This window comes from Thermomonas hydrothermalis (assembly GCF_900129205.1).
Lineage (GTDB): Bacteria > Pseudomonadota > Gammaproteobacteria > Xanthomonadales > Xanthomonadaceae > Thermomonas > Thermomonas hydrothermalis.
Map to the genome: position 1 here is coordinate 1 of NZ_FQUK01000008.1, position 54,972 is coordinate 54,972.

At 65.3% G+C, this 54,972-nt stretch carries 57 protein-coding genes (1 of these 57 only partly in view); 33 read left to right on the top strand and 24 right to left on the bottom strand.

The window, feature by feature from the left end; genetic code table 11:
- Window positions 1-216: helix-turn-helix domain-containing protein (locus tag BUA29_RS03385; RefSeq protein ID WP_218587153.1), on the bottom strand; the 216-nt coding region annotated here is incomplete at its 3' end.
- Between the two features lie 234 nt (window positions 217-450).
- Between BUA29_RS03385 and dnaX the strand changes: the two genes are divergently transcribed.
- From dnaX to BUA29_RS03415, 6 genes are all read left to right on the top strand, one after another.
- Entirely contained in the window at window positions 451-2,166 is a 1,716-nt protein-coding gene (gene dnaX, locus BUA29_RS03390) for a DNA polymerase III subunit gamma/tau (protein ID WP_072755297.1), read from the top strand.
- 66 nt (window positions 2,167-2,232) lie between these two features.
- Complete coding sequence (locus tag BUA29_RS03395) at window positions 2,233-2,553, top strand: YbaB/EbfC family nucleoid-associated protein (protein ID WP_072755230.1); 321 nt, start codon at window positions 2,233-2,235, stop codon at window positions 2,551-2,553.
- 43 nt (window positions 2,554-2,596) lie between these two features.
- Window positions 2,597-3,196 (top strand): recombination mediator RecR, encoded by a 600-nt coding sequence (gene recR / locus BUA29_RS03400; RefSeq protein ID WP_072755231.1) that lies wholly within the window; start codon window positions 2,597-2,599, stop codon window positions 3,194-3,196.
- Window positions 3,197-3,241: 45 nt separating this feature from the next.
- Window positions 3,242-3,592, top strand: a complete 351-nt coding sequence (locus BUA29_RS03405) for a histidine triad nucleotide-binding protein (RefSeq protein WP_072755232.1) — start codon at window positions 3,242-3,244, stop codon at window positions 3,590-3,592.
- Between the two features lie 93 nt (window positions 3,593-3,685).
- The gene (locus BUA29_RS03410) at window positions 3,686-4,312 is read left to right on the top strand and encodes a DUF47 domain-containing protein (protein ID WP_072755233.1); all 627 of its coding nucleotides are present in this window, start codon (window positions 3,686-3,688) and stop codon (window positions 4,310-4,312) included.
- A 13-nt stretch (window positions 4,313-4,325) separates the two neighbouring features.
- A complete protein-coding gene (locus BUA29_RS03415; protein ID WP_072755234.1) occupies window positions 4,326-5,447 on the top strand; it encodes an inorganic phosphate transporter in 1,122 nt (373 codons plus the stop codon).
- A 37-nt stretch (window positions 5,448-5,484) separates the two neighbouring features.
- Here the strand turns inward: BUA29_RS03415 and BUA29_RS03420 are convergent, their stop codons facing one another.
- Window positions 5,485-5,895: a hypothetical protein gene (locus tag BUA29_RS03420; protein ID WP_072755235.1), complete on the bottom strand. Its 411-nt coding sequence runs from the start codon at window positions 5,893-5,895 to the stop codon at window positions 5,485-5,487.
- A gap of 45 nt (window positions 5,896-5,940) precedes the next feature.
- On the opposite strand from BUA29_RS03420, the gene BUA29_RS03425 reads away from it, so the two are divergent.
- Both BUA29_RS03425 and BUA29_RS03430 read left to right on the top strand, forming a co-directional pair.
- On the top strand, window positions 5,941-6,306 hold the full coding sequence (locus BUA29_RS03425) for an MGMT family protein (RefSeq protein WP_245770497.1): 366 nt from the start codon (window positions 5,941-5,943) through the stop codon (window positions 6,304-6,306).
- A 40-nt stretch (window positions 6,307-6,346) separates the two neighbouring features.
- Complete coding sequence (locus BUA29_RS03430; RefSeq protein WP_072755237.1) at window positions 6,347-7,015, top strand: rhomboid family intramembrane serine protease; 669 nt, start codon at window positions 6,347-6,349, stop codon at window positions 7,013-7,015.
- Between the two features lie 6 nt (window positions 7,016-7,021).
- Here the strand turns inward: BUA29_RS03430 and BUA29_RS03435 are convergent, their stop codons facing one another.
- Both BUA29_RS03435 and BUA29_RS03440 read right to left on the bottom strand, forming a co-directional pair.
- A complete protein-coding gene (locus BUA29_RS03435) occupies window positions 7,022-9,037 on the bottom strand; it encodes a M13 family metallopeptidase (protein ID WP_072755238.1) in 2,016 nt (671 codons plus the stop codon).
- A 74-nt stretch (window positions 9,038-9,111) separates the two neighbouring features.
- Window positions 9,112-10,875 carry a peptide MFS transporter gene (locus tag BUA29_RS03440; protein ID WP_072755239.1) on the bottom strand — a complete coding sequence of 588 codons (1,764 nt, stop codon included), beginning with the start codon at window positions 10,873-10,875 and terminating at the stop codon, window positions 9,112-9,114.
- 157 nt (window positions 10,876-11,032) lie between these two features.
- On the opposite strand from BUA29_RS03440, the gene BUA29_RS03445 reads away from it, so the two are divergent.
- The 3 genes from BUA29_RS03445 to BUA29_RS03455 all read left to right on the top strand — a co-directional run bounded on the left by BUA29_RS03445 (window position 11,033) and on the right by BUA29_RS03455 (window position 16,034).
- Entirely contained in the window at window positions 11,033-13,012 is a 1,980-nt protein-coding gene (locus BUA29_RS03445) for an OPT family oligopeptide transporter (RefSeq protein WP_072755298.1), read from the top strand.
- 85 nt (window positions 13,013-13,097) lie between these two features.
- Window positions 13,098-15,167: a S9 family peptidase gene (locus BUA29_RS03450; protein ID WP_072755240.1), complete on the top strand. Its 2,070-nt coding sequence runs from the start codon at window positions 13,098-13,100 to the stop codon at window positions 15,165-15,167.
- Window positions 15,168-15,239: 72 nt separating this feature from the next.
- The gene (locus tag BUA29_RS03455) at window positions 15,240-16,034 is read left to right on the top strand and encodes an FHA domain-containing protein (protein ID WP_072755241.1); all 795 of its coding nucleotides are present in this window, start codon (window positions 15,240-15,242) and stop codon (window positions 16,032-16,034) included.
- A 13-nt stretch (window positions 16,035-16,047) separates the two neighbouring features.
- Here the strand turns inward: BUA29_RS03455 and BUA29_RS03460 are convergent, their stop codons facing one another.
- From BUA29_RS03460 to miaB, 6 genes are all read right to left on the bottom strand, one after another.
- Entirely contained in the window at window positions 16,048-17,043 is a 996-nt protein-coding gene (locus tag BUA29_RS03460) for a magnesium and cobalt transport protein CorA (protein ID WP_072755242.1), read from the bottom strand.
- Window positions 17,044-17,074: 31 nt separating this feature from the next.
- Complete coding sequence (locus BUA29_RS03465; protein WP_072755243.1) at window positions 17,075-18,286, bottom strand: lipoprotein N-acyltransferase Lnb domain-containing protein; 1,212 nt, start codon at window positions 18,284-18,286, stop codon at window positions 17,075-17,077.
- Complete coding sequence (locus BUA29_RS03470; RefSeq protein ID WP_072755244.1) at window positions 18,273-19,154, bottom strand: CorC family transporter; 882 nt, start codon at window positions 19,152-19,154, stop codon at window positions 18,273-18,275. Before BUA29_RS03470 ends, BUA29_RS03465 begins: the two co-directional genes overlap by 14 nt.
- Before the next feature lie 81 nt (window positions 19,155-19,235).
- The gene (ybeY, locus tag BUA29_RS03475) at window positions 19,236-19,718 is read right to left on the bottom strand and encodes an rRNA maturation RNase YbeY (RefSeq protein WP_072755245.1); all 483 of its coding nucleotides are present in this window, start codon (window positions 19,716-19,718) and stop codon (window positions 19,236-19,238) included.
- Window positions 19,719-19,761: 43 nt separating this feature from the next.
- Window positions 19,762-20,730 (bottom strand): PhoH family protein, encoded by a 969-nt coding sequence (locus BUA29_RS03480; protein ID WP_072755246.1) that lies wholly within the window; start codon window positions 20,728-20,730, stop codon window positions 19,762-19,764.
- A gap of 4 nt (window positions 20,731-20,734) precedes the next feature.
- Entirely contained in the window at window positions 20,735-22,129 is a 1,395-nt protein-coding gene (gene miaB / locus BUA29_RS03485) for a tRNA (N6-isopentenyl adenosine(37)-C2)-methylthiotransferase MiaB (RefSeq protein ID WP_072755247.1), read from the bottom strand.
- Between the two features lie 212 nt (window positions 22,130-22,341).
- On the opposite strand from miaB, the gene BUA29_RS03490 reads away from it, so the two are divergent.
- The 4 genes from BUA29_RS03490 (at window position 22,342) to BUA29_RS03505 (ending at window position 25,977) form a co-directional block, all read left to right on the top strand.
- A complete protein-coding gene (locus BUA29_RS03490) occupies window positions 22,342-23,274 on the top strand; it encodes a lytic transglycosylase domain-containing protein (RefSeq protein ID WP_072755248.1) in 933 nt (310 codons plus the stop codon).
- A 77-nt stretch (window positions 23,275-23,351) separates the two neighbouring features.
- Window positions 23,352-23,948, top strand: a complete 597-nt coding sequence (gene petA, locus BUA29_RS03495; RefSeq protein WP_072755249.1) for a ubiquinol-cytochrome c reductase iron-sulfur subunit — start codon at window positions 23,352-23,354, stop codon at window positions 23,946-23,948.
- 3 nt (window positions 23,949-23,951) lie between these two features.
- Window positions 23,952-25,223: a cytochrome b gene (locus BUA29_RS03500; RefSeq protein ID WP_072755250.1), complete on the top strand. Its 1,272-nt coding sequence runs from the start codon at window positions 23,952-23,954 to the stop codon at window positions 25,221-25,223.
- The gene (locus tag BUA29_RS03505) at window positions 25,216-25,977 is read left to right on the top strand and encodes a cytochrome c1 (RefSeq protein WP_072755251.1); all 762 of its coding nucleotides are present in this window, start codon (window positions 25,216-25,218) and stop codon (window positions 25,975-25,977) included. Before BUA29_RS03500 ends, BUA29_RS03505 begins: the two co-directional genes overlap by 8 nt.
- Here the strand turns inward: BUA29_RS03505 and BUA29_RS12210 are convergent.
- Window positions 25,971-26,114 (bottom strand): hypothetical protein, encoded by a 144-nt coding sequence (locus BUA29_RS12210; protein WP_178137887.1) that lies wholly within the window; start codon window positions 26,112-26,114, stop codon window positions 25,971-25,973. The genes BUA29_RS03505 and BUA29_RS12210 overlap by 7 nt on opposite strands.
- On the opposite strand from BUA29_RS12210, the gene BUA29_RS03510 reads away from it, so the two are divergent.
- Both BUA29_RS03510 and BUA29_RS03515 read left to right on the top strand, forming a co-directional pair.
- Window positions 26,095-26,730: a glutathione S-transferase N-terminal domain-containing protein gene (locus BUA29_RS03510; RefSeq protein ID WP_072755299.1), complete on the top strand. Its 636-nt coding sequence runs from the start codon at window positions 26,095-26,097 to the stop codon at window positions 26,728-26,730. The genes BUA29_RS12210 and BUA29_RS03510 overlap by 20 nt on opposite strands.
- Window positions 26,730-27,185 (top strand): ClpXP protease specificity-enhancing factor, encoded by a 456-nt coding sequence (locus BUA29_RS03515; RefSeq protein ID WP_072755252.1) that lies wholly within the window; start codon window positions 26,730-26,732, stop codon window positions 27,183-27,185. Before BUA29_RS03510 ends, BUA29_RS03515 begins: the two co-directional genes overlap by 1 nt.
- A 63-nt stretch (window positions 27,186-27,248) precedes the next feature.
- Here the strand turns inward: BUA29_RS03515 and BUA29_RS03520 are convergent, their stop codons facing one another.
- From BUA29_RS03520 to BUA29_RS03530, 3 genes are read right to left on the bottom strand one after another with little or no spacing between them, the layout of a single operon-like run.
- Complete coding sequence (locus BUA29_RS03520; RefSeq protein ID WP_072755253.1) at window positions 27,249-27,593, bottom strand: DUF3301 domain-containing protein; 345 nt, start codon at window positions 27,591-27,593, stop codon at window positions 27,249-27,251.
- Between the two features lie 4 nt (window positions 27,594-27,597).
- The gene (gene nadC / locus BUA29_RS03525) at window positions 27,598-28,470 is read right to left on the bottom strand and encodes a carboxylating nicotinate-nucleotide diphosphorylase (protein ID WP_072755254.1); all 873 of its coding nucleotides are present in this window, start codon (window positions 28,468-28,470) and stop codon (window positions 27,598-27,600) included.
- On the bottom strand, window positions 28,467-28,736 hold the full coding sequence (locus BUA29_RS03530) for a Trm112 family protein (RefSeq protein ID WP_072755255.1): 270 nt from the start codon (window positions 28,734-28,736) through the stop codon (window positions 28,467-28,469). The genes nadC and BUA29_RS03530 overlap by 4 nt, the downstream gene beginning before the upstream one ends.
- Before the next feature lie 62 nt (window positions 28,737-28,798).
- On the opposite strand from BUA29_RS03530, the gene purE reads away from it, so the two are divergent.
- Entirely contained in the window at window positions 28,799-29,305 is a 507-nt protein-coding gene (gene purE / locus BUA29_RS03535) for a 5-(carboxyamino)imidazole ribonucleotide mutase (protein WP_072755256.1), read from the top strand.
- 10 nt (window positions 29,306-29,315) lie between these two features.
- On the top strand, window positions 29,316-30,455 hold the full coding sequence (locus tag BUA29_RS03540; RefSeq protein WP_072755300.1) for a 5-(carboxyamino)imidazole ribonucleotide synthase: 1,140 nt from the start codon (window positions 29,316-29,318) through the stop codon (window positions 30,453-30,455).
- 112 nt (window positions 30,456-30,567) lie between these two features.
- Here BUA29_RS03540 and sodB read toward each other — a convergent pair whose 3' ends face one another.
- Window positions 30,568-31,146, bottom strand: coding sequence for a superoxide dismutase [Fe] (gene sodB / locus BUA29_RS03545; protein WP_072755257.1), 579 nt, complete (start codon window positions 31,144-31,146; stop codon window positions 30,568-30,570).
- A gap of 196 nt (window positions 31,147-31,342) precedes the next feature.
- Here sodB and grxD point away from each other — a divergent pair, with 196 nt between their 5' ends.
- The 5 genes from grxD (at window position 31,343) to ppnN (ending at window position 38,013) form a co-directional block, all read left to right on the top strand.
- The gene (grxD, locus tag BUA29_RS03550) at window positions 31,343-31,672 is read left to right on the top strand and encodes a Grx4 family monothiol glutaredoxin (protein WP_072755258.1); all 330 of its coding nucleotides are present in this window, start codon (window positions 31,343-31,345) and stop codon (window positions 31,670-31,672) included.
- Window positions 31,669-32,397, top strand: a complete 729-nt coding sequence (locus BUA29_RS03555) for an SDR family NAD(P)-dependent oxidoreductase (RefSeq protein ID WP_072755259.1) — start codon at window positions 31,669-31,671, stop codon at window positions 32,395-32,397. The genes grxD and BUA29_RS03555 overlap by 4 nt, the downstream gene beginning before the upstream one ends.
- Window positions 32,394-32,987, top strand: coding sequence for a YhgN family NAAT transporter (locus BUA29_RS03560; RefSeq protein WP_072755260.1), 594 nt, complete (start codon window positions 32,394-32,396; stop codon window positions 32,985-32,987). The genes BUA29_RS03555 and BUA29_RS03560 overlap by 4 nt, the downstream gene beginning before the upstream one ends.
- A gap of 188 nt (window positions 32,988-33,175) precedes the next feature.
- Window positions 33,176-36,523 (top strand): TonB-dependent receptor, encoded by a 3,348-nt coding sequence (locus BUA29_RS03565; RefSeq protein WP_072755261.1) that lies wholly within the window; start codon window positions 33,176-33,178, stop codon window positions 36,521-36,523.
- Between the two features lie 92 nt (window positions 36,524-36,615).
- Window positions 36,616-38,013: a nucleotide 5'-monophosphate nucleosidase PpnN gene (gene ppnN, locus BUA29_RS03570; RefSeq protein ID WP_072755262.1), complete on the top strand. Its 1,398-nt coding sequence runs from the start codon at window positions 36,616-36,618 to the stop codon at window positions 38,011-38,013.
- Between the two features lie 9 nt (window positions 38,014-38,022).
- Here the strand turns inward: ppnN and BUA29_RS03575 are convergent, their stop codons facing one another.
- Window positions 38,023-39,033, bottom strand: a complete 1,011-nt coding sequence (locus BUA29_RS03575; RefSeq protein ID WP_084602329.1) for a sensor histidine kinase — start codon at window positions 39,031-39,033, stop codon at window positions 38,023-38,025.
- Between the two features lie 103 nt (window positions 39,034-39,136).
- Here BUA29_RS03575 and BUA29_RS03580 point away from each other — a divergent pair, with 103 nt between their 5' ends.
- From BUA29_RS03580 to BUA29_RS03590, 3 genes are all read left to right on the top strand, one after another.
- Entirely contained in the window at window positions 39,137-39,853 is a 717-nt protein-coding gene (locus BUA29_RS03580; protein ID WP_072755264.1) for a pseudouridine synthase, read from the top strand.
- Window positions 39,854-40,078: 225 nt separating this feature from the next.
- A complete protein-coding gene (locus BUA29_RS03585) occupies window positions 40,079-40,288 on the top strand; it encodes a cold-shock protein (protein ID WP_072755265.1) in 210 nt (69 codons plus the stop codon).
- A 129-nt stretch (window positions 40,289-40,417) separates the two neighbouring features.
- Window positions 40,418-41,278 carry an RsiV family protein gene (locus tag BUA29_RS03590; protein WP_084602330.1) on the top strand — a complete coding sequence of 287 codons (861 nt, stop codon included), beginning with the start codon at window positions 40,418-40,420 and terminating at the stop codon, window positions 41,276-41,278.
- 72 nt (window positions 41,279-41,350) lie between these two features.
- Here the strand turns inward: BUA29_RS03590 and BUA29_RS03595 are convergent, their stop codons facing one another.
- Entirely contained in the window at window positions 41,351-43,537 is a 2,187-nt protein-coding gene (locus BUA29_RS03595; RefSeq protein ID WP_072755301.1) for a M3 family metallopeptidase, read from the bottom strand.
- A gap of 138 nt (window positions 43,538-43,675) precedes the next feature.
- Between BUA29_RS03595 and BUA29_RS03600 the strand changes: the two genes are divergently transcribed.
- Both BUA29_RS03600 and BUA29_RS03605 read left to right on the top strand, forming a co-directional pair.
- Window positions 43,676-44,155 (top strand): glutathione peroxidase, encoded by a 480-nt coding sequence (locus BUA29_RS03600; RefSeq protein WP_072755267.1) that lies wholly within the window; start codon window positions 43,676-43,678, stop codon window positions 44,153-44,155.
- Complete coding sequence (locus tag BUA29_RS03605) at window positions 44,155-44,565, top strand: hypothetical protein (RefSeq protein WP_072755268.1); 411 nt, start codon at window positions 44,155-44,157, stop codon at window positions 44,563-44,565. Before BUA29_RS03600 ends, BUA29_RS03605 begins: the two co-directional genes overlap by 1 nt.
- 74 nt (window positions 44,566-44,639) lie before the next feature.
- Here BUA29_RS03605 and BUA29_RS03610 read toward each other — a convergent pair whose 3' ends face one another.
- On the bottom strand, window positions 44,640-45,434 hold the full coding sequence (locus BUA29_RS03610; protein ID WP_072755269.1) for a ferredoxin--NADP reductase: 795 nt from the start codon (window positions 45,432-45,434) through the stop codon (window positions 44,640-44,642).
- A 146-nt stretch (window positions 45,435-45,580) separates the two neighbouring features.
- On the opposite strand from BUA29_RS03610, the gene BUA29_RS03615 reads away from it, so the two are divergent.
- Together BUA29_RS03615 and BUA29_RS03620 are read left to right on the top strand one after the other, a co-directional pair.
- Entirely contained in the window at window positions 45,581-47,101 is a 1,521-nt protein-coding gene (locus BUA29_RS03615; protein WP_072755270.1) for a fumarate hydratase, read from the top strand.
- Window positions 47,098-47,493 (top strand): hypothetical protein, encoded by a 396-nt coding sequence (locus BUA29_RS03620; protein WP_072755271.1) that lies wholly within the window; start codon window positions 47,098-47,100, stop codon window positions 47,491-47,493. The genes BUA29_RS03615 and BUA29_RS03620 overlap by 4 nt, the downstream gene beginning before the upstream one ends.
- A gap of 143 nt (window positions 47,494-47,636) precedes the next feature.
- Here the strand turns inward: BUA29_RS03620 and BUA29_RS03625 are convergent, their stop codons facing one another.
- From BUA29_RS03625 to gluQRS, 4 genes are all read right to left on the bottom strand, one after another.
- Complete coding sequence (locus tag BUA29_RS03625) at window positions 47,637-48,137, bottom strand: DUF456 domain-containing protein (protein ID WP_072755272.1); 501 nt, start codon at window positions 48,135-48,137, stop codon at window positions 47,637-47,639.
- A gap of 38 nt (window positions 48,138-48,175) precedes the next feature.
- Entirely contained in the window at window positions 48,176-48,628 is a 453-nt protein-coding gene (locus BUA29_RS03630) for a cytochrome c (protein ID WP_072755273.1), read from the bottom strand.
- 78 nt (window positions 48,629-48,706) lie between these two features.
- Window positions 48,707-49,447, bottom strand: a complete 741-nt coding sequence (phbB, locus tag BUA29_RS03635) for an acetoacetyl-CoA reductase (protein ID WP_072755274.1) — start codon at window positions 49,445-49,447, stop codon at window positions 48,707-48,709.
- A gap of 75 nt (window positions 49,448-49,522) precedes the next feature.
- Window positions 49,523-50,431 (bottom strand): tRNA glutamyl-Q(34) synthetase GluQRS, encoded by a 909-nt coding sequence (gluQRS, locus tag BUA29_RS03640; RefSeq protein ID WP_072755275.1) that lies wholly within the window; start codon window positions 50,429-50,431, stop codon window positions 49,523-49,525.
- A gap of 89 nt (window positions 50,432-50,520) precedes the next feature.
- Between gluQRS and htpX the strand changes: the two genes are divergently transcribed.
- Window positions 50,521-51,417 carry a protease HtpX gene (gene htpX / locus BUA29_RS03645; protein WP_072755276.1) on the top strand — a complete coding sequence of 299 codons (897 nt, stop codon included), beginning with the start codon at window positions 50,521-50,523 and terminating at the stop codon, window positions 51,415-51,417.
- 156 nt (window positions 51,418-51,573) lie between these two features.
- Here htpX and BUA29_RS03650 read toward each other — a convergent pair whose 3' ends face one another.
- Window positions 51,574-53,658, bottom strand: a complete 2,085-nt coding sequence (locus tag BUA29_RS03650) for an EAL domain-containing protein (protein ID WP_072755277.1) — start codon at window positions 53,656-53,658, stop codon at window positions 51,574-51,576.
- Between the two features lie 70 nt (window positions 53,659-53,728).
- Window positions 53,729-54,751: an EF-P beta-lysylation protein EpmB gene (epmB, locus tag BUA29_RS03655; RefSeq protein ID WP_072755278.1), complete on the bottom strand. Its 1,023-nt coding sequence runs from the start codon at window positions 54,749-54,751 to the stop codon at window positions 53,729-53,731.
- A gap of 96 nt (window positions 54,752-54,847) precedes the next feature.
- On the opposite strand from epmB, the gene efp reads away from it, so the two are divergent.
- A protein-coding gene (gene efp, locus BUA29_RS03660) for an elongation factor P (RefSeq protein WP_072755279.1) crosses the window boundary here: on the top strand, window positions 54,848-54,972 show its beginning. It continues 442 nt past the right edge of the window; only the first 125 of its 567 coding nucleotides appear in the window; its start codon is at window positions 54,848-54,850; its stop codon lies off the right edge, out of view.

Sequence of the window (54,972 nt, forward strand, 5' to 3'; positions counted from 1 at the left end):
CACCAGCCGTGGGTCGGTCTTGGGCGTGCGCCGGCGTTTGGGCGCGCAGGATCGAGCGGCCAAGGCGGCGGGATTGCCGCCCTGTTCGCGCAGGGCCTGCTTCCACCGGTAGAGCGTGCGCCGGGACACGTCGAAGGCGTCTTGGGTGGCTTCGAGGCCGTGTGTGTCCCAGAAGCGCAGGATGTGCAGCCTTCGTTGAGCGTCTTTGGGGGTCATTGCCCAAAGATGACCCAAGGCGGCTATTCGATAGAACCCCCGGATTCGGTACCCGGCATGGTGCACTTGCATGGCGCTCCTCCTGCTTCGAAGGAGTGCCAAAGGTGTTTGAACTTATGCACACGCCGTATGCGTCCACTACCGTTGGCACTCAGGTGGGTGTTGGAAGAGGACGTGGAACGGGAGACGCTGGCCGTGCCCGCCGGCGGGGCAGTCCATGCCACAATGCGTGGCATGTCCTATCTCGTGCTTGCCCGCAAGTGGCGCCCCAAGCGGTTCTCCGAGCTGGTCGGTCAGGAGCACGTCGTGCGTGCGCTGACCAATGCCTTGCAAAGCGGCCGCGTCCATCATGCTTTTCTGTTCACCGGTACCCGCGGGGTGGGCAAGACCACCATTGCGCGGATTTTTGCCAAGTCGCTGAACTGCGAGCGCGGCACCAGCGCCGAGCCGTGCGGTGAGTGCGAAACCTGCCTGGCGATCGACGCTGGCCGTTACATCGATCTGCTGGAGATCGACGCCGCGTCCAACACTGGCGTGGACAACGTCCGTGAGTTGATCGAAAACGCGCAATACCTGCCGACGCGCGGGCGCTACAAGGTCTATCTGATCGACGAAGTGCACATGCTGTCGAAGGCGGCCTTCAATGCGCTGCTCAAGACGCTGGAGGAGCCGCCCGAGCACGTCAAGTTCCTGTTTGCCACCACCGACCCGGAAAAGTTGCTGGTGACGGTGCTCAGCCGCTGTCTGCAGTTCAATCTCAAGCGGTTGGACGAGGGGCAGATCGCCGGCCAGCTGCGCAGGATCCTGGCGGCCGAGGGCATCAGCGCCGATGAGGATGCGATTGTCCAGCTGGCGCGTGCCGCCGATGGCAGCCTGCGCGATGGCCTGTCGCTGCTCGATCAGGCGATCGCGTATGCCGGCGGCAAGCTGGATGGCGCCACCGTGGCGGCGATGCTGGGCACGGTTGATCGCAAGCGCGTACAGGCCATGCTGGAGTCCTTGGCCGATGCTGATGGCGCGCGTTTGCTGCACGAGGTGGCGCAGCTGGCGGAGTTCGCGCCGGACTGGGGTGGGGTGCTGGATGCGCTGGCCCAGGCGCTGCACCGGATTCAGGTCAAGCAACTGGTGCCGGCGGTGGACGTCGGCAGCGATGCTGTCGATGTCGAGGGGCTGGCCGCCCGTCTGCGGCCCGAGCTGGTGCAGCTGTGGTATCAGATGGCCTTGCATGGGCGCCGCGATCTCGATCTGGCTCCCAGCCCGCGCAGCGGCTTCGAGATGACCCTGCTGCGGATGCTGGCGTTCAGGCCTGCCGGCACGGAGGCGGCCAGCGCTGAGGCAGCGACGACCGGACGGGCGCCTGCCACTCCCGCGGCCCGCAGCGAAGCCATGGCGCGCGCCCGCGCGGTGTTGGATTTGCCGCCGGCGTCACACCCTGAAACACGTGTGCCGCCTGCGCCGCAGCCGGCAACGGTCACGCAGTCAGAGCCTGTGTCTGCGGCTCTGCCTGCGACCCCACCGGTTGTGCCTGCCATCAGTGCGTTGCTGGTCACCGACTCCGAACACTGGTTGACGCTGGTTGCGGAACTGGCCAGCAGTGGTGCCCTGAAGGGGCCCGTCAGGGTGCTGGCCGAGCACGCCGGGTTCATCGCCCACAGTGGCGGCGTTTTGCGGCTGTCGCTGGCGCAGGACGATGAACATTTGCAGTCGTCGCGCCTGGTGCTGCAACTGGAAGAGGCGCTGAGCGAGCGCCTGGGTGGCCCGGTGCGGGTGCGGTTCGAGATCGGTGCGCCCGCGGGCGAGACCGCACATGTCCGCAATGCGCGTGTGCGCGATGCGCGGCAGGCCGAGGCCGAGCGCGATTTCGTGGTTGATCCGGCGATCCAGCGCCTGGTTCAGGGCTACGGTGCCCAGATCGTGCCGGACTCGATCCGCCCACTCGATGGTCAGTGACGACGCCCACATCGCACCATCATTCCCAAGCTTTCTCTTTCCCCACACAACGACGGAACGATCCCCATGCGTGGAAACATTGCCCAGCTGATGCAGCAGGCGCAGAAGCTCCAGGAGAACATGCAGCGCGTGCAGGAAGAAGTGGCCGCGCTGGAAGTGACCGGCACTGCCGGTGGCGGCATGGTCAGCGTGACACTGGGCGGCCGGATGGATTGCCGCAAGGTGCGCATCGACCCGGCGGCGCTGGCCGATCCGGAAATGGCTGAAGACCTGATTGCGGCGGCGTTCAATGATGCGGTCAACCGGATCCAGGCTGCCTCGCAGGAAAAAATGGCAGCGGCTACCGCCGGTCTGCCGCTGCCGCCAGGCATGAAGCTGCCGTTCTGATGCGTCTGTCGGTCAGCAGTCAGACGCCAGACGGGCAACGAGCATGAGCACGCCGCTGCTGGAACAGTTGATCGACGCCCTCAAGGTGCTACCGGGGGTGGGGGCCAAATCGGCCCAGCGCATGGCCTACCACCTGCTGGAGCGGCAACGCGATGGCGGGCGCCGGCTGGCCGAGGTGCTGGCGCAGGCGATGGCGCAGATTGACCATTGCCAGCGTTGCCGGGACTTCAGCGAAACCCCGCTGTGCGCGCTGTGCGCCAGCCCTTCACGCGACCGCCACCTGCTGTGTGTGGTGGAAACTCCGGCCGACCGGCTGGCGATTGAGCAGGCCACGGGCTTTCGTGGCTTGTATTTCGTGTTGCAGGGGCGGCTGAGTCCGCTGGATGGCATCGGGCCACGCGAGCTGGGGCTGGATCTGCTTGCGCAGCGGCTGGAGGAAGGTGAGGTGCACGAGCTGATCGTGGCCACCAACCCGACCGTGGAAGGCGAGGCCACCGCCCACTATCTGGCTCAGCTTGCGCGCGCGCGTGGCGTGCGGCCCACCCGTCTTGCGCACGGCGTGCCGCTGGGCGGGGAGCTGGAGTACGTCGATCGCGGCACCCTCTCGCATGCCTTCGGTGGCCGGGTGGAGATCCGCGAGTAAACTGAAGCCCCATCTGTTCTGCCCTTTCTGCCCCCTGTTGCTGCCATGCCTGACACCATCTTTCACCGCATCATGCGCCGCGAACTGCCGGCCGACATCGTCTATGAAGACGAGCATCTGATCGCCTTCCGCGACATCGCGCCGCAGGCCCCGGTGCATGTGTTGTTTGTGCCCAAGCGTGACTTCGCCACCCTCAACGACGTGCCGGAAGAGGAGGCCCTGGTGCTGGGCCGGTTGATGACCGCGGCGGCCCGTTATGCCAAGGCGCAAGGGTTTGCCGAGTCCGGCTATCGGTTGGTCATGAACTGCAATGCCGATGCCGGCCAGACCGTGTACCAGATCCATTTGCACCTGCTGGCGGGGGCGCCGCTGGGACGGTTCGGCACGCCGGGCTAACCCGGTCTGCGGGCGCGGTGTGCCTGCCGCGTATGTTGCGAGGTGAGCGGAAATGTCATAATTCCGCAACTTTGGACTGGTCAATCCCGCCTCATGTTCTCACTGCAAACGATTTTTGGTTCCGGCGTGCAGTTCTATGCGCTGCTGGACGAGGCCGCTGCGGCCGCGTATGACAGCGCCAAGGCGCTGCACGAGATGATGAAAGCGGCCGATCGGCAGCCGGCGCTGGATGCCTTCAAGCTGGCCCGCGTGCGTGAGCGCGCCGCGGCCGACAAGATCAGCCGGGCGCTGGTGGACAGCTACATCACGCCGATCGAGCGGGAGGACATCGAGGCGCTGGGCTCGGCCCTGCACAAGATCCCCAAGCAGATCGAGAAGTTTGCCGATCGCTACGCGCTGGCCATCCAGCACCTTGCGCATATCGACTTCGCCCCGCGGGCGGCCATGCTGGAGCAGGCCGCTGCGGTGGTGGTGCAGATGGTGAGCGAGCTGCGCAAGATGAACCTCGATCGCATGACCATGCTCAACGAGAAGCTGCGTGCGATCGAAAACGAGGCCGACCGGCTGATGCTCGAACTGTACCGGGAGATCTATTCCGGCAAGCTCGACAGCCTGCAGATGTTCCTGCTCAAGGAGTTCTTCGAGATTCTGGAAAAAGCCATCGACCGCTGCCGTGAGGCGGGTGTGGTGGCGTACCAGATCGTGCTCAAGAACAGCTGACGGGGCTGGCGCCATGCTGACGCTCGTGCTCGTGGTGGTGCTGGCCGCGCTGGTCTTTGAGTTCATCAACGGCTTTCATGACACCGCCAACTCGATCGCCACGGTGGTGGCGACCAAGGTGCTGTCGCCCTGGCAGGCGGTGATGCTGGCTGCGGTCATGAACCTGGTCGGCGCCCTGATGGGAACGGCGGTGGCCAAGACCATCGCCTCCGGCCTGGTCAATACCGATGTGGTCGAGGTCACCTCGCAGGTGATCCTGTGCGCCCTGGCAGGCGGCATCGTCTGGAACCTGATCACCTGGTGGAAGGGCCTGCCGTCTTCGTCCTCGCATGCGCTGATCGGCGGTTTGTGCGGGGCGGCGCTGGCTGCGGCGCATGGCAACTTCGATGCGCTGGTCTGGTCGCAGACGGTTGGTGACTGGACAAAAAACAAGGGGCTGCTGTGGAAGGTGATCCTGCCGATGGTGACCTCCCCACTGGCCGGCTTTTTGCTGGGCATTCTGGTCATGCTGCTGCTGTGGGCGGCGATCTCTGCAATGGCTCGCGCTGGAGGGCTGCTGGCCCGGCTGGCGCGGCCGCATGCGGTCAACCGCTTCTTCGGCAAGGTGCAGATTCTGTCGGCGGCCTACATGGGCTATGCGCACGGGCAGAACGATGCTCAGAAGACCATGGGCATCATCGCGCTGACCCTGTTTGGCGCGCAGACCACCGGGGCGCTGGATGGGCTGCCGCATTGGCTTGGCTTCATGCATCCAGCCAGCAGTGATCCCAAAGGCATCGCCGGCTGGATCGTGGTGACCTGTGCGGTGGTGATGGCGCTTGGGACTGCCGCCGGCGGCTGGCGCATCATCAAGACGCTGGGTCACAAGATGGTGCGGCTGCATCCGATCAACGGCTTTGCGGCAGAAACCAGCTCGGCCACCATTCTCACCTTGGCGGCCCACTACGGCATGCCGGTGTCCACCACCCACAGTATCTCCACCGCGATCATGGGCGTGGGATTTGCCAAGAACCCGCGTGCCCTGAAGCTGACCGTGGTCGAGCGCATCATCTGGGCCTGGATCCTGACCATTCCGGCTGCGGGTGGGGTGGCCTACGGGCTGTTCGCGCTGTTGGAACGGTTGGGCTGGGCCTGACGCCTGCTGCCTGCCGGCGGGATGAAAGGTCGCGCGATCAGAGCAGGTCGCCGCCGGCCGACAGGCGATGCTCCATGGCATCGCCGATGCCGCCGATTTCCAGCACCAGGCGATCGATCTCGGCGGCCGTGAGGCCGGCATACGGTCGGTTCTCACACAGGTGCAGGTAGGGCACGCCGTCCAGTTCGCTGATGGCCAGATAGCCGACCCGGCTTTCGAAGTTGAAGCGCAGTGCCCGCTTGGGATCCATGCCGGTGGTCGGGCCGATCGCGGTGCTGACCCGCAGGTAGCTGCGGCCATCGTCGTCTTCCAGCTCGGTGAGGAAGATCGCCTGGTGTCGTTTGCCTTTGGCCAGCGACAGTTCCACGCAGATCAAGTAGGGCTCCTGCACGCTCAGACGGTAGCCGGCGGCGATCAGGTGGCGGCGGATCTGTTCGAAGTTGTCCATGGCGCTCGCGATGACGACGGGGCTGCCGCTATGCTAACTCGGATCATGGCCGATACAGCCCTTTCCGAGTCGCCCGCGTCGCAGCTGTCGCCCGAGCAGCGCATCCTGGCGGCAGTGCGTGCGGTACCGCCAGGGCAGGTGGCCAGCTATGGCGTCATCGCCAGTCGCGCCGGGTTGCCCGGGCGGGCCCGCTGGGTGGCCAGGGTGTTGGCGTCAAGTGACGACCCGGCGTTGCCCTGGCATCGCATCGTCCGTGCCGATGGACGGATTGCGTTCCCGCCGGCGTCGCCTGAGTTCAGAACACAGTGCCGCCGCCTGCGAGCCGAAGGTGTGCAGGTGCAGCACGGTCGGATCCGGCGCTTGGCTGGCGATGACGAAACGCTCGACGCCCTGCTGTGGCGGCCGCGCTGAGCCGTTATGATGCGCTGCAACGAACCGGGATGCCGCACGGATGCCATTCAACCTGCCCAGAATCACCAAATCCCTATTGATCGCCAATCTGATCGGCTTTGTCCTGCAGGCCCTGCTGGGCAATGATCGCCTGATCGACCTGATGCTGTGGCCGTGGGGTGAGGTTGCCGACGATTCGTATGCGCTGGCGCCGGCCTTCATGCCCTGGCAGTTGCTGACCTATGCCTTTCTGCATGGCGGGCTGCTGCATCTGGCCTTCAACATGCTGGCCCTGGTGATGTTTGGCGCGCCGCTGGAATACGTCTGGGGCGAGCGGCGGTTCCTGCTCTATTACCTGGTCTGTGTGGTCGGGGCCGGGCTGTGTCAGCTGCTGGTGGGGTCGTATGCGCTGGCCCAGGGGGGCGACCCCTATCCCACCCTGGGCGCCTCTGGCGGGGTGTTTGGGCTGCTGCTGGCCTACGGCATGCTGTTCCCGAACCAGCGGGTGATGTTGCTGTTTCCACCGATCCCGATGCGTGCCCGCACGCTGGTGATCATCTACGGCCTGTTCGAACTGGGGCTGGGCGTCACCGGCCTGCAACCCGGGGTGGCGCACTTTGCCCACCTGGGGGGAATGCTGTTTGGCTGGCTGTTGATCCGGCACTGGCGCGGCCAGCCGCCGTTCGGTGGGCGCCGCGGCGGCGGTCCGGGCATGCGGATCGTGCGCTGACCTTGGTCAGAAAATCTCGATCCGCGCGTCTGGTTTGAGCACCATCGGGGCACCGGGCTTACAGCCAAACGCAGTTGCGAAGTCGGCCTGCTGCATGGCCGGGGCGTTGGCGCGCCAGAGTCCTGGTGCGCGCACGTCCTGGGCGGCGCGCAGACGTGCCTCGTCGCTGCTCACCTGCTGCGCCCACAGTTGCGCCCAGCCGATGTAGAAGCTGCGCAGGGTGGCGTTTTCCAGGGGTGTGACGTGTGATTTCAGGGCGGCATGGGCCATGGTCAGACCGGCCATGTCGGCCATGTTTTCGTCCCGGGTCAGGGTGCCGTTCACCCGAGTATCGGGCAGGCCGGGGTAGGGCAGACGGTCATAGAATGCGGCGACCGCATCGGCCTTGCGTTGCCAGCGCTCGGCATCCTCGCGGCTCCACCAGTCGCGCACGGTGCCGTCGGCATCGACATGGCGGCCGATCGCGTCGATCGCGTGGCTGAGCTCATGCCCGACCAGGGCGCCAAAGGCGCCATACGGGTGGCCAGCCGGCATCGACGGGTCGAAGACCGGCAGTTGCAGCATGGCGGCGGTGACGATGAGCCGGTTATGGGCCAGGTCATAGGCCAGTGCCGGTTGTTGTGGCAGCACGTCCCAGCGACGTCCGGCGTTGCCCTTGCCGATCCGGCGCATCTCCAGACGATGCCGCCAAGTGGCCGCGATCAGCATGTTGCTGCCAAAGCTGCCGCGTCCCATCGGTTGCAGGCTGACTTCGGGCTCGCGTGCGGGGGCGCCGATCTCGATCGTCAAGGCGTCGAGTTTCTTCAGGGCTTCCGCCTTGGCGCTGCCCTGCAGTAGCTCACCCTGTTCGATGGCCTGACGCAGCGCCTGCCGGACCTGATCGGCAATCTGGCCGGCCTGAGCGCGTGTGGCATCGGGGAGGTAGGCCGCGGTGTATTGCCGGCCCAGCATCGGGCCGGCGGCCAGGTTGATCGCATCCAGCACCTGTTGCCAGCGCGGCGGTGCAGCATGTTGCCCCAGCAGCACGTTGTTGCGGAACTCGAATGCCGTCTCGCGCCAAGGCCGGGAGAGATACGGCGCCATGGCGTCACCGACCCGCCAGCGCAGATAGGCCTGCCATTGTGCCGGCTTGAGTTGGCCGAGCATGGCATCGAGACGGCTAAACAGCGCCGGGTCGGCGATTGACACGGTGTCATCGCTGACGCCCTGGGCCTTGAGGAAGGCGTCGAGCTGCAGGTTGCGGTATTGCTTGCCCAGCCCGGCGGTGGCCACTGGGGCGAAGTTGCGGCGTGGGTCGCGCAGTTCGCTCAGTGGGCGCGATGCCTCGGCGATGCGCTTTTCCACATCCAGGGCGAAGGCAGTCTGGGTTTCGATCTCGGCATCCGGCACTCCGGTCAGGCGCAGGATCTTGCGCATGTAGTCGGCATAGCGCGCCATCAGGGCGCGGGTGTCGGCATCGGTGCGGGTGTAGTAGGCCGGATCGGGCAGTCCCAGCCCGCCCTGGACGAAGTAGCCGAGGTGACGGTCCAAATCGCGCAGGTCGAGATCGGCGTTGAAGCCGAACACCACCGGGATGCCGACCTGATGCAGGGCCGCGATGGCCGGTGCGATGTCCTTGCTCGACCGGATCGCGTCGATGCGCTTGAGCAGCGGGGCGATCGGGGCGGCGCCATCGGCCTCCACCGCGGCCTCGTCCAGGCCGCTGGCCCAGAAATCGCCCAGCAGTTTTTGCGCCTCGTTTTGCGGGGCGCGCATGAAGCCGTCGAGCAGGGTGCGCTGCTGTTCGAGCGCGCGGGCATTGAGCTGACCGAGGGCGGAGATGGCGCCGCTTTCCGGCATGGGGTTGGCCGTCAGCCAGCCCTTGTTGGCATCAGCGTAAAGATCCTTGCAGGCTGCTGCGGCAGCAGTGGCGGCGGGCTTTCTGGCCGCAGGCTTCTTTTTGGCGGCAAGGCTTACGGGTGAGGTCAGGCTGGCCGTGAGTGCGACGAGCAGGGCGCAGGCAAGCGGGCGCAGGGTCGGCATGCGGCGGGTCTCCGTGCGGTCGGGCAGGGGAGTGTAGCAGCCAGTTGCGCGTCTTCAGGATGGCATGGCGCGGCTCATTTCACCCCATGCATCATGCGCCGAAGCTTTGGTGCGGCCAGCAGTGCCGCAACTGCGCAGCCTGTGCCGATCCACATCAGCAGCCAGAACAGGTGGGCGTACTTTGCGGCGGCCATGGTCAGATCCAAGGTTTCGCCCTGTGGAATGTCGATGGCGGCCAGCTTGCCAAACAGGGCGGCCAGGGTTTCCGAAAACGCGGTGGCCAGAAACCAGGTGCCCATCATCAGGCTGACCACCCGCGGCACTGCCAGCTGGGTCACCGCCGACAGACCAACCGGCGACAGACACATTTCGCCGGTTTCCAGAATCAGGTAGGCCAACACCAGCCACCACACGCTGGCCTGCGTGCCGGTGACGCCCACCTGGGCGGCGGCCAGCGCCAGTGGGATGAACGACAGCCCGGCCAGCAACAGACCCAGCGCCGATTTCACCGGTTTGGACGGGTCCAGGCCGCGCCGGTCCAGCCAACCCCACAGGGCAGAAAACAGCGGCGCCAGTGCGACCAGGAAGAAAGCACCCAGGTAGGTGAGCGAGCCGGCGGTCTGCGGCAGCGCCACGCAGTCGCGCACCAGCAGGACGATGATCAGCGCGCTCACCGCCAGGAACAGCACGCGCGGCGCACGGGATGTCGGGGTGCGGTCGGACATCCGCGCCGCCACGAAGAACGTCAGGGGCGCCAGCAGCAGCGACAGGGTGGACCACGGCCAGGGCGTGCCGTCGCGCACCACCAGCGCGGGGATGATGTCTTTGGTCAGCAGGCGGTCGGTGAAGGTCACCCAGGAGCCGTAGGTCTGTTCGTACAGGGTGAAAAACACCAGCGCCATGAAGATCAGCGCCATCAGCGCCAGCATCTGCTGGCGTTCGACCGGCGTGCAGCGGGTGCCGGTGAACCAGGCAAACCACACCAGCACCACACCCAGCACGACCAGCATCAGCAGCAGCGCCAGCGACACCTCGCCACCGAGCGCGAAGGCGCCGTTGGCGGCGGCCCACATCAGCCAGGCCACCGGTAGCACTCCGAGCACGGCCAGTGCATAGATCAGCCATTCGCGTGGGATGCCGGCAACGCGCTGGCACAGCGCTGCGGGATCGGCCGGTTCGGCGTGCCCGTGCAGGTAGCGCTGGCCCCACAAAAACATCATCAGGCCGGCCAGCATGCCGATCCCGGCCGCCCCGAAGCCGTACTTCCAGCCCCAGGCTTCGCCGATGTAGCCGCAGACCAGCGAGGCAAACAGTGCCCCTAGATTGATGCCGGCGTAGAACAGCGAAAAGCCGGAATCGCGGCGTGGATCATTGGCGGGGTAGAGCTTGCCGACGATGGTCGAGATGTTGGGCTTGAGAAACCCCACGCCCATGATGATCAGCGCCAGCGACAGGTACATCACCCTCAGTGCCGCTTCATCGCGCACCACGCTGCCGGCCTGCAGCGTGGCGGCGTGGCCTTCGAACGCCATGCCGACATGCCCCAGCACCAGCAGCACACCGCCGAAGGTGACCGCCTTGCGCATCCCCAGCCAGCGGTCGGCCAGCACGCCGCCGATCACCGGGATGCAGTACACCAGCCCGCCATAAGCCCCCAGCAGGTCCAGCCCAGCCTTGTCGCCGAACAGGTGGTACTTGGTGAGATAAAGCAGCAGCAGCGCCTTCATTCCGTAGAACGAGAAACGCTCCCACATCTCGGTGAAAAAGCAGACATAGACCCCTTTGGGGTGGCCGAGGAAGTCGTCGTGGCGGGGGGCGGTGTGAGGGTGTCCGGACATGCGCAGGCTCCGAAAGGCAGCGGGCAAGTATGCCGCGTGCTGCGGCGTGACGCGGCAGCGGCCTGCGGGCAGATGTCGGGTTGAGACGGGGCCGGCGCTGGACTTGCCTGCCGGCAGCCGTTACGGTTCGCCGGTTGCCACTTTCCCGGAAATGCCGATGTCCACACCCGCCCAGCCGGTTCCGCAACTCACCGTTCGCGCCGTCCTGCTTGCCGTGATCCTGGCGGTGATCCTGTCCGCCGCCAATGCTTATCTTGGCCTGTTCGCCGGCTTGACTATCGCCACCGCGATCCCGGCCGCCGTTGTTTCGATGGGCGTGCTGCGCCTGCTGGGCGGCGGGACCATCCTGGAGAACAACATCGTCCAGACCGGCGCCTCCGCCGGCTCGTCGATCGCCGCCGGGGTGATCTTTACGATCCCGGCGTTGGTCATCCTGGGCTACTGGCAGGATTTTAAATATTCCTGGGTGTTGGCGATCGCCGGGCTGGGTGGTTTGCTGGGCGTGTTGTTTTCGGTGCCGCTGCGGCGTTCGATGATCGTCGAGGAGCCGCTGCCGTTTCCCGAAGGCAAGGCGGCGGCCGAGGTGCTGAAAGCAGGCGAGAACCCCGGCCCTGGGCTGAAGATTCTCGGCCTGTCGGCGGCGATCGGCGGGCTGGTCAAGCTGGCTGCCGAAAGTGGGCTGAAGCTGATCCCGGACAGCGCCACCGGTGCCGGGTTCTTCGGCAAATACCTGGGGTATCTGGGCACCAACCTGTCGCCGGCGCTGCTGGGTGTGGGCTACATCGTCGGGCTCAACATCGGCATCGTGGTGTTGTCGGGTTCGATCCTGTCCTGGCATGTGGCCATCCCGCTGTACCACATGCTCTTTCTTGACAGCGACCCCGCGCTGGCCGCCACGCTTGCCGGCAAGGACGCAGCGGAGATCGCCGGAGCGATCTGGTCGGCCAAGATCCGCTACCTGGGCGTGGGGGCCATGCTGATCGGCGGTGCCTGGACGCTGTTCTCACTCCGCAGGTCGTTGCTGTCTGGCATCAAGAGCGGCATTGCCGCCGCGCGCGCCGGGGCGGGTGCCGAGCTGGCTGACACCGAGCGCGACCTGCCGATGAAGTGGATGCTGATCGCGCTGGTGGTGTTCGTGCTGCCGTTGTTGCTGCTCTATCAGGCCATCGTCGGTATGTGGCACGTCAGTATCCCGATGGCGATCATCATGATCGTCGCCGGGTTCCTGTTCGTGTCGGTGTCGGCGTACCTGGCCGGGTTGGTGGGCTCGTCCAACAATCCGGTGTCGGGCATCACCATCGCCACCATCCTGTTTGCATCGGTGGTGCTGATGGTGCTGCTGGGCGAGGCCGGTCGGACTGCGGTCGGGGTCGGCGGTGCTCCGCTGGGGGCGGTGGCCGCGATCATGATCGGCGCGGTGGTGTGCTGCGCGGCAGCGGTCGGTGGCGACAACCTGCAGGATCTCAAGGCTGGTTATCTGGTCGGGGCCACGCCATGGAAGCAGCAGTTGATGCTGGGCATCGGCGCGTTTTCCTGTGCGCTGATCATGGCGCCGGTGCTGAACCTGCTGGCCCATGCCTACGGCATCGGCGCGCCCACGCCCGCCCATCCCAATGCGTTGGCGGCGCCCCAGGCCACGCTGATGGCGTCGGTGGCGGGGGGCATGTTCGGCGGCAAGCAGTTGCCGTGGACCATCATCGCCGTCGGTGCCGGAATCGGGGCGGTGATCATCGCCATCGACGAGATCCTCAAGGCGCGCGGCAGCCATTTCCGTGTGCCGGTACTGGCGGCGGCGATCGGCATTTATCTGCCGCTGGAACTGATGGTGCCGATTTTCCTCGGCGGTCTGCTGGCGCATCTGGTGGAGCGTCGGCACGGCCTGGCCGGAAGCCTCGACGAGGCTGCGCGCGACCGCCTGCATCGCCCGGGGACGCTGTTTGCCGCCGGCCTGATCACCGGCGAGGCGCTGATGGGCATCCTGATTGCGATTCCGATCGTATCCAGCGGGCGTGCCGACGTGCTCGCGTTGCCTGCGCAGTTTCATTTCGGGCAAGGCGTCGGGCTTGCGGTGCTGGCGCTGATCAGCGTGCTGATCTACCGCACCGGCGCCCGCGCCAACCTGACAGCGAGCGGGTAATCCCGGCTGGTGTTGCGCCCTTTTGGGGCAAGGCGATGGTTTTTTTAGGCGGCCACGGATGGCCTTCCTCGATGGAGACTTAACGATGCTTCGACATGCACTGCTTCCACTGCTGCTCGCCCTGGCCGTGCCGGCGGGGGCCGCGCAGCCGGCTCCGCGCGGATTTACCGTGCAGGATCTGGCCTACATGGATCGCTATTCCTCCCCGACGCTGTCGCCGGATGGGCGCGTGCTGGTGTTTGCCAAGCGCAGCGTCAACAAGGACAGCAACAAGGCCACCACCACCCTGTGGATGCGCAACCTGGTCAGCCGCGACATGACGCCGCCCAGGCAGGTGTCGCCGGATGGCTGGAGCGTGAATTCACCGGCGTTCTCGCCGGATGGTCGAACCCTGTATTTCCTCAGTGCCAAGTCCGGCTCGATGCAGTTGTATGCGATGCCTGTCCAAGGGGGTGAGCCGCGGCGGCTGACCGACTTCCCGATCGATGTCGATGCCTACAAGCTCTCGCCGGACGGCAAGCAGGTGGCGCTGGCACTGGCGGTGTTTCCCGAGTGCAAGGCGGATCTGGCGTGCACCAAGCACAAGCTGGATGAAGCGGCTGCGCGCAAGAACACCGGGGTGGTGTTCGACCGCCTGTTCATCCGGCACTGGGATGCCTGGAACGACGGCCGGCTGAACCGGGTGTTTGCCGCCCCCCTGGACGGGACGGGCATGCTCACCTCGGCCACCCTGCTCAGCGGCGCCATCCATGGCGATATTCCATCCAAGCCGTTCGGGGATCTGTCCGATTTCGCCTGGTCGCCGGATGGCAAGACGGTGGCGATGAGTGTGCGTCTGGCCAACCGCGAGGAGCCATGGAGCACCAATTTCGACATCTGGCTGGTCAATGCCGACGGCAGCGGTGCCCGCAACCTCACCGCGGCCAACAAGGCCTGGGATGCCGGCCCGGTGTTTTCCCGCGATGGCAAGACCCTGTATTACCGGGCGATGCGGCGGCCTGGCTTTGAAGCCGATCGCTTTGCCCTGATGGCAATGGATCTGGCGTCCGGCAAGACCAGGGAAATCGCGCCGCGCTGGGACGCCTCCGCCGACGGCATCACCCTGTCTGCCGATGGCAAGTGGATCTACACCACCGCCCAGCACCTGGGGCAGCATCCGCTGTTCCGGGTCTCTTTGGGCAGCGGCAAAGTGGAGACCGTGGTGAAGGATGGCAGCGTGTCCGCCTTCGACCTGGCTGGCCCGACGCTGGCGCTGGCGCGCAACAGCATGACCACTGGCGATGTGATTTACACCACCAGCACCGATGGCAAGGCTCCGCTGCGTGCCATCACCCCGACGGCATCGCAGATGTTGCCGGATGTGGCCTGGGGGCAGTATGAGCAGTTCCGCTTCACGGGTTGGAACGACGAGACCGTGTACGGCTACGTGGTCAAGCCCTGGAACTATCAGCCGGGCCGGAAATATCCAGTCGCCTTCCTGATTCACGGCGGGCCGCAGGGCAGTTTCGGCAATGGCTGGAGCTACCGCTGGAACCCGCAGACCTACGCGGGCCAAGGCTATGCGGTGGTGATGATCGATTTCCACGGCAGCACCGGCTACGGCCAGGCGTTTACCGATGCGATCTCCGGGCACTGGGGCGATCGTCCGCTGGAGGATCTGCAGAAGGGCTGGGCCGCGGCCTTGCAGCAGTACCCGTTCCTGGACGGTGACAACGCCTGTGCGCTTGGGGCCAGTTACGGCGGCTTCATGGCGTTCTGGATTGCCGGCAACTGGAACCAGCCATGGAAGTGCATCGTCGCCCACGATGGTGTGTTCGACAACTTCATGATGGGCTATGCCACCGAGGAGCTGTGGTTCTCCGAGTGGGAAAACGGCGGCACCCCCTATGACAACCCAGAAGGCTACCAGCGCTTCAATCCGGCCAACCATGTCAAGGACTGGCGGGTGCCGATCCTGATCATCCACGGCCAGCAGGATTTCCGGATTCCGGTCGAGCAGGGCATCGCGGCCTTCACGGCGGCACAGCGGCGCGGGATCGAGTCGAAGTTCCTGTATTTCCCGGATGAGAACCACTGGGTGCTCAAGCCGCAGAACAGTGTGCAGTGGCATGAGACCGTCAATGCCTGGTTGCGCGAACACATCGGATCGCAGTAAGTAAGACGTGAGCGCGGCGGCTGCTGGGGGGCAGTCGCCGCAGGAGATGGTCAGGACGGAAGGGGAGACTGGATGCTGAAGCTGGTATTTCCGGGGGGCGAGCACGCCCCGGTGCTTCTGGATCAGGGCAATCACACCATTGGCACGGATCCCGGCTGTGCCATCGCGCTGACCCAGCCCGGTGTGGAGGCGGTTCACTGCGAGCTGCGTCTGGCGGCCGGACGAGCGATGCTGCACGTGAGCGATGGGGCGGCGGTCGAGGTCAATGAGCGGCCGGTGCAGGGGCTGATCGCCCTGCGTGCTGGCGATACCCTGTCGATCGCGTCCGTGCGGATGCGGTTGGTGGCACTGCCAGCGGCGGTGCCGGCGACGTCGGCAACGGCTGCAGCATCCATGCACGACGAGGAGCCGTCCGAGGCATCCGATCCGGGCCTGACCCGGGTGCGGCCGGCGTTGCCGCGCTTTGTGTTGCGTGGCGTGTCCGGTACGGTGCTTGGGCGCAGTTTTCCGCTGGCCGGCACGGCCACCGTCGGTCGTGCCGCCGAATGTATGCTGCACCTGGATGATGCCGGGCTGTCACGCCAGCACGCTCGCCTGATCCCGGGGCCTGACGGGGTGCAGGTTGAGGATCTGAGTTCGACCAACGGCACGTTCGTCAATGGCCGGCGGATCCGGTCGGCACTGGCCAAGGGCGGCGATGAGATCGCCTTCGACACCTTGCGTTTCCGTCTGCTGGACGCCAATCGCTCGGAGCTGGAACAGCTCGCCCCGAAGCCGCAGCAACGCGTTCGCATGCCGCTGTGGTGGTGGGTGGGGGTGGCGGCCGTGCTGCTGGTGCTGGTCTGGGTGGTGTTCGGGCTGCGCTAAAGCGGCAAGGCCCTTACAGCCAGTGGATGCGGCGCAGGTAGCGGTACAACCCGATGCAGAACAGCAGGACAAAGGCGGTCAGCAGCGGGTAGGCGTAGGGATGATGCAACTCCGGCATGTGCTCGAAGTTCATCCCGTACCAGCTGGCGATCAGGGTAGGTGCGGCCAGCAGCCCGGCCCAGCCGGCGAGTTTTTTCACGATCTCGCCCTGGGTCACGGTCACCAGTGCCAGATTGGTGTTCATGGCGGCGGCCGCCATTTCGCGCAGTACGTCGATGGTGTCGGCTTCGCGGGCGGCGTGATCCTGGATGTCGCGGAAATAGGGCTTGATCCCATCCGGGATCTCAAGCACCGGGGTGCGCAGAAGCTGGGCCAGGATGTCCAGCATCGGCAGCACCGCCAGCCGCATCCGGGTCAGATCCTTGCGCAGCCGGTACAGACGCTGCATGGTCGAGCGCCGGTAACTTTCGGCCAGGACGTCCTGCTCCAGGGCATCCAGCACTTCGGCATAGTCGGCGACGATCGGACGGTAGTGATCGACCACGAAATCCAGGACGCCGTGCAGTGCCACGCTGGGGCCTTGTGCCAGAAGCGCCGGGTCCTGTTCCAGACGCTTGCGGACCGGGGCATAGCTCAACGAAGCGCCATGCCGCACGGTCACCAGAAAACGCGGGCCGACGAAAATCTGAGTTTCCCCAAATCGCACCGTATCGTTGATTCGCTGGGCGGTGTGCACAGCGATGAACAGGTTGTGGCCGTAGGCTTCGATCTTGGGGCGCTGGTGCGCCTTGTGGGCATCCTCGATGGCCAGCTCATGCAGGCCGAACTCGGCTTGCAGGGTGTCCAGGATGGCCGCATCCGGTTCGTACAAGCCAACCCATACAAACCCGCCGTCATCCGCGGCCAGGGCTTCGCTGATCTGGGTCAGGGCGATGTCGTGGCGCTGGCCACTGCGGTCATACAGGGCGCAGTTGACGACGCCATCGGAGGGCGCGATGTGGTGAGTCATCAGGGCATCCTGACCGAGCGGAGCGCCCGTATCAAGCCGAAAGACGTGGCCACAGGCGCGCCAGTGCGGCATGCAGCGGCAGCAGCAGGGCGATCCAGTGGCCGTTGCGCTGCGGGTGGACCTGCAGCCACAGGGGCAGGCAGGCGAGTGCGGCCAGAACCGCCACACTCAGCAACACGCCCCAGGTGTGGCGTGGCGGCGTGCGTCCGCGCAGCAGCGTCCAGGCTGCGGGCAACAGCAGCAGGCACAGCGGGTTGAACAACAGCAGGTTGCGGTTGGCCCACATCGCCTGGTGTTCGGTCAAGGCCCAGCCGAGGGCCAGCACCAGCCCAACCAGGCCGCAGATCAGCCACAGCAGCCCGGCCAGTGCCCCGAGCGTGCGCCGATGACGGTCGCCGGTGGCCAGCACCAGCCCGGCCAGCAGGACGCCGGTGAGCAGCCAGGGCCAGACCGGCCAGTCGCGTTCGGCCGGTTCCGGTGCCAGCCGCTGTAGCAGCAGGGTCTCTTCGGCGGCAACCAGCGGGCGTCCGGTGGTGCCGTTGACCTTGCGCAGGTCATCGGCCAGCCGGCGCGGCAGGAACGCCTGCTGCCAGCGGCTCAACGGCTGGTCGGCATACGGCCCCAGCCCGATGTCGAAGGCCAACCACATCCAGGGGGCCGGCGCGGCCAGCCGCAACGCTTCGCTACGGTAGGTGTCGCCACTGGAACGGCCTTGCAGTTGCCGCCGCAGAGCGCCGTCCAGGGTGCGGTCGAGCGCGTCACGGACCCGGGTGGCGCAGTTGTCGGTGAAATAGTCGTAGTGGTAGCGGGCGTTTTCCGGGCGGGCATTGATGGCCAGTGCCTGTGCCAGTGTGCGCGCCTGTGCGGGGGTGAGAGCAAGCCACTGCAGCTTAGCGCCGCGGCCGGCTTGGCGGTAATACGCCAGATCTTCCTGCAGCGGCAGCGCAACCAGCCGGTAGCGCATCTGGCCGGCGATGAACCGGGATAGAAAGTCCGGCTCGTCCGGATCAAAGAAGCCGAAGTTGTAGCTGGTGCGGGTGCCGCTGCGTGGGTCTTCGACCACGATGGCATCGTGGCCGAAGCGTTCCCAGAAGATCGCACCTGGTCCCATCGTGATCACGCCAATCCGCGGCGTGTCAGGCGCCGTGGCGGTGACGGTCTGCGCCGGGCTGGCCCAGGCAATACTGGCCAGCAGTGCCAGCAGCAGGGCCAGGGTGTGCCGCAGCGCCTTACTCGTCGGCATGGACGCTCACGTGCAGGGCATGCAGACGGCGGGCGTCGGCGCGGGCGACCCGGAAGGTAAACCGGCCCAGGGTCAGTTCCTCGCCCGCTTCCGGCAAGTGACCGATGGCCGCGGTCACCAGCCCGCCGATGGTGTCGTACTCGTCATCGGCGAAGTCGGCACCGAAGCGTTCGTTGAAATCGGCGATGGGGGTGAGCGCATCGACCACGAACTGGCCGTCGGCCTGGGCGGCGATCAGCACGCCCTCGTCGGCGGCCTCGTCGTGCTCATCGTCGATCTCGCCGACGATCTGCTCCAGCACGTCCTCGATGGTGACCAGCCCGGCCACGCCACCGTATTCGTCGATGACGATGGCCATGTGGTTGCGCGACTGCCGGAACTCACGCAGCAGCACGTTGAGATTTTTCGATTCCGGGATCAAGACCGCCGGCCGCAGCAGCGAGTGCAGGCTTGCCGGGGTCTCCTGATTGACCACTGCGCGCAGCAGATCCTTGGCCAGCAGGATGCCCAGGATTTCGTCCTTGTCCTCGCCGTGGACGGGGAAGCGTGAATGGCCGGACTCGATCACCTGGCGGACGATGTCCATCAGGGGGGCATCAACAGGCAGCGCCACCATTTGCGCGCGTGACACCATGACGTCGGCAACGGTCATGTCGGCGATATTGATCGCGCCTTCCATCATGCGCAGGGTGTCCGGGCCGATCAGGCCATCGGCCTGGGCGTCGCGCAGAAGTTCGATCAGGTCTTCGCGGCTGGTCGGTTCGCCGGAGAGCAGGGCGCTGATGCGATCCAGCCAGGAACGATGGGGTTTTTCTGATGTGTGGTCGTCGGCGTCATCGTGCGGCCGACTACTGTCATCCTCGGACATGGGAAGCCTTGTTGCGACGGGGGAAAGGTGGAACGGGAAAAGTCTAGCGAATCCGCCGCCGGGCGTGGGCGGGCCGCGGTGTCATGCGTCCAGATACGGATCCGGAATGCCGAGGCCGGCCAGGATCTCGCGTTCCAGCTGCTCCATCGCCTCGGCTTCGCGTGGATCCTCGTGATCCCAGCCGAGCAGATGCAGACAGCCGTGCACGGTCAGGTGGGCGTAATGGGCATTGAGCGCCTTGCCCTGTTCTCTGGCCTCGCGGGCGATCACCGGGGCGCACAACACCAGATCGCCCAGCAGCGGCAGGCGGATGTCATCAGGCAGCCCTTCAGGCAACTCCGCCGGGAAGCTGAGCACGTTGGTGGCGTAGTCCTTGCCGCGGTAGTGCCGGTTCAAGGCGCGGCCTTCGCGGGTGCCGACGATGCGAATCGCCAGATTGGCTTCGCGGATGCGTCCGGCCAGCGCCGCCGCCACCCATTTGCGGAAGCTGACGGCAGACGGGATGCCCGCGCGTGGCACCGCGTATCCCACCGTCACTTCCAGATGCACCGGTCCACGGGTCATGCGCGCATTCTACTGATTGGCCGGCCCGGTGCGATGAACTTGCCTAGCCGGCATTCCCTTCCCGAGCAGCGTCACGGGCCTGATAGGCATTGACGATCCGCGCCACCAACGGGTGCCGCACTACGTCATGGGCTTCGAAGAAGGTGAAACTGACCCCCTCCACCCCGCGCAGCACCTCAAGTGCATCCTTGAGGCCGGAGGTCTGATGGCGCGGCAGGTCGATCTGGGTGAGGTCGCCGGTGATGACCGCGGTGCTGCCGAAGCCCAGCCGGGTCAAGAACATCTTCATCTGCTCGACGCTGGTGTTTTGCGCCTCGTCGAGGATCACGAAGGCGTCGTTGAGCGTGCGCCCACGCATGAACGCCAGCGGGGCGACCTCGATCACGTTGCGTTCCAGCAGACGGGCGACTTTTTCCACGCCCAGCATTTCGTAGAGCGCGTCATACAGCGGGCGCAGGTACGGATCCACTTTCTGGCTGAGATCGCCGGGCAGAAACCCCAGCTTCTCGCCGGCTTCCACCGCCGGCCGCACCAGCACCAGTCGCTGCACCCGCGACTGGTTGAGCGCATCCACCGCCATCGCCACCGCCAGATAGGTTTTGCCGGTACCGGCCGGGCCGATGCCAAAGTTGATGTCGTGCCGGGCGATGGCCTGCAGGTACTTGCGCTGGTTGGGGCTGCGGCCGCGGAGCTGGCCGCGCCTGACGGGGATGGCGATGTCCTGATCGCCCGCCCCGCTGGCGCCGGTGCCGCCGTGGGCGCCCAGGCGCAGATGAATGGCCTGCTCGTCCAGCAGCTCGGTTTCGGTGTCGGCGTACAGATGTTGCAGGAAGCGTTCGGCCTGACGGGCAGTCTCGGCGTCCTCGGCGCTCACCCGGAAGACATGGCCACGGTTGGCGATCTGCACGCCCAGTCGCAGCTCGATCAGGCGCAGGTGGGCATCCAGCGGGCCGACCAGGTTGGCCAGCCGCTCGCTGTCGGCAGGGTCGAGGGTGAAATCGCGGAAGGCCATTGGATCAGTCGACACGGGTCAGCACTTCGCCGCGCAGGGAGTTGCTGAGGGCGGCGGTGATGCGGACATCCACGAACTGGCCGATCAGCCGCTTCGGCGCCGGGAAGTTCACCGAGCGCATGTTCTCGGTTTTGCCGGTGAGCTCGTCCGGGTTTTTCTTCGACGGCCCTTCCACCAGCACGGTCTGTACGCTGCCGACCATGGCCTCGCTGATGCGCCGGGCATTGGCATTGATCGCGGCCTGCAGACGTTCCAGGCGGGCGTGCTTTTCCTCGCTGGAGGTGGTGTCTTCCAGGTCGGCAGCCGGGGTGCCCGGGCGGCGGGAATAGATGAACGAGAAGCTCTGGTCAAAGCCGACGTCTTCGATCAGCTTCATGGTCTTTTCAAAATCCGCCGCGGTCTCGCCGGGGAAGCCGACGATGAAATCGGTGGACACCGAAATATCCGGCCGTACCGCGCGCAGCTTGCGGATCTTCTGCTTGAACTCAAGTGCCGTGTAGCCGCGTTTCATCGCCGCCAGGATGCGGTCGCTGCCGGACTGCACCGGCAGATGCAGGTAGTTGGCCAGCTTGGGAACGTCGCGGTAGGCCTCGATCAGCGAATCGGAGAACTCCAGCGGATGCGAGGTGGTGAACCGGATCCGGCCGATCCCGTCAATCTCGGCGATGGCGCGGATCAGCAGCGCCAGATCCGCCGTTTCGCCGGCATCGCCCAGGGCGCCCCGGTAGGCATTGACGTTCTGGCCCAGCAGGGTGACCTCGCGCACGCCTTGGGCGGCCAGCTCGGCCACCTCGGTCAGCACCGACTCGAACGGGCGGCTGATTTCCTCACCGCGGGTGTAGGGCACCACGCAGTACGAGCAGTATTTCGAGCAGCCTTCCATGATCGAGACGAAGGCGGTGGGGCCTTCGGCGCGCGGTTCGGGCAGGCGGTCGAACTTCTCGATTTCCGGGAAGCTGATGTCCACCTGCGGGGTGTTCTGCTCGCGGCGGGCGCGGATCAGCTCCGGTAGCCGGTGCAGGGTCTGCGGGCCGAACACCAGATCCACGTAGGGCGCCCGTTCCAGGATCGCCGCGCCTTCCTGTGAGGCGACGCAGCCGCCAACCCCAATGATCACCGGTCGCTCACCCTGCTTGAGGTGCTTCCAGCGGCCCAGCTGGCTGAAGACTTTTTCCTGCGCCTTTTCGCGGATCGAGCAGGTGTTGATCAGGATGACGTCGGCTTCCTCGGCATTGTGGGTCAGCTCCATGCCTTCGGCGGCATTGAGCACGTCGGCCATGCGGGCCGAGTCGTATTCGTTCATCTGACAGCCGTGGGTCTGGATGAACAGCTTCTTGGCGCCCGGACGCGGTGACGGGGCGGCAGCAGGCAGCGTGGGCAGGGGGTGTAGATCGGTCATGGCAGACTCCGGGGCGCGGCGGTGAGTCCGGGCCGGACAAGTTAGAGAAGAAACGACCATTCTAGGGAATCTGCGAACACTTCGGAGCTTTCCATCGGTGACGGGGGCGAGGGCGGGCAAGATGCCGATGGCGGCGTTCAGGTTTCCCCCGGGGCGTTGCCACCCGGCCTGGGCCTTGCCAAGCGGGCCGGTGCCGGGACAGACTCGCCGGTATGTGGGGGCGTACGGTCATTGTTCTGCTGTTGCTGGCGTCAGCCGGGCCGGTCTGGGCGGGTCGCGTCTATCGTTGCGAAAGTGGCGATGGCGCGGTGAGCTACGTCAGCAAACGCCCACCCGGCACCACCTGCCGGCTGTTGGGGCAGTTTCGCGCCGGCGCGGTGGCGTCCTCCAAGGCGCCCAAGGCCGTGCCGTCCGCGCCGCCGCTGGCTGAGCTGCCATCGCTGCCGGAAGGTGTCGTAGCACCTGCAACCCCGCCCGGAAATGCCGTACCGGCATCGGCGCCAGCACCGGCACCCGTCACCCCGGGGCCGCGGTTGGTGCGTGGGCAGCTGTATTCGTTCGTCGATCGGAACGGGGTGCGCAATTACACCAGCGTGCGGCCGGCAGGGGTGCCGGCGGCAGCGGTTCGCACGATCGCGTATTCCTATATCGAGCGTTGTTACGCCTGCGGGGTCTTGCCGGGGGTGGATTTCCACCGGGTTCGCCTCAATACCGACGCCTATTCAGGTCAGATCGCCGCGATCGCCCGCGAAGCAGGCGTGGAAGAGGCGATCGTACGTGCCGTCATTCATGCCGAGTCCGCCTTCAATCCACGGGCGGTGTCGCGGGCGGGGGCGCTGGGGCTGATGCAGTTGATGCCCGATACCGCCCGCCGGTTCGGGGTCAGCGACCCCTTCGATGCCGAGCAGAACATTCGTGGCGGGGTGCAGTACCTGGCCTGGCTGCTCAAGCGCTACGGCGGCAACCTCACCCTGGCCGCAGCCGGTTACAACGCCGGCGAGGGGGCAGTGGATCGCTACGGCGGGGTGCCGCCTTACGATGAAACCCAGCGCTATGTGCAGCGGGTCGGGGTGCTGGTGGAGCGCTATCGCGGCGCTTTGCGTGAGGGGGGAAGCCCGCTGCGGGGCGGATTGTCGGCCCGTTGATCGTTCATATACACTTCAGCGTCCCTTGCGCCTGTCGGCGGCAAGGCCTACAGAAGATTTCTTGCACGGAGTGCGGGATGGCGAACGAAGAGGTCAATACCGGTCGACGCCGGTTCCTCACCGCGACGACCGCGGTGGTGGGGGCGGTGGGTGCCGGGTTTGCAGCGGTGCCGTTCATCAAGTCCTGGAGCCCGAGCGCACGGGCGCGGTTTGCCGGGGCCCCGGTCAGTCAGGACATCAGCGCCCTGGAAGAAGGCCAGCAGCTGGTGCTCAACTGGCGCGGTCAGCCCATCTATATCGCCAAGCGCTCCAAGGCCATGCTGGCGACCTTGCCGGAGATGGATCCGCTGGTGGCCGATCCACATTCGGAGGCGTCCAGCCAGCCGTCGTATGCCAAGAACGAGACCCGTTCGATCCGGCCCGAGATCGCCGTGCTGGTCGGGGTCTGCACCCACTTGGGGTGTGCGCCCGAGTTCAAGCCCGAAATCAAGCCGGAGCCGTTCGATCCCAACTGGAAGGGCGGTTACTTCTGTCCGTGCCACAAGTCGCGCTATGACTTGGCTGGCCGGGTGTACAAGGCGCAGCCGGCGCCGCTGAACCTGCCGGTGCCGCCGTATCACTTCGAGGGCGACAACGTTGTCGTCATCGGTGTCGATCCGAAGGGAGCCGCGTAAGCCATGGCCAACATCTTCACCCGCACCGCGCAAGGCCTGATGGACTGGGTCAATGAGCGCGCGCCCGGCCTGATGCCGGTGTACCGCAAGCACATGAGCGAGTACTACGCGCCGAAGAATTTCAACATCTGGTACATCTTCGGTGTGCTGTCGATCGTGGTGCTGGCCAACCAGATCCTGACCGGCATCTTCCTGACCATGCAGTACAAACCGAGCGCGGCGGAGGCCTTTGGCTCGGTCGAGTACATCATGCGCGACGTGGAGTGGGGCTGGCTGATCCGCTACATGCACTCCACCGGCGCCTCACTGTTCTTCATCGTCGTCTATCTGCACATGTTCCGCGGCCTGATGTACGGCAGCTACCGCAAGCCGCGTGAGCTGGTCTGGCTGCTGGGCATGGTCATTTATCTGGTGCTGATGGCGGAGGCCTTCATGGGCTATGTGCTGCCCTGGGGCCAGATGTCCTACTGGGGCGCCAAGGTGATCATCTCGTTGTTTGGCGCCATCCCGGTGATCGGCGGCGGGCTGACCGAGTGGATCATGGGTGACTACAACCCGGGCGATGCCACCCTGAATCGGTTTTTCGCCCTGCACGTGATCGCGCTGCCGCTGGTGTTGCTGTTGCTGGTGGTGCTGCACATCTTCGCCTTGCACGAAGTCGGTTCCAACAATCCGGACGGTGTTGAAATCAAGAAGGGGCCCAAGGGCAACCGCTGGTCGCCCAACGCGCCGGCCGACGGCATTCCGTTCCACCCGTACTACACGGTCAAGGACACGTTCTACGTCGGCGCCTTCCTGGTCATTGCCGCTTTCATCATCTTCTTCGCGCCCACCTTCGGTGGCTGGTTCCTGGAGCATGACAACTTCACCGAAGCCAATCCGCTGGTGACGCCAGCGCACATCAAGCCGGTGTGGTATTTCACACCGTACTACGCGATGCTGCGGGTGGTGCCGTCGTTCTTCGGCATCAAGTTGTGGGGTGTGCTGGTGATGTTCGGCGCCATCGTCATGCTGTTTTTGGTGCCGTGGCTGGACAAGTCGCCGGTGAAGTCGTACCGCTACCGTGGTTGGCTGAGCTGGACCATGCTGCTGATGTTTGCGGTGTGCTTCCTGTGGTTGGCCAAGATCGGTGCCGGCCCGGGTACGGATCCGGTGGAAACCATCATCGGCCGTGTGCTGACCTTCCTCTATTTCGCGTTCTTCATCACCATGCCGGTCTGGTCCAGGCTCGACAAGACCAAGCCGGTCCCGGAACGGGTGACGATGCATGACTGATTCCATTGTTCGCAAGCGCGGGCTGCTGCCCCGCCTGATCCTGGGTGTGGCCACGATGCTGCTGTCGGCGGCAGCACTGGCCAGTGAGGAAGGCAATCTTCAGCAGGCTGGCGTGGACCTCAATGACCGCGCTTCACTGCAACGTGGCGCTGCTCTGTTCATGAACTACTGCAGCGGCTGCCACTCGCTGAAGTACGTGCGCTATGCGCGGATCGCGCAGGATCTTGGCCTGAGCGAAGACGAGGTGATGAACAACCTCAACTTCACCGGGGCCAAAATCGGCGATCACGTGCTGTCGGCGATGCCGCCGGAGCTGGCCAAGGAAGCCTTCGGCAAGGCGCCGCCGGATCTCAGCCTGATCGCCCGCGTGCGCGGCAGCGACTGGATCTACACCTATCTGAAGTCCTTCTACGTCGACGAGAGCCGCCCGGTTGGCTGGAACAACACGTTGTTCCCGAATGCCTCGATGCCCAACCCGCTGTGGTCGCTGCAGGGCATCCAGCAGCCGGTGTATGGCAAGAAGACCGAGTCCGGGGAGCTTCCGGTGGAAGGCTTCACCCTTAGTCAGCCGGGTCGCCAGACCCCGGAGCAGTTTGACCGGACGGTACGCGACATCACCGCTTTCCTGGAGTACGTGGGCGAGCCAGTCGCGCTCGAACGGGAACGGGTCGGGGTGTGGGCGGTGCTGTTCTTGGTGTTCTTTGCCTTCATGGCCTGGCTGTTGAAGAACGAATACTGGCGGGACGTTCACTGACGGGGCATCTTCGGCACGGACGCCCGCTGCAGCGAACGACGCTTGACCGTCGCCCGGCTCTGACGGGTGGCATCGGTGCGTCCGGCGTGGGTCGGACGCGTGGGAGTGGTGCTGATGATGGCTGTGAGTCCGCGCATGCGTAACGCCCTGACCCTGTACTCTGCTGTCGATGATGTGCTTTGCCACCGTGTCCGGCTGGTGTTGGCGGCCAAAGGGGTGACCTACGATCTGGTGCCGGTGGATCCGCAGAATCCGCCGGAAGACTTGATCGATCTCAATCCCTACCATTCCGTGCCGACCCTGGTCGAACGCGACGTGGTGCTGTATGCCGCCAGCGTGGTCAGCGAGTATCTGGACGAACGCTATCCGCACCCGCCGCTGATGCCGGTGGATCCGCTGTCGCGTGCCCGTCTGCGGCTGGCCATGCTGCGCATCGAGCACGACTGGGTGCCACAGGTTCAGGCAATCCAGTACGGCAACAAGCAGCAGGCCGAGGCCGGTCGCAAGCGGCTCAAAGAGTTGCTGACCGCGGCACTGCCGCTATTCAAGGCCAGCAAGTTCTTCCTCAACCCGGAAATGAGCCTGGCCGACTGTGCGATGGCGCCGATCATCTGGCGTCTGGAAGCGCTCGGCGTGCCGTTGCCCAAAGATGGCAAGGTGATCGAGGAATACGGCAATCGCATCTTCCGTAACCCCGGCTTTACCCGCAGCCTGACCGAGCAGGAAAAGCGCCTGCGCGCGATCCCCGATTGATGACCTCCGCACCGATGCAACCCATGACCAGCCAGCGCCCCTATCTGTTGCGGGCGTTGTACGAATGGATCGCCGATAACGGCATGACCCCGCATCTGCTGGTCGATGCTGGCGTGCCGGGTGTGCGGGTGCCGCCGCATGTCATCAAGGACGGGCAGGTGGTGCTCAACATCGCCGAGCGCGCCGTCGGCAATCTGCAGATGGGTAATGACGCCTTGCGTTTTTCGGCACGCTTTGGCGGCGTCAGTCATCAGGTGGTCGTGCCGGTGGCGGCAGTGATCGCGATTTACGCGCGGGAGACCGGGCAGGGCATGGCCTTGCCGCCGGAACCGGCGTTGAGCAATGGCATCGACGAGGCGGCCTCGCCGCCAGAAGATGCGCCGGCGGGATCTACATCGACCGACGGCCCGCCCGATCGCCCGCCGCGTGGGCCGCATCTGCGTATCGTCAAGTAAGGTCTTGCCTTGGTGTGCCCTGCCGCTGTATGCTGCGGTGCAGCATGGCGTCCTGACGACACCTCACGATTGCGAGGATGCCAGCGGGCGCACCACCGCCTGTGCGGCGCGGGTTGGGCCGCTGAAGCCGACCAGCCGGCCCGCCAGCAGGACGATCTGGCCGACATGGCGATCCTGGCCGTCCTCGGAGTACTCGAAGCGGTAACGCCGCTCCAGCCCCAGCCAACCGTCAGGCGTGCGGCGCAGCCGCACGCCGGTGGCGGCGACCGAGTGATCCAGCCACTGCACGCCAGCGGCCTGGCAGGCGTCGCGGCTGATTTCGGCGGCGCGTTCGGCCGCGGCGCGAGCGCGGGTGAAGGCAAAAAAACCGGCGACGCCGATCAGCAGCAGGAGCAACAGGCTGGGCATGCGGTCAACAGGTGGGTGGTGGGCCGAGTTTCAGCGAGAAATCAATGGCGTGCAGGTGTTTGGTCAGGCCGCCGATCGAGATGCAGTCCACGCCGTCTTCCGCGATCGCGCGCACCGTCGCCAGATCCACACCACCCGACACTTCCAGCGGAATGCGGCCATGATAGGGCGCGGCGCGGGCGATGCGCACCGCCTCGCGGCGCGTTGGGCTGTCGAAATCGTCGATCAGGATCCGCGTGCAGCCGGTATCGAGTGCTTGCCGCAGTTCGTCCAGCGTTTCCACTTCGACGATCAGCGGCAGGGTTGGGTGCAAGGCACGCGCGCGGGTGATTGCGGCGGTCACCGAGCCGAAGGCGCGGATGTGGTTTTCTTTCAGCATGACCGCATCGAACAGGGCAAACCGGTGGTTCATGCCGCCGCCGATGCGCACGGCGTATTTCTGCGCCAGGCGTAGCCCGGGCAAGGTCTTGCGGGTGTCCAGGATGACTGTCCCAGTGCCGCGTACGGCGTCCACGTAGCGGGCGGTGGTGGTCGCAGTGCCACTCAAGGTTTGCAGGAAGTTGAGCGCGGCACGCTCGCCGCCCACCAGGGCGCGGCGGCGGCCCTGGAGCGTGGCGATCACCGTTCCGGCGGCGATGCGGTCGCCTTCGGCACAGCGCCAGTCGATCCGTATTTCGGGATCCAGGGTGCGCAGGCAGGCATCGAACCAGGGCCGACCGGCGACGATGCAGTCTTCCTTGCACAGCAGATAGGCGCAGTCGGGGGCATCGTCCAGCAGCATGCCGGTGACATCGCCGGGGCCTAAGTCTTCACACAGGGCGGCTGCCACATTGGCGGCCACGACAGCCGGATCGGGCGGGAGGGCGCTGGGGGTCATGCGGTCGGGAAATCGGCGAGCTGGGCCGTGGCGATGGCCTCCTCCGCCAGCAGCACCGGAATGCCGTCGTCGATCCGGTAGATCCACTGGCGGTCACGCGTCAACAAGGCCTGTTGTAGCGTCTCACGCTGTGGGCTGCCGTCCTGGCGGGTCACGCCACCTGCGGTGATGGCGCGATTGAGTGCCGCAAGTCCGGCGGCATCCAGCAGCGTCAGCGGCTGGCGGGTGGTGGGGCAGACGAGCAGGTCGAGCAGTTTGCGGTCCATTCGGGGCGGGCATTGGCCAGGTGGGCCCGCTAGAATAATCCTTTGCGTGCAGGGGAAGGATCATGTCCACCGCCAACGACAACGGGCCGCTGGTCGGCATCGTGATGGGATCGCGTTCCGACTGGGACACCATGCAGCACGCCGCTGCCCGACTGGAGGCGCTGGGCGTGCCGCACGAGGTGCGGGTGGTTTCCGCGCATCGCACGCCGGACTTGCTGTTTGAGTATGCCGAGCGTGCGGCCGGACGTGGCTTGCGTGCCATCATCGCGGGGGCCGGTGGGGCGGCGCATTTGCCCGGCATGCTGGCGGCCAAGACGGCAGTGCCGGTGCTGGGGGTACCGGTGCAGAGCAAGGCGTTGAACGGGCTGGATTCCCTGTTGTCGATCGTGCAGATGCCGGCCGGGATTCCGGTGGCCACGTTCGCCATCGGCAGTGCCGGGGCCGCCAACGCGGCGCTGTTTGCCGCGGCAATGCTGGCCGCCGACCACCCCGCCATCGGTGAGGCGCTGGCGGCATTCCGTGCCCGTCAGACCGAGGACGTGCTGGCGCATGGCGATCCACGGCACTGAAGGGGCGGGCATGACCACGGTCGGGATTCTGGGGGGCGGGCAGCTGGCCCGGATGATGGCGCTGGCGGGTGCACCGCTGGGGCTGCGGTTTCTGGTTCTCGATCATGTCCCCGACGCCTGCGCGGGGCAGTGTGCGCCGATGCTGTTGGGCGATTACAGCGATCCTGCGGCACTGGCCCAGTTTGCCGAACGTATCGATGTTGCGACGTTCGATTTCGAGAACGTCCCGGCGGAGGCGGCGCAGTGGCTGACCGGGCGAGTGCCGGTGTTTCCCAATCCACGCGCCCTGGCCACGGCCCAGGACCGGCTTGCCGAAAAAACCTTGTTCCGCGATCTGGGGATTCCGGTCCCTCCGTTTGCCGCGGTCGAGACCCATGCGCAGCTCTGTGAGGCAGTGGCCGCGATCGGCACGCCCTGCATCCTCAAGACGCGCCGGCTGGGGTATGACGGCAAGGGCCAGTTCCGTCTCAAAACGCCGGCCGATATCGACGCGGCCTGGGCCGCGCTGGGGCCGCAGGCTGCCAGCGTGGGGCTGATTCTCGAAGGCTTCGTCGCCTTCCAGCGTGAGCTTTCGGTGGTTGCCGTGCGCGGCCGCGACGGCGAATTCCGCGCCTGGCCGCTGACCGAGAACTGGCACGTCGATGGCGTGCTATCGGCCAGTCTGGCACCAGCCCCGGTGGACGAGGCGCTGCGCGACGGTGCGCTGGCGCATGCGCGCAAGCTGGCCGAGGCCCTGGACTACGTGGGCGTGTTTGCGCTGGAGCTGTTCTGCCGCGATGGTGAGCTGCTGGCCAACGAGATGGCCCCGCGCGTGCACAACTCTGGGCACTGGACCATCGAAGGCAGCGAGACCAGCCAGTTCGAGAACCATCTGCGGGCGGTGCTGGGGCTGCCGTTGGGCGCCACGCGTCCGATTGGTCATGCCTGCATGCTCAACTGGATCGGTGATCTGCCCGATGCGACGGCGGTGCTGCGCGAGGCGGGCGGGCATTGGCACGATTACGGCAAATCGCCGCGTCCTGGTCGCAAAGTGGGGCATGCCACGCTGCGCGCCGATTCCCGGCAGGCCCTTGCCGACGCGTTGCGCCGCGTTGGCGAGGCGCTGGGCCGGCAGGCGCAGGTGGCGCCGGTGATTGCCCGACTGGGCTGAACGCGCACAATTCGGACTGCGACGGCGCGACGGCGGGTGCGAGCGTGTGCCAGCAAGAAAAACGGCCGGGTCTTCCCGGCCGTTTGCAGGATGGGGCATCCGCACGTGCGACTTACTTCATGCGGGACGCCACGAAGTCCCAGTTGACCAGGTTCCAGAACGCCTCGACGTACTTCGGACGGGCGTTGCGGTAGTCGATGTAATAGGCGTGCTCCCACACATCGCAGGTCAGCAGCGGGGTGTCCTCGCCAGTGAGCGGGGTGGCGGCATTGGAGGTGCTGACCAGGGCCAGGCTGCCGTTCGGGCGCTGCACCAGCCAGGCCCAGCCGGAGCCGAACGTGCCGACCGCGGTCTTGGTGAACTCCTCCTTGAACTTGGCAAAGCTGCCGAAGGCGGTATTGATGGCCTCGGCCAGCTTGCCGGTGGGCTCGCCGCCGCCGTTGGGCTTGAGGCAATTCCAGTAGAACGTGTGGTTCCACACCTGCGCGGCGTTGTTGAAGATGCCGCCCTGGGACTTGCGGATGATGTCCTCCAGCGGCATGTCGGCAAACTCGGTGCCGGCGATCAGGGTGTTGAGGTTGGTCACATAGGCCTGGTGATGCTTGCCGTAGTGGTAATCGATCGTCTCGGCCGAGATGTGCGGCTCCAGTGCGGTGCGGTCGTAAGGCAGGGGGGGCAGTTCAATCGCCATGACAAATCTCCTTGAGAGAGGGGTGAGCGTGCGGCGATAGCCGCGCAGAGGGCATACAATGCGCCTCCATTGTAGCCGCCATCACCGTTCTAAAGCAGGTGAAGCCGCGTGCAGCGGCGTGCCTGTGAAGTATGCCGGCATCCGTGTCCGCGATACGGGTTGGGCGTGGCGAAGAATCCTTGCAGGAGCTTGCAGTATGACGACCGTGGAAGAACGCATCCGCACGATCATCGAAGATCATCCCATCGTGCTGTTCATGAAAGGAACCCCGCAGTTTCCGATGTGCGGCTTTTCCAGCCGCGCCGTGCAGGCCTTAAAGGCCGCCGGTGCCGGTGATGCGCTCTACACCGTCAACGTGCTGGAAGAGCCGGAGATCCGCGCCAACCTGCCGCGCTACTCCGACTGGCCGACCTTTCCCCAGCTGTTCATCAAGGGCGAGTTGATCGGTGGCTGCGACATCACCGTCGAGCTGGCCGAATCCGGTGAGCTGGCCCGACTGGTCGCCGACGCACTGAAGAAGGATTGAACGTGACGGCACCCTTGCAGGGCTCGGTCATTCTCGTCACCGGTGCCGCGGGCGGGTTGGGCAGCGCCGCTGCCCAAGCGTGCGCCCGTGCCGGCGCCACGGTCGTCCTGCTCGGGCGCAAGGTGGCTCCACTCAACCGGGTGTATGACGCCATCGAGGCAGCGGGCGGACAGGCGGCGCTGTATCCGCTCGACCTGGAGGGCGCCAGCCCGGACGACTACCTGACGCTGGTCGATCGCATCGGCGAGGCGTATGGACGACTGGACGGGGTGCTGCACTGCGCGGCCGAGTTCAAGGGCCTGACCCCGTTGCAGCACACCGACCCGGCCGATTTCGCTCGCGCCATCCATGTCGATCTGACCGCGCGCTGGTGGCTGACCCAGGCCTGCCTGCCGCTATTGGGGCAGACAAAAGATGCGGCGGTCGTGTTCGTGGTGGACGATCCGGTGCGCTCCAGCGGTGCGTTCTGGGGCGGTTACGGCCTGGCCCAGGCCGGTCAAGCGGCGTTGATTTCCATGCTGCAGGCCGAGCTGGGCGAAGGCGGGGTGCGCATCAGCGGGTTGCGCCCGGGACCGATGCGCACCGGGTTGCGGGCCCGTGCGTATCAGGCCAATGCCGATCATGCCGCCCGGCCGGTCGATGCCTATGCGGCGGCCTGCGTCGAGCTGCTGTCGCCAGCCGGCGCCCCATGGCGCGGCAAGATCCGGGAGATCCGCCTGCCATGACCATCGCCTCCGCCGCCCTGTTGCTGTTTTTCATTCTCGACCCGCTGGGCAACATCCCGGTGCTGCTCAGCCTGTTTCGGCACGTGCCGGTTGCGCGTCAGCGCAAAGTCCTGCTGCGCGAGTTGCTGATCGCGCTGGTGGTGCTGATGCTGTTTTTGTGGGGCGGTCAGTACGTGCTGGATCTGATGCACCTGCGGCGAGAGTCGGTGTCCATCGCAGGCGGCATCGTGCTGTTCCTGATCGGTCTGCGGATGATCTTTCCAACCGCCGACGGGGTGATGGGGGATGTTCCGGGCGGGGAGCCGTTCATCGTCCCGTTGGCCATCCCGATGATCGCCGGTCCCTCCTGCATGGCAGCGGTGATGCTGCTGGGCAGTCAGTATCCGGATCGCATGGGGGATTGGATGCTGGCATTGACCCTGGCCTGGGCTGCCACTGCCGTCATCCTGTTTTCGGCGACCTGGCTGAAGCGGTTGCTGGGGACACGCGCCCTGATCGCGCTGGAGCGGCTGATGGGGATGGTCATCGTGGCGCTGTCGGTGCAGATGTTCTTGGACGGCGTGGCCGCCTATCTGCGCGCCATGCCCTGATGCACCTGGTTGTCACAAAGGAGTCACGAACGCCCTTTAGCCTGTGTTAAACTTTGGTGAGCCCGTGCGTCAAGGGATGGCGGCGGGAACCCCCACAAGTCATGGCCCGGAAACCGTAGGGGGCGGCGATCCGGGGCAGTTTTTTTACGCCCGACGTCATTTTTTCTATCACGCAGAGGTCATTCGTCATGAACCACCGAAACCGCGTCCGCCTGTCCCGGCTGTCGCTGGGCCTGATGGTCGCCCTTGCCGCGGCGCCCGTGTTTGCGCAGAGCACTTCCGCTGGTCTGGCCGGCCAGGTCGTCGGTGCCAAGGGGCAGCCCGTTGCCGGCGCCGAGGTCACCATCGTCCATGTCGAGTCCGGCACGGTCAGCCGTACCGTCACCGACGCCAACGGGCGCTACAACGCCCGCGGCCTGCGTGTGGGCGGCCCGTACCAGATCGTCATCAGCAAGCCAGGTGAGGGCACCAAGACCGAAGACGGCGTCTATCTGGAACTGAACCAGGTGACCACCGTCAACGCCTCGCTGGCGCCGGTGTCGGCCGAACTGGACAAGGTGGTTGTGGTCGGTGATGCCGGCAACTATCTGTTTGACCCTGCCAACCGCGGCATGGGCACTTCGATCAGCGGTCGCCAGCTGGAAACCGCGGTGAGCGGCAACCGCTCGCTGGACGACATCGCCCGCCTTGATCCGCGGGTGACGGTGACCGACCAGAACGACGGCTCGATCTCCGCCAGCGGCCAGAACAACCGCTACAACAGCATCAGCGTGGACGGCCTGTCGGTGAACGACCCGTTCGGCCTGAATGCCAACGGCCTGGGCTTTACCGGTTCGCCGATCTCGCCGGACACCATCGCCGCCTATGACATCAAGATCACCGGCTTCGACGTCACCAACGATGCGGTGGGCGCCAGCATCAATGCGGTGACCAAGTCCGGTACCAACAATTTCCGTGGTTCGCTGTACTACGCGTTGACCGATGCCAGCAGCATGGTTGGTCGCCGCGGTGGCCCGGCCTACAAGGGCTTTGACAAGAACGAAACCACGGGCTTTACCTTCGGTGGCCCGATCATCAAGGACCGGCTGTTCTTCTTTACTTCGTACGAGGAACAGAAGATCAGCGGTCTGGCCGGCGTCGGTACCGATGCCGTGACCAGCAACAAGCTCACCCAGCAGCAGGTCAATGACGTCGCCGCGGCCTTCGATGCGATCGGTCTCAAGGTCGGCCGCTATGGTGATGCCATTGCCGCAGCGCTGGATAACAAGCGCACCCTGGCCAAGCTGGACTGGAACATCAACGACAACCACCGCGCCAGCTTCACCTTCCAGCGCACCGACGAGAAGCGGCCCACCCCGTACGGTTCGTATGTGCGCGATTACATCGCCATCCTGCCGAGTAACTGGTACACGGTGGCGAATAAGACCGACAACTATTCTGTGCAGCTGTTCAGCGACTGGACCGAAAACTTCAGCACCGAGTTCAAGCTGGGCTATCAGCACTACCAGGCCAACAACGGTGCTGCCATCAATCAGCCCGAGGTGTATGCCTGCTTCACGGCAACCCCCAGTCAGTGCAGCAATTCCACCAACTCCAGTGCGGTCAATGGCTCGGCGCCGCGTGTGATCGGTGGCGAAGATCGTTTCCGCCACGAGAACTCGATCGACAGCAAGCGTATCAGCGGCACCTTCTCCGGCACCTACTATGTCGGCGATCACGTGATCAAGGGTGGCGTGGACTTCCTCAGCAACAAGGTGGCCAATATTTTCGGTCGCCTGCTGCACGGTTCCTACAGCTTCTACGACAAGAATGGTAATGGTTCGGTTCTGGATGAAATCCAGAACAAGGATTACTACTCGTTCGTCAAGTTCTATCTGCCGACTGGGGTGACCCTGGCGGATAGCGCAGGGACCTGGAAGTACACCCAGATCAGCCCGTTCCTGCAGGACACCTGGCAGGTGACCGACAATCTGTCCGTGGTATATGGCGTGCGCGTCAATATCCCGAAGGCCGACCATGCGCCGCCGGTGGCGCTGGAGAGCGCGACCAACACTGCGCCGGGGGCTACCCCGGGTGCGCCGGTGTGGGAAAGCCGCTTCGGCTATCCGAGCAACACGACGCTGAGCGCCAAAAACAAGGTGATCGAGCCGCGTATCGCCTTCAACTACACCTTCCCGACCGAAACCCGGATGCAGCTGCGCGGTGGTGCCGGCCTGTTCCAGACCGTGCCGCCGTACGTGTGGATGACCAACCCCTACACCAATAACGGGGTGGTGTCCGCCAAGCAGTACACCTCCACCAGCCCGAGTACCGATCCGTTCAGTCCGGACCCCTATAACCAGCCGGGTCCGACGGCGGCGGCGGCCGGTGTGTGCTCGACCACTGCGGCATGCCAGATCGACGTGATCGATCCCAACTTCAAGCTGCCGACCGCCTGGAAGTTCAGCCTGGGCTGGGATGCTGAGCTGCCGTGGCTGTGGGGGATCACCACCAGCGTGGAATACCAGCATCTGCAGGCCAAGAACGCGATTGACTACAAGGCCCCGAACCTGGGTACGCCCAACGGTGTGCTACCGGATGGCCGCTATTCCTATTGGCAGACCTATCCGAACAGCAGCACGACCTCGATCGGCACCGGGACCAATAACGGCAGTTTTAAGGAGATCACGACCAACTCGACGCTGCTGACCAATACCAACAAGGGGCATACCGATTCGCTGACCCTGACCTTCTCCAAGGTCATGGCCAACGGCTTCCGTGGCAGCTTCAGCGTGACCCAGACCCGCAGCACCGAGGTCAATCCTGGCACTGCCTCGCAGGCGTTTTCCAACTACAACTACGTGGCGCGGGTGAACCCGAACGATTCGGTGGAGGCGACCTCGCGCTTCGAAGTGCCGCTGTCGGTGAAGGTCTCGCTCAACTGGGATCACGCTTTCTTCGGTGACAACAAGACCACGCTGTCGGTGTACTACAACGGCCGCAACGGTCTGCCTTACAGCTGGGTGTTTGGCACCGATGTCAACGGCGACGGCATCAGCAACGTCGATTTGGCCTATATCCCGACCCTCAATGACCCGAAGGTGACTTACAAGGCCGGCACCACCCAGGCACAGATCGATGCCTTCCAGGCGTTTATCAGCAGTGACCCGTACCTGAACTCTCGTCGTGGTCAGATCGCCGAGCGCAATGCCTCGCATCAGCCCTGGATCAACCAGCTCGATGTCGGCATTCAGCAGGAACTGCCCGGGTTCTTCAAGGGCAACAAGTTCGTGGTCCGTCTGGACATCTACAACTTCCTGAACCTGCTCAACAAGAACTGGGGGCAGCAGAACGGACTTGGGTTCTTTGCCACCCGGCGTCTGGCGAATGTCGCCGACGTGGTTTGCCCAAGCCCGGGCAACTGCCAGTACGTCTACGACATCGGTACGCCGACCAACCCGGCCTGGCAGAACTTTGGCGTGTACGACACCTACAGCAACCCGGCCCGCGTGATCTCGCGCTGGCAGGCGCTGCTGACGGTCAAGTACAAGTTCTGATCGCACCTGACGCATCCTGACTGCAACGCCCGGGGCAACCCGGGCGTTTTTTTATCTGCAAGAAGTGCGGGCAACTGCGCTAAAGTGGCTGCATGAACAAGAGCAACGACACTCACACCCAATCGTCCACGACCCTACCTACTGTCTCCACCCACATCTATCCCCGCGGCGGGCTGGATGTGCTCTCGCGCGAGGAAGTCGCGCGACTGCGCGATGCCTCTGCCGATGGCGGCATGCATGAGTTGCTGCGTCGCTGTGCGCTGGCGGTGCTGACGTCCGGCAGCGCATCCGACGACCCGCGGGCTGCCCAGGAGCTGTATCCCGATTTCGACATCCAGGTGCGCCAGCAGGATCGCGGCGTGCGTATCGAGCTTTGCAATGCGCCGGCGATGGCGTTCGTCGATGGCCAGATCATCGCTGGTGTGGCGGAGCTGCTGTTTGCAGTGGTGCGTGACCTGGCCTATACCGCGATCGATCTGAACATCGGCACGTGCCTGGAAACCTCGGCCAGCATCACCGATGCGGTGTTCCGCCTGCTGCGCAATGCCCGTGTCCTGCATCCGGGCGATCCCAACCTGGTGGTTTGCTGGGGCGGCCATTCGATCGGGCGCGAAGAGTACGAGTACACCAAGCATGTGGGGTATCAGCTTGGGCTGCGCGGAATGGACATCTGCACCGGCTGCGGCCCAGGGGCGATGAAGGGGCCGATGAAGGGGGCGACCATCGCCCATGCCAAACAGCGGCACCGGCGTAGCCGTTACATCGGGATCACCGAGCCCGGGATCATCGCTGCGGAATCGCCCAACCCCATCGTCAACCACCTGGTGATCATGCCGGACATCGAAAAGCGCCTGGAGGCGTTCGTCCGCATGGCGCACGGCATCATTGTGTTCCCGGGCGGCGTGGGCACGGCAGAGGAAATCCTGTATCTGCTTGGCATTCTGCTGCGCGAGGAAAACGAAGGCCTGCACTTCCCGCTGATCCTCACCGGACCGACCGGAGCCGCGCCGTATTTCGAGCAGATCGACCGGTTCATCCGGCTCACGCTGGGCGAGGCCGCCGCTGCACGCTATGAAATCATCGTGGCCGACCCTGAGCTGGTGGCCAAACGGATGACCGCAGGGATCCGCAAGGTCAAGGAACAGCGCATCGCCCAGCAGGATTCCTTCTTCTTCAACTGGAAACTGCACGTGCCGTTGCCGTTCCAGCAGCCGTTCGTGCCCAGCCACGAGGCGATGGCCGCGCTGGACCTGCACCACGGTCGCAAGCCATATGAGTTGGCGGCGGATCTGCGCCGTGCCTTTTCCGGCATCGTTGCGGGCAATGTGAAGGAGGAGGGTATGCGCCGCATCGAAGCGCATGGCCCGTTCGAGATTCACGGCGATGCCGACATCATGCAGGCGCTGGATGGGCTGTTGCAGGCGTTCGTGCAGCAGCGCCGGATGAAGATCGCGGGTGATTATCGGCCCTGTTACCGAGTGGTGCGGTAAGCCGCCGCCTCAGTTGTCCAGGGGCAGCACCAGGCGTGCCACGTAGCGGCCCTGCTCGATCGCGGTGTCGAGCCGGCCGCGGTTGCCGGTCAGCGCTTCGATCCGCTGCCGGCTGGCGGCTTGGCCAAGGGCGTGGCCCTGTGTCTTGGCTCGGTCTGGCGGTAGGTCGTTGGTGATCGTGACTTCGATCTGTCGGTCATTAGTGCGGACACGGATTTCCACCCGGCCGCCCTGGGGCAGCGGTTCGATGCCATGGCGGATCGCGTTTTCGGCCAGCGGCTGGATCGACAGCGAGGGGACCTGCACGGTGGGCACCGGGTCGGGGACGTCCCAATCGAGCGTCAGCCGCGGTCCGAGCCGTAGGGCTTCGATGTCCAGGTAGCGGCGGGTCAGCGCCAGTTCCTCGGCCAATGGGATGCGTTGCGGGCCACGCAGCGCGCTGCGGAACAGATCGGCCAGATCCAGCAGCACCCGTTCGGCCACGTCTGGTTGTGCGTGCACCAGCGCGGCACCGGTGTTGAGTGTATTGAACAGAAAATGCGGCCGAATCCTGGCCTGCAGGGCTTCCAGCTCGCGCTGTTTGGCATGCACAGCCAGGTGCCGTGCTTGCGCATAGTTGCGGTAGGCCAATAGCCCGACCAGCCCGACCACGGTCGCCAGCCCCATCTGGCGCAGCAGGAATGCCGCCTGCGTGCCGCTAGCGCTGTCGGTCATCTGCAGGATGTGCCAGGCGGCGGTTGCCACCAGCAGGCTCATCAACAGAAACAGTGCCAGACACACCCAGGCCAGCCGAAGTCCGGACAGGCGTGAGAGCGGCCGGCGCAGAAGAAAAAGCGCGCATAAGGTTGCAATCGTCACCCACTGGATTCCCAGTGAGGCCAGCCCGAAGTGCACCAGCCGGTTGTCGTCCTGCATGGGGGCCAAGGCCAGGATCGCCGCCAGCGCTTCGCCGCCCAGCAGCACTCCAAGCAGGGCGGTGGGGCGCCAGAGGGCGGCCAGTGGGTGGTGGGGTGCGTTCACGGCATCATGTTGCAGAGACAGCGGGTTGGATCAGGGTAGCCGTGCGCATGAGTGCGCGCAAAACGGCATGGCGTGATGGGGCAGCCGGTAGAATGCGTCCATCATGCGCCTGAACCGACATATTGCAGACAGCGGCCACTGCTCGCGCCGCGAAGCCGATCGCCTGATTGCCGAAGGCCGGGTCACCGTCAACGGGGTACGGGCCCGCATCGGCGCTGAAGTCGCCGAGGGGGATCGTGTTCAGATCGACGGCAGGCCACTGGCTGTGCGTACGGCGGCCAAAGGCAAGCGACGGCATGTGTACATCGCCCTGCACAAGCCGGTCGGGATCGTCTGTACCACCGAGTCCACGGTCAAGGACAACATCGTCGATTTCGTCGGTCATGAGCAGCGCATCTTCCCGATCGGGCGCCTGGACAAGGACTCCGAGGGGCTGATCCTGCTGACCAGCAACGGTGACATCGTCAACCGCATCCTGCGCGCCGAGAACAAGCTGGAGAAGGAATATCTGGTGGCGGTGAACCACCCGGTGACCGACGAGTTCCTGCGTGGCATGGCCCGGGGCGGGGTGCCGGTGCATGGCGTGCCCACCTTGCCCTGTCGAACCGGGAAGCTGGGGCGCTATGGCTTTCGCATTGTCCTGGTGCAGGGGTTGAACCGGCAGATCCGGCTGATGGCGGCGCATTTCGGCTACCGGGTCAAGCAGCTGGTCCGGGTACGGATCGGCAATGTCCGGCTTGGACATCTCAAGCCCGGTCAGTGGCGCAATCTGACCGATGCAGAGCTGCGCGGGCTGCTGCCGGAGCAGACCGACTGGTGAGTGGCGCTGGGGTATCCGCAAAAAATTCTTGTGCCGGATACACACATGACAGCAAAAACAGGGTAATGTGCGCTCACTGTTCCAAGCGGGATCACGGTACATCGTGACCCGATGCGGTAGATCCATCGCGATCCGCTACATCGTGTGCGTTGACCCTTGCTCGACAGTCGCGGCTGGTTTGCCTGCCGTGTTTTCATTTCCAACTGTTATTCAGGAGTTTGCAACATGTCGGATCGTCAGACCGGTACCGTTAAGTGGTTCAACGATGCCAAGGGCTTTGGCTTCATCACCCCGGAGTCGGGCCCGGACGTTTTCGTCCACTTCCGCTCGATCGTGGGCACGGGCTTTAAGTCCCTGCAGGAAGGCCAGAAGGTCTCCTTCAAGGTGGTGCAGGGCCAGAAGGGCCTGCAGGCCGACGAAGTACAGGCGCTGTAAGCCGCCGCACGCGCATCGCGCATCCGAAGAAGCCCGGCCCAGGCCGGGCTTCTTCCGTTTGGGGGCATGTCAAAATGATGCCGCCGGCAGCGCTGCCGGTGTCTTCAGCCGACTCAGCCTGTTGTGTCCATGTCGTTACCTGTTGCCGATCACCTGATGCCTCGCCTGTTGGCCATCTGCGTTGCTCTGACGGTCGTCGCAGGTTGCCAGCAGAATCAGCCGGTTGCCCAGGACGACGAGGTCGCGCATCCGCTGGCCAATGCCAGTGCGCAGGCAGCCGGCTTGCACGATGTCATCGAAACCACACCGGCGTACCTGATCGGGATCAGCTATCCGCAGGCAGCGGCCAAGTATCCGCCTCTGGCCGATGCCCTGCAGGCGTATGCCGCCGCGTGCCGGGAGCGGTTGATGCGGGCGGTGCAGGCGTTGCAGGGGCGCAAGCCGGCGATGCCATACGACCTCAGCCTGCAGTTCAGCATGGTGGCGGAAACCCCGCGGCTGGTGGCGGTGGCGGCCAGCGGCAGCAGCTATCTGGGGGGCGCCCATGGCGAGCCGCTGGAGCAGCGGTTCGTCTGGCTGGTGGCACAGCAGCAGATGCTGGCAGCCGAGCAGTTGATCCCGGATGCGCAAGGGTGGCGGCCGGTCTCGGACTACGTGCGTGGCGTGTTGCGCGACCGAATGGAGCAGAGTCTGGATGAGGCGGGCGTGCAGGGAGAAGCGCGGGAGGCGGCGCGACGCCTGCGGATGGCGATGATCGAGCAGGGGACCCAGCCCGATGCCCGCCATTTCGCGCTGTTTGAGCCGGTGATCAATGCCGATGGCAGCATTCGCGCAATACGCTTCGTGTTTCCGCCGTACCAGGTGGGTCCGTATGCCGACGGCACCCAGACCGTGGACGTGCCAGCGCGGATGTTGCTGCCGAATGTTGCGCCCGCCTACCGCGCGCTGTTTGGTCCTGCGCCGCGAACGCGCTCGCAAGGGTCAGGTTGATTGCATCTGCCCCAATACACACACGCCGCCCGAAGGCGGCGTGTGTGGAGGCGAAGCGTCCTAGGCCGTCTGTCAGTGACTGTCCAGACCGCGCTGCTCGAGCAGGGGTTCGATCGCAGGCTCGTAGCCGGCCAGGTTGGGGAACAGCCGGTCGGGTGCGATCTCGCCGCCGGGTGCCAGCACCTTGGCGCGGACCTGGTCGCCGTTTTCGCGGGTCAGGCCGCCGTGATCGCGGATCCACTTCGAGGTGTTGGCGGCCAGCACTTCCGACCAGATGTAAGCGTAATAGCCGGCCGCGTAGCCTCCCATGATGTGGCTGAAATAAGGCGTGCGGTAGCGCGGCGGCACCGGGGCATAGTCAAAGCCATCGGCCTTCAGTGCCTGTGCTTCGAACGCCATCACGTCCTTGCCGTCCGGGATCTGTTCCAGTGGCAGCTGGTGCCAGCGCTGGTCCAGCATCGCCGCTTCCAGGTACTCGGTAGTGGCAAAGCCCTGGTTGAACTTCGATGCCGCGATTACCTTGTCCAGCAGCGCCTTGGGCATTGGCTCGCCGGTCTGGTAGTGCTTGGCGTAATGGGCCAGCACCTCCGGCCAGTCGGCCCACATTTCGTTGACCTGGGACGGGTACTCGACGAAGTCACGCGGGACGTTCATCGAGAAATACGGGTAGCGCACGTCCTGGAAGAAACCGTGCAGAGCGTGGCCGAACTCGTGGAAGGCGGTGGTGACTTCATCCCAGGTCAGCAGGGTGGGCTTGCCAGGGGCGGGTTTGGGGATGTTGAGGTGGTTGGCCACCACCGGCTGCTCGCCCAGCAGTTTGTTCTGGGCCACGTAGGTGTTCATCCAGGCACCGCCGCGCTTGGAGGCGCGGGCATACGGGTCCCAGATGAAGATGGCCAGCGGTTTGCCGTCGCGGTCGAACACCTCGTAGGTCCAGGTGTCGGGGTGGTACTTGGGCAGGTCGGTGCGTTCCTTGAAGGTCAGGCCATACAGGCGGTTAGCGGCATAGAACACGCCGTTTTCCAGCACGTTGCGCATCTCGAAATACGGCTTGAGCTGGCTTTCATCAAAGCTGAACTTCGCTTTGCGCACCTTCTCGCTGTAGTACGCCCAGTCCCAGGGCTGCAGGGTGAAGCTCGGCTGGCCCTTGGCGTTCTGTTCGGCGTCGATCATCGCCTGCAGGTCGGCACCTTCGCGGCGGGCATTGGCCACCGCCTTGGGCGCCAGCTGGCGCAGCATGGCGTTGACGTTGTCCTGGTTGCGGGCAGTTTCATCGGCCAGCACATAGTTGGCGTAGGTGTCGTAGCCGAGCAGGCGCGCGCGTTCGGCACGCAGCTTGAGCACCTGCGCGATCACCCCGGTGTTGTCCCACTGGTTGCCGCGGCTGCCGCGCGCCACCGAGGCTTCGTGAATGCGCTGACGCAGGGCGCGGTCTTCCAGCTGGGCCAGCACCGGCTGGCCGGTGGTGTTGACCAGGGCGATCACATATTTGCCCGGCAGATTGCGGGCTTTGGCCGCTTCCTCGGCGGCTGCGATCTGTTCGTCACGCAGACCGGCCAGCTGGGCGCGGTCGTCCACCACCACGGCGGACGCATTCACCTCAGCCAGCACGTTCTGGTCGAAGCGGGTGTTGAGCTGGGCCAGCTCAGTATTGATGGCACGGATACGCGCCTTCTGGGTTTCGTCCAAAGCGGCACCAGCGCGCACGAAGTCCTGGTAGCGCTTTTCCAGGAGGCGCCGATCCACCGGATCCAGACCAAGCTGGTCACGCTGTTCGTACAGCGCCTTGATTCGGGCGAACAGCTTGGGGTTCAGCGCGATGGCGTCAGCGTGCGCGGAGAACTTCGGCGCGTATTCGGTTTCCAGCTTTTCCCGGGCCGGGTTCTTGTCGGTGGCGACCAGGTTGAAGAACACGCTGGTTGCGCGGTTGAGCACCTGGCCGGTCTTTTCCATCGCGACGATGGTGTTTTCGAAGGTGGGCGGTGCAGGGTTGTTGGCGATCGCCTCGATCTCGCGCAGCTGGATGGCCATGCCGGCGTCGAAGGCCGGGGCGAAGTCGCTGTCTTTGATCTTGTCGAACTGCGGATAGTGCATCGGCAGCGGGCTGGGGGCGGCGAACGGGCCGCTGTAGGCAGTGGCAGCCATCGGGGCCTCCTGGCGCGTGGACGTCGATTTCTTGGCGTGCGGCTTGGCGGCGTGGACAGGGTGGGCGTAGCCGGTCAAGGCAGTGGCAACGGCCAATACGAGTGCGCAGGTGATCGGACGGGACATGTAGGTTCCTGCATGAACGATGGAAGCCGCCATTCTAGACGATGCCGGTGTGTCCCGGCCGGGGGCTGTCATTGGCCGGAAAATATGCGCACAATGCTGGCAGGGGTCACACACAGGAGTCGGGTCATGCCGACCGCGTTCGATTTTTCCGCCGTCGATCTGGACGGCAAGGTGCAGCCGTTGTCGCAGTGGCGTGGCAAGGTGCTGCTGATCGTCAACACCGCCAGCAAGTGCGGCTTCACCCCGCAATACCAGGGGTTGGAGGCGCTGTGGCGCAAGTACGGCCCGCAGGAGCTGGTGGTGCTGGGGTTCCCGTGCGATCAGTTCGGCCATCAGGAGCCGGGTGATGCCGAGGAGATCCGCAATTTCTGCACGTTGACCTATGACGTCACCTTCCCGATGTTTGCCAAGGTCGAGGTCAACGGCCCGAATGCCCACCCGCTCTGGGCCTGGCTGAAAACCCAGAAGGGCGGTCTGCTCGGGATCAATGCGATCAAGTGGAACTTCACCAAGTTCCTGGTTGGGCGTGACGGTCAGGTGATTTCGCGGCATGCGCCCACCGAGGCGCCGGAGTCGCTGGCCTCCCGGATCGAGGCGGCCCTGTGATGCGGGCCTGGAATGAGCAAGGTGATCGCTACCGCCTGCTGTTTGAGTTCCAGCCGCCCCTGTTGAGCGTGCGGCTGCAGGGGCAGGTGGGGCCGGAGGAGAATCTGGCGGTCACCACCGAGTACTGGCGCAAGATCGCCCGCGCCGTCACCGAGGCTGGGGCCGCCCAGCTGCTGGTGCTGGACGAAATGCCGGGCGAAGTCATGACCGATGCCGAGCTGGAACGGTTTTTCGACAGCCTGGCCGGGCTTGGGTTGGAAAACGTCCAGATCGCCTATGTCGAGGCCCGGGTGGACCAGATCCCGCGGATCGAATACGCGCAGGTGCTGGCGCAGGAGCGCGGTTACCGGGTGCGTACCTTTGGCACCGAGGCCGAGGCCATGCTCTGGTTGCGGTACGGGCAGGTGTGAGCGCAGGCCGGGTGCGGCGTGCTCGAAACTATTTTGAGCGGCAGGCGTGGCCGTGTGTTCGGGCGGCGCCGGTGTCACTTCTCCACGAACGCGCGTTCGAATACGTATTCGCCGGGGCTGCCGATGCGTGGCGAAGCGGTGAAACCGCGCCGGTCGAGGATGGCACGGAAGTCGGCCAGCATCTGCGGGCTGCCGCATAGCATGGCGCGATCATGGGCTGGATCCAGGGCTGGCAGGCCAAGATCGGCGGTGATTCGCCCGCTGTCGAGCAGGTCGGTGATTCGGCCGCGCTGCAGCCGGCCGTGCCAGTAGAAGTCCTCGCGGCTGACGGCCGGGTAGTACAGCAGCTGGGCGCGGATCTGCTCACCCAGGTATTCATGGCATTGCAGCCCGCGGGTGAGGTAGTCGCGGTAGGCCAGATCCTGTTCGGTCCGCACCCCGTGCACCACGATCACCTTCTCGAAGCGCTCATAGGTCTGCGGGTCCTTGATGATGGACAGCCAGGGCGCAAGCCCGGTGCCGGTGCCCAGCAGATACAGATTGCGGCCCGGGTGCAGGTCGGAGATCAGCAGGGTGCCGGTCGGCTTGCGGCTGATCAGTAAGGTGTCGCCGGGCTTGATGTGCTGCAGGCGCGAGGTCAGCGGCCCGTTCGGCACCTTGATGCTGAAGAACTCTAGTTCCTCCTCCCAGTTGGCACTGGCGATGGAGTAGGCGCGCAGCAGCGGCCGGCCCTCGACTTCTAGGCCGATCATCACGAACTGGCCGTTGTCGAAGCGAAAGCCGTCATCGCGGGTGGTGGTGAAGCTGAAATAGGCGTCGGTCCAGTGACGGACGTCGAGCACCGTTTCGGTCCCGAAGGGAGAGGCCATGGGTACGCTGGATGTGCGAAGTGGACGCGCATTTTACGATGCGGCGCAGCAACGGATTTGATCCAGGGCAAATCGGCGACCCGGATGGCATCGGCCAGTGGGTCAGGAGGGTAAAATTCCACGCTCTCCCATGCCGGTGATTTGCCGTGACCACCATCAAACAGGACGATCTGATCCAGTCCATCGCGGACGCGCTGCAGTACATCAGCTACTACCACCCGGTTGACTACATCAAGAGTCTGGCCGCCGCCTATGAACGCGAGCAATCGCCTGCGGCCCGCGATGCGATGGCGCAGATCCTCATCAATTCGCGCATGTGCGCGGAGGGCCACCGCCCGATCTGCCAGGACACCGGCATCGTCACCGTGTTCCTGAAGGTGGGCATGGACGTGCGCTGGGAGGGGTTCACCGGCTCGCTGGAGGACGCCGTCAACGAAGGCGTTCGCCGCGCCTACAACCACCCGGACAACAAGCTCCGTGCCAGCGTGCTGGCCGACCCGGCTGGCAAGCGTCAGAACACGCGAGACAACACCCCGGCGGTGATCAACGTCTCGATCGTGCCCGGCGACAAGGTCGATGTGATCGTGGCGGCCAAGGGGGGCGGCAGCGAGGCCAAGAGCAAGTTCGTGATGCTCAATCCGTCCGACTCGATCGTCGATTGGGTGCTCAAGACCGTGCCCACCATGGGGGCCGGCTGGTGTCCGCCCGGGATGCTGGGGATCGGGATTGGCGGCACTGCGGAGAAAGCGATGCTGCTGGCCAAGGAAGCGCTGATGGAGCCGATCGACATCCAGGCATTGATGGCGCGTGGCCCGTCCAACCGGATCGAAGAGCTACGCATCGAGCTGTATGAAAAGGTCAATGCGCTCGGCATCGGCGCCCAGGGGCTGGGCGGGCTGACCACGGTGCTGGACGTCAAGATCAAGGATTATCCGACCCACGCCGCCAATCTGCCGGTGGCGATGATCCCCAACTGTGCCGCCACCCGCCACGCCCATTTCACCTTGGACGGCTCCGGCCCGGTGGCGCTGGAACCGCCCGCGCTGGAGGACTGGCCAACGCTCACCTACAGCCCGCAGAACGCACGCCGGGTGAATCTGGACACGGTGACCCGTGACGAGGTGGCGACCTGGACGCCCGGCGAGGTGCTGCTGTTGAGCGGCAAACTGCTCACCGGCCGCGATGCGGCGCACAAGCGCATGGTGGACATGCTCGACCGCGGCGAGCCGTTGCCGGTGGATTTCAATGGTCGCTTCATCTACTACGTCGGTCCGGTCGATCCGGTGCGCGATGAAGTGGTGGGGCCGGCCGGCCCCACCACCGCCACCCGGATGGACAAGTTCACCCGGCAGATGCTGGCGCAGACGGGGTTGCTGGGGATGATCGGCAAGGCCGAACGTGGCCCGGCGGCGATCGAGGCGATCCGCGACCACAAGGCGGTGTACCTGATGGCGGTGGGCGGTGCGGCCTACCTGGTTTCGAAAGCCATCCGGGCGGCGCGGGTGGTGGCCTTCGAGGATCTCGGCATGGAGGCGATCTACGAGTTCGAGGTCAAGGACATGCCGGTCACCGTGGCGGTGGACAGCAGGGGCACCTCGGTGCATCAGACCGGGCCGCGATTGTGGCGCGAGAAGATCGGTCGGATCCCGCTGGAGGTGCTGGCTTGACACTTCCGCGCATCCTCGAGGGTGAGGGTTTCAGGATCTACCTGAGCCAGGAAGCCGGCTACCTGCGTGCGCAGGTGGGTGACGGTTGCGATTCGCAGGCGGTTTCGGTGGCGTACTGGACGCTGCTGGGCAATCTGTGTCGCGAAACCGGAACGACCCGCCTGCTGGTGGTGGAAACCTTGCAGGACACCGTTGAGCTGACTGAAATCCAGCCGGTGATCGACGCGATGGTGGCGTCCGGCCTGCAAGCCGTTCGCATCGCGTTCGTCGAGCTGCTGGACGATCTTGAAGGCAGCGAATACGGCGAGATCCTCTGCCGTGAGCGGGGCATCACCATCCGCACCTTCAACGATGAACAGGCGGCCCGCCACTGGCTGCTCTACGGCCAGTGACGCAACCGCTGCCCCGCGCAGCGCATCCGCCCGCGCAAATCGTCGCGGCAGCGGCATTCGCCCGCGTGGTCTCTGGACGTGGGGCAGGCCTGTGACTGACCCGTCCAGATGGGGGTAGGGTCAGGCTGGGCTTTTCGAGTCGGTTACAACCACCAGGCCAGGGCGAATACGCCCAGCATCGCCAGCGCCAGTGCCAGCTTGAAGGCGGCGCCCAGGGCCAGCCCCAGCCAGGTGCCGGCGCCGACCCGTCCGGCCGCCGCCAGGGCTTGCGGGTGCAGGCTGCGGCGGTGTAGCAGTTCGCCAGCCAGTGCTCCGACAAATGGCCCCAGCAACAGGCCTGGCACTCCGAACGCAAGCCCGACGATGGTGCCGAGAACGGCCCCCAGCATGGCCCATCGGCTGGCGCCGACCCGGCGCGCGCCGTGGGCGCTGGCCCACAGATCGACCGCAAGCGACAACAGGGTGAGCAGGCCCAGGATCACAAGCGGCCACAGGCCGACATGGGTAAACCCGTCGGCCCAGGCCGCCAGCACGAGGCCGGCAAAGATCAGCGGTGCACCCGGCAGAACCGGCAGCACAGTGCCGGCAAGACCGATCAGCACGAGCAACCCCGCCAGCAGGTAAAGCGCCACCGTCAGCGTCATGGCAGTGCCTGCAGGTGCCGAATGGCTTTGGTGGGTTTTTAGTTCTTGAAGTCGCGATGACAGGTCTTGCAGCCGTCGCCGAGCGACTTCAGGGTGCCAGCCAGGCTTTCGCAGCTCATCGGCGGGGCATTGAGTGCCTTGTCGGCGGCAGAGCGCATGCCAGCGGCGGCGGTCCGGAAGCGCTCGTCATCGCGCAGGTCAGGGAATGCGGCCTCGAGATCAGTACCCATCGTGCGCAATGCCTGCAGATGCGGCAGCACGTCGTTGGGCGTGCAGCGGTTTTGCTCCAGCGCCATCTTGAGCTGCCCCATGTGCCAAGCATGCACTTCCATGAGGGCTTCTGGGAAATGATCTTTGCGGGCATTCAGGGCGCGCAGAATCATCACCGTGGCCACTGCGCCAATCACCAGGCCAAGAATCAGCAGGAACAGATAGCGACCGGCATTGCCTGGACGGCGACCAGCGGGGGCAGCAGGATCAGGGGTGGACATGGCGTGTCTCCTTGGAGGTGATCATGGTCGGTAAGGGCATGGTGGCACATTGGCGGTGTGAACCGCACCGTGCCGGCATCACCAGCCCATGTGATGGCCGCCATTGATATCAAGATTGGAACCGGTGATCCAGCCGGCCTGCTCGTCCACCAGAAAGGCCACGCCATGGGCGATTTCCTCGGGGGTGCCCAGGCGCCCGGTGGGGATGTCGGCGATGATCTTGGCGCGTACCTCCTCGGGCACCGCCATCACCATGTCAGTGGCGATGTAGCCCGGCGAGATGGTGTTGACGGTGATCCCGTAGCGGGCATTTTCCCGCGCCAGCGAGATGGTGAAACCATGCATGCCGGCCTTGGAGGCGGCATAGTTGGCCTGGCCGTACTGGCCCTTGAGGCCGTTGATCGAACTGATCTGGATGATCCGGCCCCACTTGCGTTCACGCATGCCCTCGATAACCGGTCGGGTGACGTTGAAGCAGGAATTGAGGTTGGTGTTGATCACCTCCATCCACTGGTCCGGCCGCATCCGGTGGAACGGCGTGTCGCGGGTGATGCCAGCGTTGTTGATCAGGATCTCGATCGGCCCCAGCGCGGCTTCCACCGCATGCACCATGGCCGCGGCCTCCTCCGGCGAGGTGACGTCCCCGCGGGTCAGAAACACCTCGATGCCGTCCTCGCGCATCCGGGCCTGCCAAGCGCGGGCCTTTTCCTCATTGCGGTAGTTGGTGGCGACCTTGTGCCCCATCTGGGCCAGTCGTTTGACGATGGCGGTGCCGATACCGCCAGTGCCGCCGGTGACCAGTGCAACTCTGGACGTCATGCCGTGCTCCTCGTGCAGTTGGGTGGAGAGGGTGGGGGCATTCCGATTCTAGGCAATCTTTGTTGCCGGAGGATCTCAGCGCGCCCCACCGGGATGTGCTGATCCGCGCCCGCTGTCGAGACAGGCCAAGGTGCGTGGAATGTGATCCAGCCGGAACGCCGGCACGGCGGCGTCCAGAAATGCCTTCGGGCAGCGCAGTGCCGAGGCTGGCAGGGGCGCCTGCCCGAGCAGTTCCCAGAGCCGAATCAGGGTTGGGAGTGGCGAGGTGCCATCCACTGGCAAGGCAGCATCCGACTTGGACAGCTTGCGGCCATCGGCGCCGAGCAGCAGCGGCACGTGCGCATAGGCTGGGGTGGGCAGCCCGAGCAGACGTTGCAGCAGGATCTGGCGCGGGGTGGAGTCGAGCAGATCAGCGCCGCGCACCACCGTGGTCACGCCCTGGGCGGCATCGTCCACCACCACCGCCAACTGATAGGCCCACAGGCCGTCGCTGCGACGCAGCACGAAATCGCCCACGGCCAGATCCACCCGCTGCTCGATGCGGCCGTGGATGGCATCTTCGACGGCGATCGTGCAGCCGTCTGGGACACGCAGCCGGATTGCCGGGTCAGGGCGCCGGCGATCCGGTCGGCAGCGGCGATGGATGCCGCCGCTTGCGGCCAGATCGCTGCGGCTGCAATGGCATTCGAAGGCCAGCCCGTCCGCCATGAGCCGATCAAGCGCGGCGGCATAGAGATGATGGCGCTGGCTTTGATAGACCACCTCACCGTCCGGATGCAGGCCGAAGGCCGCCAGCGTGGCTAGCTGGCGTTGCGCGGCGCCGGGGACTTCGCGGGGCGGGTCGAGATCTTCGATCCGCACCCGCCACACCCCGCCGGCCTGGCGCGCCTGCAGCCAGCTTGCCAGCGCCGTCAGCAGCGATCCGGCATGTAGCGGGCCGGTCGGGGAGGGAGCAAAACGGCCACAGGCCACAAAGTTGAACATGGTGTTCAGCAAGCCGGGTTGAATTTCACCAGAATGGGCCACACTAACGCAGCGTCGCGTGTATCGGACACGCAAGGAGAGCTGATCCCATGTTCAAGCGCATGTTCCTGTTTCTGCTGACCAACCTGGCGGTGCTGGCGTTGGTGAGCATCGTCATGTCGATCCTGGGCGTGAATCCCCAGCAGGCCAGCGGGTTGCTGGTGATGGCCGCCCTGTTCGGGTTTGGCGGGTCGATCATCTCCCTGCTGATGTCCAAGTGGGTTGCGATCAACGCGACGGGCGCGCACATCATCACCCAGCCGCGCAATGAGGTCGAGCAATGGCTGCTGGCCACCGTGCAGCGTCAGGCGCAGGCGGCCGGGATCGGCATGCCGGATGTGGCCATCTACGATGCCCCGGAAATCAACGCGTTCGCCACCGGTGCCAATCGCAATCATGCCCTAGTGGCGGTGTCCACCGGTTTGTTGCGGGCGATGACCCGGGATGAGGCCGAGGCTGTGCTGGGTCATGAGGTCAGCCATGTCGCCAATGGCGACATGATCACCATGGCCTTGCTGCAAGGGGTGCTCAACACGTTCGTGATCGTGCTGGCGCGGGTGGTGGGCCGGTTCATCGATGCCGCACTCAGCGGTGGCCGTGACGACCGGCCCGGGTTGGGGTATTACCTGGTCGTGTTTGTGCTGGAGATGGTGTTTGGCCTGTTGGCCTCGATGATCGCCATGTGGTTCTCGCGCTACCGCGAGTTCCGTGCCGACGCCGGTGGCGCGGCGCTGGCGGGCCGCCACAAGATGATCGCCGCGCTGGAACGGCTGGCGGAGATGCACGGCGCCAGCACGTTGCCCAAGCAGATCGCCGCATTCGGGATCAGTGGCGGCATGGGGCATGGGCTTGCGCGCCTGCTGATGAGCCATCCGCCCATCGAGGAGCGGATCGAAGCCTTGCGCAATGCGCCACCAGAAGCCTTGCGCGAAGGCTTGGCCGACTGATCAAACCAGCCGTAGATGCCTGTTGTGTGGCCGGTCATCCCAGACCGGCCAACCCTGGCGGTTGACAGCGCGTTGCGTGCCCGCTGCCAGCCCGCCATGTGCGGCTGACCCCTGTCTCGGCAGCCCAAAGCGGCCTGCCGGGGTGCGGCCTTGGCGTCAGAGGCTGAAGTCGTAGTTCATGTCGGGGCTGACCGGGGCCAGGAAATCTCCTTGTACGTAATGGATGCCGGTCGAGAACAACAGGGTCATGCTGGCGGCATCCTGCACATTCGGAGCCATGGTGCGGATCCCCAGTTCGTGTGCCTTCTGCGCGATTTCCCGCAGTTTGGCTTGGGCTGTGGTGTTCTTGGGCAGGTCGTCCATGAACTGCGGGTCGATCTTGAGCAGCGTCGGGGTGACGTGCTGCAGGATCTGTAGCGAGTTGAGCCCGGCACCGAACCGTTCCAGGGTCAGCGTCACGCCCAGCGCGGCCAGGGCATCAGCAAAGGCCTGGGTCGCATTGAGATTGACGAAGACCTTGGTTTCGGCCACCGCCAGGCTGAGCAGCTGCCCCGGCACACCGGCGCTGGCCAGGGCCTTACGGATGAACTCAGGCATTGCTGGATCAAGCACGGCATCCTGCGACACCGACAGCAGGAGGCGGGTGGATTTGCCAATGCGCTGGCGTTCGCCGATCAGGGTGATCGCGCGCGCCACCGCCCAGCGGTCGATTTCGCCCAGCAGGCCGTGCTCCTCGGCAATCGGCAGGAACGTGTCGGCCGGAACCGGCACGCCGTCACTGCCGAGCAGATGCAGGCGCATCTCGTAGGCTTCCTCGGTTTCGCCGTGCAGGGACACCACTGGCTGGAAGCCGAGTTGGAAGCCCTGTCCGTCCAGCGCCTCACGGATGCGGCCCAGCCAGGCGGCGATGCGTTCCTGTTCGGCACGATCCTGGGCGCCAGGATCGAACACATCCGCCCGATTGCCGCCGGAGCCGACTGTGGCGGCCAGGGACTGGTTGGCCTTGGCCAGCACTTGGCTGGTGCTGGCGATCTTCTCGCCAATCTGCACGCCACCGATGCTGATGGTGGCGTTGAGCGAGTTGCTTCCCACCACCAGCACCGCATCGGCCACCGCTGCACGCAGGGCGTCTGCCAGTGCCTTTGTGGCGTAGTAGTCACTGTTGGGGATCAGAATGGCCAGCTGATGCTCGCCGAAGCGGCCAATCTGGGCCTGCGGGGCGGTTTCCGTCAGGCGTTGGCCCAGCGCAGCCAGCAGCTCGTCGGCGGCGTCCAGGCCGATCACATCCAGCAGCTGGACGTAGTGATCCGGCTCCACCAGCAGCAGGCCATGTCCGGCACCGCCAGCAGCGGCCTCGGCCACCGCGGCATCCAGCAGGCCAAGGAAGGTAGGGCGGTTGAGCAGGCCGGTCGCCGGGTCGCGCTGTTTGAGGTCTTCCAACTGGCGTGCCAGTTCGGGGTCCACCTCAACGGTCTGACGGCGGAAGATCAGTTGCAGGCAGGGCTCGCCTTGATACTCGGCGGGAGTGAACTCCATCACCGCCGGGAAGCTGTGGCCTTCGGCATCGCGTGCGGTCAGCTCGTGGCGCGAGGGCGCGTCCTCGCCCTTGGCCAGATGCTTGAGCAGCTCTTTCAGCGGCGCCACGTCGGCTGGCGCGACCAGATCCAGCAGGGACATGCCTTCGATGTCTTCGAAGGTCTCGAACCCGAACATGTCCAGGTAGGCCTGGTTGGCCCGGATGTGCATGCCTTCATGGATGTAGGCGATGGGTTCGCGCGAGGAGTCGATCAGCATGTCGCAGCGGCGCTGGGTTTCGCGCATCTGCGCTTCCAGGCGACGCTGGCTGCGGCGGGATTCCAGCGCCTGCCATTCGGCATGAACCACTTTCAGGAACTGCGCCGCACGCTCGCGCAGTGCCACGGCCTGGGCGCCGAGGGTCAGGGCCTGCTCCAGGGTGTCGTCATCAATCCCGTCCAGTACGGCCAGAAGCGACACGTCGCGGCCGCAGCCCAGCACCGCTTTGGCGACCTGCTCGAAGGGCAGCAGGGTCGCGCCATAGTCGGCCAGCACCATGTCCACCGGCTGCCGGGCCAGCATGTCGGTCAGTTCGTCCAGAGATTCCGGGCGCAACGGACGCACCGCGGTGCCGGCATTCCGCAGGCGGCTGACCAGCGCCTCGGCTTCGTTCACCAGGTCGGTTACAAGGATCAATCGCAGAGCGGTGTCTTTGCCAGCTGCCATGACGGGGGAATTCCGGAGCGTGGTGCGTACAAGTGTGTGCGCGCTAACCTAGCCGTGAATGTGATGCAGGTCAAAGCCTGTGCAGCGCAGTCTTGCCGGGGTGTCCAGGGATTTCGCGCACCAGCCTGGGCACCAGGTAGCCGGACAGGCGGGCGGATAGCGCCGCGTGCAGCGCTAGGGCGGTGGCGTCGTCCACTTCGAAGTGGGCAGCCCCGGCCACACGATCGAGTTGGTGCAGGTAATAGGGCAGCACGCCGGCAGCAAAACCGCGTTCGCACAACGCGGCCAGCGCGTCCACGGTGTCGTTCACCCCGCGCAGCAGCACGGCCTGGTTGAGCAGAACCGCGCCGGTGGCGCGCAGGGCGGCCAGTGCCCGATCCACCGAGGCATCGAACTCGTGGGCATGGTTGGCATGGATCACCACGGTCAGCGGCCAGGGGAGGGTGCCCAGCCAGTCGAGAAGCCCGGTATCGACGCGCTCGGGCAGTACCACCGGCAGCCGGGTATGGATGCGCAGGCGGCGGATGTGCGGCAGCGTGCGCAGGACATCGGTCAGTTCGGCCAGTTTGTGGTCGGCCAGCGAGAGCGGGTCGCCGCCGGAGAGGATCACTTCGTGGATCGAGGTATCGGCGGCCAGCAGCGCCAACGCCTGACGCCAGCCGCCCGCGGCGGCGGTGTCTTCGGCGTAGGGGTAATGCCGGCGAAAGCAGTAGCGGCAGTGCACCGCACAGCTGCCGGTGGCGATCAGCAATGCCCGGCCCTGGTACTTGTGGATCAGCCCACCGCCGCGCCGGGCGAGGCCGTCGCCGACCGCATCCAGGGCAAAGCCGGGCACGATGCGGTCTTCGTCCAGTACCGGCAGCACCTGCCGCAGCAGGGGGTCGGCCGGATCGCCCGGGCGCATGCGGGCGATGAACCCGCGTGGCACCCGTAGCGGGAACTGCTGGGCGGCGTGATCAGAGAGCTGTGCCGCCAACTGCTCCAGCCCAAGCATTGCAAGCAACTGGCGCGGGTCGCGCACGGCATCGCGCCAGGCGGTCTGCCAGCGCGAGGGTGGGGTGTGCTGCACGGAAGCGGGGGCTGCGGGTATCATGTCGGGCTACAAGTCCACGGTTTCCGGTGTTGTCCGGAACCCATCATCGAAACCCCACAGTGTAGCCGCCCACGCTGGGTGGCCCAAGGAGTGCCCATGGCCGCTCTCGGCATGAACGACGTCAAGGCCGGACAGAAGATCCTGGTCAACAACGAACCCTGCATCATCACCGAAACCGATTACGTCAAGCCCGGCAAGGGCCAGGCCTTCACCCGCGTGCG

Bases quoted from the DNA above. Each gene is read 5' to 3' on its own strand.
- dnaX (WP_072755297.1), top strand. From the start codon at position 451: ATGTCCTATCTCGTGCTTGCCCGCAAGTGGCGCCCCAAGCGGTTCTCC.
- BUA29_RS03405 (WP_072755232.1), top strand. From the start codon at position 3,242: ATGCCTGACACCATCTTTCACCGCATCATGCGCCGCGAACTGCCGGCC.
- BUA29_RS03630 (WP_072755273.1), bottom strand. From the start codon at position 48,628: ATGTCCACCCCTGATCCTGCTGCCCCCGCTGGTCGCCGTCCAGGCAAT.
- BUA29_RS03540 (WP_072755300.1), top strand. From the start codon at position 29,316: ATGACCACGGTCGGGATTCTGGGGGGCGGGCAGCTGGCCCGGATGATG.
- BUA29_RS03465 (WP_072755243.1), bottom strand. From the start codon at position 18,286: ATGCCGACGAGTAAGGCGCTGCGGCACACCCTGGCCCTGCTGCTGGCA.
- BUA29_RS03565 (WP_072755261.1), top strand. From the start codon at position 33,176: ATGAACCACCGAAACCGCGTCCGCCTGTCCCGGCTGTCGCTGGGCCTG.
- ppnN (WP_072755262.1), top strand. From the start codon at position 36,616: ATGAACAAGAGCAACGACACTCACACCCAATCGTCCACGACCCTACCT.
- BUA29_RS03490 (WP_072755248.1), top strand. From the start codon at position 22,342: ATGTGGGGGCGTACGGTCATTGTTCTGCTGTTGCTGGCGTCAGCCGGG.
- BUA29_RS03625 (WP_072755272.1), bottom strand. From the start codon at position 48,137: ATGACGCTGACGGTGGCGCTTTACCTGCTGGCGGGGTTGCTCGTGCTG.
- BUA29_RS03440 (WP_072755239.1), bottom strand. From the start codon at position 10,875: ATGTCCGGACACCCTCACACCGCCCCCCGCCACGACGACTTCCTCGGC.
- purE (WP_072755256.1), top strand. From the start codon at position 28,799: ATGTCCACCGCCAACGACAACGGGCCGCTGGTCGGCATCGTGATGGGA.
- BUA29_RS03445 (WP_072755298.1), top strand. From the start codon at position 11,033: ATGTCCACACCCGCCCAGCCGGTTCCGCAACTCACCGTTCGCGCCGTC.
- BUA29_RS03605 (WP_072755268.1), top strand. From the start codon at position 44,155: ATGCGGGCCTGGAATGAGCAAGGTGATCGCTACCGCCTGCTGTTTGAG.
- phbB (WP_072755274.1), bottom strand. From the start codon at position 49,447: ATGACGTCCAGAGTTGCACTGGTCACCGGCGGCACTGGCGGTATCGGC.
- gluQRS (WP_072755275.1), bottom strand. From the start codon at position 50,431: ATGTTCAACTTTGTGGCCTGTGGCCGTTTTGCTCCCTCCCCGACCGGC.
- BUA29_RS03470 (WP_072755244.1), bottom strand. From the start codon at position 19,154: ATGTCCGAGGATGACAGTAGTCGGCCGCACGATGACGCCGACGACCAC.
- BUA29_RS03425 (WP_245770497.1), top strand. From the start codon at position 5,941: ATGGCCGATACAGCCCTTTCCGAGTCGCCCGCGTCGCAGCTGTCGCCC.
- BUA29_RS03435 (WP_072755238.1), bottom strand. From the start codon at position 9,037: ATGCCGACCCTGCGCCCGCTTGCCTGCGCCCTGCTCGTCGCACTCACG.
- BUA29_RS03650 (WP_072755277.1), bottom strand. From the start codon at position 53,658: ATGGCAGCTGGCAAAGACACCGCTCTGCGATTGATCCTTGTAACCGAC.
- BUA29_RS03415 (WP_072755234.1), top strand. From the start codon at position 4,326: ATGCTGACGCTCGTGCTCGTGGTGGTGCTGGCCGCGCTGGTCTTTGAG.
- epmB (WP_072755278.1), bottom strand. From the start codon at position 54,751: ATGATACCCGCAGCCCCCGCTTCCGTGCAGCACACCCCACCCTCGCGC.
- BUA29_RS03480 (WP_072755246.1), bottom strand. From the start codon at position 20,730: ATGGCCTTCCGCGATTTCACCCTCGACCCTGCCGACAGCGAGCGGCTG.
- grxD (WP_072755258.1), top strand. From the start codon at position 31,343: ATGACGACCGTGGAAGAACGCATCCGCACGATCATCGAAGATCATCCC.
- BUA29_RS03410 (WP_072755233.1), top strand. From the start codon at position 3,686: ATGTTCTCACTGCAAACGATTTTTGGTTCCGGCGTGCAGTTCTATGCG.
- BUA29_RS03520 (WP_072755253.1), bottom strand. From the start codon at position 27,593: ATGCCCAGCCTGTTGCTCCTGCTGCTGATCGGCGTCGCCGGTTTTTTT.
- BUA29_RS03420 (WP_072755235.1), bottom strand. From the start codon at position 5,895: ATGGACAACTTCGAACAGATCCGCCGCCACCTGATCGCCGCCGGCTAC.
- BUA29_RS03610 (WP_072755269.1), bottom strand. From the start codon at position 45,434: ATGGCCTCTCCCTTCGGGACCGAAACGGTGCTCGACGTCCGTCACTGG.
- BUA29_RS03585 (WP_072755265.1), top strand. From the start codon at position 40,079: ATGTCGGATCGTCAGACCGGTACCGTTAAGTGGTTCAACGATGCCAAG.
- recR (WP_072755231.1), top strand. From the start codon at position 2,597: ATGAGCACGCCGCTGCTGGAACAGTTGATCGACGCCCTCAAGGTGCTA.
- BUA29_RS12210 (WP_178137887.1), bottom strand. From the start codon at position 26,114: ATGCGCGGACTCACAGCCATCATCAGCACCACTCCCACGCGTCCGACC.
- BUA29_RS03510 (WP_072755299.1), top strand. From the start codon at position 26,095: ATGGCTGTGAGTCCGCGCATGCGTAACGCCCTGACCCTGTACTCTGCT.
- BUA29_RS03515 (WP_072755252.1), top strand. From the start codon at position 26,730: ATGACCTCCGCACCGATGCAACCCATGACCAGCCAGCGCCCCTATCTG.
- BUA29_RS03460 (WP_072755242.1), bottom strand. From the start codon at position 17,043: ATGACTCACCACATCGCGCCCTCCGATGGCGTCGTCAACTGCGCCCTG.
- BUA29_RS03530 (WP_072755255.1), bottom strand. From the start codon at position 28,736: ATGGACCGCAAACTGCTCGACCTGCTCGTCTGCCCCACCACCCGCCAG.
- sodB (WP_072755257.1), bottom strand. From the start codon at position 31,146: ATGGCGATTGAACTGCCCCCCCTGCCTTACGACCGCACCGCACTGGAG.
- BUA29_RS03450 (WP_072755240.1), top strand. From the start codon at position 13,098: ATGCTTCGACATGCACTGCTTCCACTGCTGCTCGCCCTGGCCGTGCCG.
- miaB (WP_072755247.1), bottom strand. From the start codon at position 22,129: ATGACCGATCTACACCCCCTGCCCACGCTGCCTGCTGCCGCCCCGTCA.
- BUA29_RS03580 (WP_072755264.1), top strand. From the start codon at position 39,137: ATGCGCCTGAACCGACATATTGCAGACAGCGGCCACTGCTCGCGCCGC.
- BUA29_RS03590 (WP_084602330.1), top strand. From the start codon at position 40,418: ATGTCGTTACCTGTTGCCGATCACCTGATGCCTCGCCTGTTGGCCATC.
- BUA29_RS03395 (WP_072755230.1), top strand. From the start codon at position 2,233: ATGCGTGGAAACATTGCCCAGCTGATGCAGCAGGCGCAGAAGCTCCAG.
- BUA29_RS03455 (WP_072755241.1), top strand. From the start codon at position 15,240: ATGCTGAAGCTGGTATTTCCGGGGGGCGAGCACGCCCCGGTGCTTCTG.
- BUA29_RS03560 (WP_072755260.1), top strand. From the start codon at position 32,394: ATGACCATCGCCTCCGCCGCCCTGTTGCTGTTTTTCATTCTCGACCCG.
- nadC (WP_072755254.1), bottom strand. From the start codon at position 28,470: ATGACCCCCAGCGCCCTCCCGCCCGATCCGGCTGTCGTGGCCGCCAAT.
- BUA29_RS03500 (WP_072755250.1), top strand. From the start codon at position 23,952: ATGGCCAACATCTTCACCCGCACCGCGCAAGGCCTGATGGACTGGGTC.
- htpX (WP_072755276.1), top strand. From the start codon at position 50,521: ATGTTCAAGCGCATGTTCCTGTTTCTGCTGACCAACCTGGCGGTGCTG.
- petA (WP_072755249.1), top strand. From the start codon at position 23,352: ATGGCGAACGAAGAGGTCAATACCGGTCGACGCCGGTTCCTCACCGCG.
- BUA29_RS03600 (WP_072755267.1), top strand. From the start codon at position 43,676: ATGCCGACCGCGTTCGATTTTTCCGCCGTCGATCTGGACGGCAAGGTG.
- BUA29_RS03505 (WP_072755251.1), top strand. From the start codon at position 25,216: ATGACTGATTCCATTGTTCGCAAGCGCGGGCTGCTGCCCCGCCTGATC.
- ybeY (WP_072755245.1), bottom strand. From the start codon at position 19,718: ATGACCCGTGGACCGGTGCATCTGGAAGTGACGGTGGGATACGCGGTG.
- BUA29_RS03430 (WP_072755237.1), top strand. From the start codon at position 6,347: ATGCCATTCAACCTGCCCAGAATCACCAAATCCCTATTGATCGCCAAT.